At 49.4% G+C, this 57,671-nt stretch carries 47 protein-coding genes (2 of these 47 running past the window's edge); 26 read left to right on the top strand and 21 right to left on the bottom strand.

Features of this window, described 5'->3' with window-relative positions; all coding sequences use genetic code 11:
* The 6 genes from U5J94_RS00965 to U5J94_RS15180 all read left to right on the top strand — a co-directional run.
* On the top strand, nt 1-43 hold the 3' end of the coding sequence (locus tag U5J94_RS00965; RefSeq protein WP_322563780.1) for a hypothetical protein. It extends 626 nt beyond the left edge of the window; 43 of the gene's 669 nt are visible here — the last part of the coding sequence; the start codon falls outside the window, past its left edge; it ends in the stop codon at nt 41-43.
* Between the two features lie 120 nt (nt 44-163).
* Entirely contained in the window at nt 164-1,165 is a 1,002-nt protein-coding gene (locus U5J94_RS00960) for a hypothetical protein (RefSeq protein WP_322563779.1), read from the top strand.
* A gap of 96 nt (nt 1,166-1,261) precedes the next feature.
* Complete coding sequence (locus tag U5J94_RS00955) at nt 1,262-1,747, top strand: SHOCT domain-containing protein (RefSeq protein ID WP_322563778.1); 486 nt, start codon at nt 1,262-1,264, stop codon at nt 1,745-1,747.
* A 269-nt stretch (nt 1,748-2,016) separates the two neighbouring features.
* On the top strand, nt 2,017-2,934 hold the full coding sequence (locus tag U5J94_RS00950; protein WP_322563777.1) for a hypothetical protein: 918 nt from the start codon (nt 2,017-2,019) through the stop codon (nt 2,932-2,934).
* A 1,229-nt stretch (nt 2,935-4,163) separates the two neighbouring features.
* Nucleotides 4,164-4,397: a hypothetical protein gene (locus U5J94_RS00945; protein WP_322563776.1), complete on the top strand. Its 234-nt coding sequence runs from the start codon at nt 4,164-4,166 to the stop codon at nt 4,395-4,397.
* A 9-nt stretch (nt 4,398-4,406) separates the two neighbouring features.
* Nucleotides 4,407-4,814 carry a group II intron maturase-specific domain-containing protein gene (locus U5J94_RS15180; RefSeq protein WP_416224131.1) on the top strand — a complete coding sequence of 136 codons (408 nt, stop codon included), beginning with the start codon at nt 4,407-4,409 and terminating at the stop codon, nt 4,812-4,814.
* A gap of 646 nt (nt 4,815-5,460) precedes the next feature.
* Here U5J94_RS15180 and U5J94_RS00940 read toward each other — a convergent pair.
* Nucleotides 5,461-6,087: a tyrosine-type recombinase/integrase gene (locus U5J94_RS00940; protein ID WP_322563775.1), complete on the bottom strand. Its 627-nt coding sequence runs from the start codon at nt 6,085-6,087 to the stop codon at nt 5,461-5,463.
* 138 nt (nt 6,088-6,225) lie between these two features.
* On the opposite strand from U5J94_RS00940, the gene U5J94_RS00935 reads away from it, so the two are divergent.
* The 5 genes from U5J94_RS00935 (at nt 6,226) to U5J94_RS00915 (ending at nt 9,291) form a co-directional block, all read left to right on the top strand.
* A complete protein-coding gene (locus U5J94_RS00935; RefSeq protein ID WP_322563774.1) occupies nt 6,226-6,507 on the top strand; it encodes a DUF2188 domain-containing protein in 282 nt (93 codons plus the stop codon).
* A gap of 311 nt (nt 6,508-6,818) precedes the next feature.
* Nucleotides 6,819-7,373, top strand: a complete 555-nt coding sequence (locus U5J94_RS00930; protein WP_322563773.1) for a hypothetical protein — start codon at nt 6,819-6,821, stop codon at nt 7,371-7,373.
* Nucleotides 7,374-7,454: 81 nt separating this feature from the next.
* Complete coding sequence (locus tag U5J94_RS00925; RefSeq protein WP_322563772.1) at nt 7,455-7,937, top strand: hypothetical protein; 483 nt, start codon at nt 7,455-7,457, stop codon at nt 7,935-7,937.
* Nucleotides 7,938-8,305: 368 nt separating this feature from the next.
* Nucleotides 8,306-8,698 carry a hypothetical protein gene (locus U5J94_RS00920; protein ID WP_322563771.1) on the top strand — a complete coding sequence of 131 codons (393 nt, stop codon included), beginning with the start codon at nt 8,306-8,308 and terminating at the stop codon, nt 8,696-8,698.
* A 98-nt stretch (nt 8,699-8,796) separates the two neighbouring features.
* Nucleotides 8,797-9,291, top strand: coding sequence for a hypothetical protein (locus U5J94_RS00915; protein WP_322563770.1), 495 nt, complete (start codon nt 8,797-8,799; stop codon nt 9,289-9,291).
* A gap of 281 nt (nt 9,292-9,572) precedes the next feature.
* Here the strand turns inward: U5J94_RS00915 and U5J94_RS00910 are convergent, their stop codons facing one another.
* From U5J94_RS00910 to U5J94_RS00895, 4 genes are read right to left on the bottom strand one after another with little or no spacing between them, the layout of a single operon-like run.
* Nucleotides 9,573-11,522: a TniQ family protein gene (locus U5J94_RS00910; RefSeq protein ID WP_322563769.1), complete on the bottom strand. Its 1,950-nt coding sequence runs from the start codon at nt 11,520-11,522 to the stop codon at nt 9,573-9,575.
* Between the two features lie 9 nt (nt 11,523-11,531).
* On the bottom strand, nt 11,532-12,485 hold the full coding sequence (locus U5J94_RS00905) for a TniB family NTP-binding protein (RefSeq protein ID WP_322563768.1): 954 nt from the start codon (nt 12,483-12,485) through the stop codon (nt 11,532-11,534).
* Nucleotides 12,486-12,534: 49 nt separating this feature from the next.
* On the bottom strand, nt 12,535-14,541 hold the full coding sequence (locus tag U5J94_RS00900; RefSeq protein ID WP_322563767.1) for a Mu transposase C-terminal domain-containing protein: 2,007 nt from the start codon (nt 14,539-14,541) through the stop codon (nt 12,535-12,537).
* Entirely contained in the window at nt 14,534-15,247 is a 714-nt protein-coding gene (locus tag U5J94_RS00895; RefSeq protein WP_322563766.1) for a TnsA endonuclease N-terminal domain-containing protein, read from the bottom strand. The genes U5J94_RS00900 and U5J94_RS00895 overlap by 8 nt, the downstream gene beginning before the upstream one ends.
* A 368-nt stretch (nt 15,248-15,615) precedes the next feature.
* Here U5J94_RS00895 and U5J94_RS00890 point away from each other — a divergent pair, with 368 nt between their 5' ends.
* The 6 genes from U5J94_RS00890 to U5J94_RS00865 all read left to right on the top strand — a co-directional run bounded on the left by U5J94_RS00890 (nt 15,616) and on the right by U5J94_RS00865 (nt 19,860).
* Complete coding sequence (locus U5J94_RS00890) at nt 15,616-16,119, top strand: IS1595 family transposase (RefSeq protein ID WP_322563765.1); 504 nt, start codon at nt 15,616-15,618, stop codon at nt 16,117-16,119.
* Complete coding sequence (locus U5J94_RS00885) at nt 16,076-16,300, top strand: hypothetical protein (RefSeq protein ID WP_322564131.1); 225 nt, start codon at nt 16,076-16,078, stop codon at nt 16,298-16,300. Before U5J94_RS00890 ends, U5J94_RS00885 begins: the two co-directional genes overlap by 44 nt.
* Before the next feature lie 67 nt (nt 16,301-16,367).
* Nucleotides 16,368-16,961: a transcriptional repressor LexA gene (gene lexA / locus U5J94_RS00880; protein ID WP_322563764.1), complete on the top strand. Its 594-nt coding sequence runs from the start codon at nt 16,368-16,370 to the stop codon at nt 16,959-16,961.
* A 12-nt stretch (nt 16,962-16,973) separates the two neighbouring features.
* Nucleotides 16,974-17,738: a site-specific DNA-methyltransferase gene (locus U5J94_RS00875; protein ID WP_322563763.1), complete on the top strand. Its 765-nt coding sequence runs from the start codon at nt 16,974-16,976 to the stop codon at nt 17,736-17,738.
* 2 nt (nt 17,739-17,740) lie between these two features.
* Nucleotides 17,741-18,574, top strand: coding sequence for a Dam family site-specific DNA-(adenine-N6)-methyltransferase (locus tag U5J94_RS00870; RefSeq protein WP_322563762.1), 834 nt, complete (start codon nt 17,741-17,743; stop codon nt 18,572-18,574).
* Entirely contained in the window at nt 18,571-19,860 is a 1,290-nt protein-coding gene (locus U5J94_RS00865; RefSeq protein ID WP_322563761.1) for a type II restriction enzyme, read from the top strand. The genes U5J94_RS00870 and U5J94_RS00865 overlap by 4 nt, the downstream gene beginning before the upstream one ends.
* Before the next feature lie 281 nt (nt 19,861-20,141).
* Here the strand turns inward: U5J94_RS00865 and U5J94_RS00860 are convergent, their stop codons facing one another.
* The 5 genes from U5J94_RS00860 to U5J94_RS00840 form a co-directional block, all read right to left on the bottom strand.
* Nucleotides 20,142-21,350, bottom strand: coding sequence for an IS256 family transposase (locus U5J94_RS00860; RefSeq protein WP_322563760.1), 1,209 nt, complete (start codon nt 21,348-21,350; stop codon nt 20,142-20,144).
* Between the two features lie 273 nt (nt 21,351-21,623).
* Nucleotides 21,624-22,856, bottom strand: a complete 1,233-nt coding sequence (locus U5J94_RS00855; protein ID WP_322563759.1) for a DNA integrity scanning protein DisA nucleotide-binding domain protein — start codon at nt 22,854-22,856, stop codon at nt 21,624-21,626.
* 128 nt (nt 22,857-22,984) lie between these two features.
* Nucleotides 22,985-23,587 (bottom strand): hypothetical protein, encoded by a 603-nt coding sequence (locus U5J94_RS00850; protein ID WP_322563758.1) that lies wholly within the window; start codon nt 23,585-23,587, stop codon nt 22,985-22,987.
* A gap of 203 nt (nt 23,588-23,790) precedes the next feature.
* Complete coding sequence (locus tag U5J94_RS00845) at nt 23,791-24,015, bottom strand: hypothetical protein (protein ID WP_322563757.1); 225 nt, start codon at nt 24,013-24,015, stop codon at nt 23,791-23,793.
* 209 nt (nt 24,016-24,224) lie between these two features.
* Nucleotides 24,225-25,670: an ATP-dependent nuclease gene (locus tag U5J94_RS00840; protein WP_322563756.1), complete on the bottom strand. Its 1,446-nt coding sequence runs from the start codon at nt 25,668-25,670 to the stop codon at nt 24,225-24,227.
* Between the two features lie 538 nt (nt 25,671-26,208).
* On the opposite strand from U5J94_RS00840, the gene U5J94_RS00835 reads away from it, so the two are divergent.
* Nucleotides 26,209-30,717, top strand: a complete 4,509-nt coding sequence (locus tag U5J94_RS00835; RefSeq protein ID WP_322563755.1) for a hypothetical protein — start codon at nt 26,209-26,211, stop codon at nt 30,715-30,717.
* 229 nt (nt 30,718-30,946) lie between these two features.
* On the opposite strand, the gene U5J94_RS00830 is transcribed toward U5J94_RS00835, so the two are convergent.
* From U5J94_RS00830 to U5J94_RS00795, 8 genes are all read right to left on the bottom strand, one after another.
* A complete protein-coding gene (locus U5J94_RS00830; protein WP_322563754.1) occupies nt 30,947-31,465 on the bottom strand; it encodes a hypothetical protein in 519 nt (172 codons plus the stop codon).
* 96 nt (nt 31,466-31,561) lie between these two features.
* On the bottom strand, nt 31,562-32,104 hold the full coding sequence (locus U5J94_RS00825) for a hypothetical protein (RefSeq protein WP_322563753.1): 543 nt from the start codon (nt 32,102-32,104) through the stop codon (nt 31,562-31,564).
* A gap of 355 nt (nt 32,105-32,459) precedes the next feature.
* On the bottom strand, nt 32,460-33,086 hold the full coding sequence (locus U5J94_RS00820) for a hypothetical protein (RefSeq protein ID WP_322563752.1): 627 nt from the start codon (nt 33,084-33,086) through the stop codon (nt 32,460-32,462).
* A gap of 38 nt (nt 33,087-33,124) precedes the next feature.
* Complete coding sequence (locus tag U5J94_RS00815; protein WP_322563751.1) at nt 33,125-34,378, bottom strand: ISL3 family transposase; 1,254 nt, start codon at nt 34,376-34,378, stop codon at nt 33,125-33,127.
* A gap of 190 nt (nt 34,379-34,568) precedes the next feature.
* Nucleotides 34,569-35,789 carry a hypothetical protein gene (locus U5J94_RS00810; protein ID WP_322563750.1) on the bottom strand — a complete coding sequence of 407 codons (1,221 nt, stop codon included), beginning with the start codon at nt 35,787-35,789 and terminating at the stop codon, nt 34,569-34,571.
* Nucleotides 35,790-35,907: 118 nt separating this feature from the next.
* Nucleotides 35,908-36,738 (bottom strand): DUF3800 domain-containing protein, encoded by an 831-nt coding sequence (locus U5J94_RS00805; protein WP_322563749.1) that lies wholly within the window; start codon nt 36,736-36,738, stop codon nt 35,908-35,910.
* 394 nt (nt 36,739-37,132) lie between these two features.
* Nucleotides 37,133-37,846, bottom strand: a complete 714-nt coding sequence (locus U5J94_RS00800) for a hypothetical protein (protein ID WP_322563748.1) — start codon at nt 37,844-37,846, stop codon at nt 37,133-37,135.
* Between the two features lie 271 nt (nt 37,847-38,117).
* A complete protein-coding gene (locus U5J94_RS00795) occupies nt 38,118-41,393 on the bottom strand; it encodes an LAGLIDADG family homing endonuclease (protein WP_322563747.1) in 3,276 nt (1,091 codons plus the stop codon).
* Between the two features lie 552 nt (nt 41,394-41,945).
* Between U5J94_RS00795 and U5J94_RS00790 the strand changes: the two genes are divergently transcribed.
* The 8 genes from U5J94_RS00790 (at nt 41,946) to sat (ending at nt 53,126) form a co-directional block, all read left to right on the top strand.
* Nucleotides 41,946-42,386: an Hsp20/alpha crystallin family protein gene (locus U5J94_RS00790; protein WP_322563746.1), complete on the top strand. Its 441-nt coding sequence runs from the start codon at nt 41,946-41,948 to the stop codon at nt 42,384-42,386.
* Nucleotides 42,387-42,511: 125 nt separating this feature from the next.
* The gene (locus U5J94_RS00785) at nt 42,512-43,012 is read left to right on the top strand and encodes an Hsp20/alpha crystallin family protein (protein ID WP_322563745.1); all 501 of its coding nucleotides are present in this window, start codon (nt 42,512-42,514) and stop codon (nt 43,010-43,012) included.
* Between the two features lie 220 nt (nt 43,013-43,232).
* The gene (locus U5J94_RS00780; RefSeq protein ID WP_322563744.1) at nt 43,233-44,615 is read left to right on the top strand and encodes a DegQ family serine endoprotease; all 1,383 of its coding nucleotides are present in this window, start codon (nt 43,233-43,235) and stop codon (nt 44,613-44,615) included.
* 195 nt (nt 44,616-44,810) lie between these two features.
* Nucleotides 44,811-48,521, top strand: a complete 3,711-nt coding sequence (locus U5J94_RS00775; RefSeq protein WP_322563743.1) for a response regulator — start codon at nt 44,811-44,813, stop codon at nt 48,519-48,521.
* On the top strand, nt 48,518-48,904 hold the full coding sequence (locus U5J94_RS00770; RefSeq protein ID WP_322563742.1) for a response regulator: 387 nt from the start codon (nt 48,518-48,520) through the stop codon (nt 48,902-48,904). Before U5J94_RS00775 ends, U5J94_RS00770 begins: the two co-directional genes overlap by 4 nt.
* Nucleotides 48,905-49,087: 183 nt before the next feature.
* Entirely contained in the window at nt 49,088-49,537 is a 450-nt protein-coding gene (locus U5J94_RS00765; RefSeq protein WP_322563741.1) for a hypothetical protein, read from the top strand.
* Between the two features lie 389 nt (nt 49,538-49,926).
* The gene (locus tag U5J94_RS00760; protein ID WP_322563740.1) at nt 49,927-51,495 is read left to right on the top strand and encodes a tetratricopeptide repeat protein; all 1,569 of its coding nucleotides are present in this window, start codon (nt 49,927-49,929) and stop codon (nt 51,493-51,495) included.
* A gap of 440 nt (nt 51,496-51,935) precedes the next feature.
* On the top strand, nt 51,936-53,126 hold the full coding sequence (sat, locus tag U5J94_RS00755) for a sulfate adenylyltransferase (RefSeq protein WP_322563739.1): 1,191 nt from the start codon (nt 51,936-51,938) through the stop codon (nt 53,124-53,126).
* Between the two features lie 439 nt (nt 53,127-53,565).
* Here sat and U5J94_RS00750 read toward each other — a convergent pair whose 3' ends face one another.
* The 3 genes from U5J94_RS00750 to U5J94_RS00740 all read right to left on the bottom strand — a co-directional run.
* A complete protein-coding gene (locus U5J94_RS00750; protein WP_322563738.1) occupies nt 53,566-54,477 on the bottom strand; it encodes a phosphate ABC transporter substrate-binding protein in 912 nt (303 codons plus the stop codon).
* 241 nt (nt 54,478-54,718) lie between these two features.
* On the bottom strand, nt 54,719-56,737 hold the full coding sequence (gene asnB, locus U5J94_RS00745) for an asparagine synthase (glutamine-hydrolyzing) (protein ID WP_322563737.1): 2,019 nt from the start codon (nt 56,735-56,737) through the stop codon (nt 54,719-54,721).
* A gap of 333 nt (nt 56,738-57,070) precedes the next feature.
* Nucleotides 57,071-57,671: the 3' portion of a hypothetical protein gene (locus U5J94_RS00740; RefSeq protein ID WP_322563736.1), read on the bottom strand. 449 nt of this gene lie beyond the right edge of the window; 601 of the gene's 1,050 nt are visible here — the last part of the coding sequence; its start codon lies beyond the right edge, outside the window; the stop codon is at nt 57,071-57,073.

Genomic DNA, 57,671 nt, shown 5'->3' with positions numbered 1-57,671 from the left:
CATGGGCGACTCATTTCTTAGATTTATTTCGGAGTCTGAATAATGTGCTCTAACAACCAACTCAACCAGGACGTGAACCTCCCCCGATAAAGTAGACACCAAAAAGCGGCGCGGCTGGGCTTTAAGTTATGCACCATAGAATTGAGCAAGAACGTTTCTAAAAATGACACATACCACGTCAAATATTCGATTCGTCAGTAGTGAGCAACGCTGGGCGCGAGCTAAAGGCGTGGCAAACCGCGTGATGGTGTTCGAACCAAAAGGTTATTACCCACGTGGGACACTGCACGTTCCGAATGGAGTGTTCCATGCAGATACGGAAATTTCCTTCTCGATCGTCAAGGGTGAGTCTTGGAGCTCGCTCGACCCAGATGCTCCATTCTCCGAATTTGACTGGGCATCACCTCAAGAGCTTCGTTTAATATCATCGCTGCTACTTTGTGAGCGTAGAGACGATGCATACATACGCTTCTATCCGATTGTACGATATGGTCATTTACTTGAAGAAGAAAATATAGATCTTTCACGGCCCTCGATTGTCAATGACGTAAAAGCCCTGCTTCTCAAACTAGCGCGAAATTCGAAACCAGGTCTCATGCAAGACCGTATTGTTAACTGTCTAGAAAAGCCATACGATCTTGTGGAGCCTGATCATTATGGCTTTGATCGACTCCTTTCATTTTGGAAAGCCTTGTCGCCGGCCAACTACGTTGTTCTGCGTGGAATATATGCTCTTGTTAAGTCTGATATGTTGAGTTTCCATTACGAGTTTTCTGAGGAAGCAATTGTGTCACTTTATATTGCCCTTGATGCATCGTTCACCCTCGTTTTACGCAAGTTAAGAGAAGATGGCGTTATCAATCCTTCGTCACATGACGCAGCATTGTGGCTACACGAACATTTTGATAAACCGTTTGGCTTACCTGAACCAGATATTACAGAAAAATATTTCCACGAGTTCTATGAGCAGCGGGTAATGACTCTTCATCCAGCAAGTCGTTACGGTGATATGCCATATTCACCAATTATGCACGATGATATTCCTCACCTTCGCAGATCACTTAGGGAAATATTTGCCTATATCGTTCTGGGTACGCATGGACCCGACTACGAAGAGGAAGTTATTTGGCATAAAAAACACTCAGAGTACAGTACGAATGCATAACAACGCAATAAACACGGTCAGCCAAAAGCATCGCTTCTTCAGCGCGACACTTTAGGCTTCCGGTTATCACAAACGCTATATTCAAATAGGAAAATCATGAGAAAGTTAATTGTCACATTATCAATAGTACTGCTAACTGCATGCTCGACTGCCTCAACCATAAAAAAGGCTAGTGAGAGTGAGTCGGCCTTTGCTGACGCTGTTTATGAAGGCGAAAAATCTGTTGTTGAAGCAGGCATATCAGACGAAAATGCATATAGAATATTTCATCAAGCTGCCACAGGATTTGTGTCAATTCAATCAATAAGAGTTAGTGCTGAGAAAAGAGCAAGCGATTTTTGCAAAAAGCAAAATAAGGAAATGCGTACGCTAAGTGAAAGGACGTCCAGACCACCTCATATATTAGGTAATTTCCCTAGAATTGAAATAGTGTTTATCTGTGAAAGTAATGCTGAAATAAAAACTAATATTGGTAATCCTGGGAAATATGAACAAATCAAGAAATTGAAGGATTTATATGACGCAGGTGCCTTAACAAGAGAAGAATTTGAGAGCGAGAAGAGCAAGTTGCTATCGAAATAATATAACAAAAAGCTCAAGATGTTCGCTCCCGCTCACTGGGACGCTTCACCGCGATGCGGCTCCGCGCCCCTTAGCATAACGTTGAATATCGCCTTCTGGCCGTTTACCGTCCCTCGAACTGATCTTGATGTAGTATAGAATATATGAATAGGCAGATACCGGCCCGAAGTAGACATTAGGGCCGTCTGCCTGATTCATTGTAAGCGTGGGACTAAAAATATGAATACTGTCCCCGGAATTCCGCAATTACTAAAATTAGAAGCGTAATAATGAAACAGTTGAATAGAAATATATATATAAAGCTGATGTCCTTGTTATTTTCTGCACTTTCAAATGTGGCCGTTTCTGCTGATTTTTACGTTAAAGAGGATAATGTAGCAGGAGCAGGATATGCGATCCATATAAATGGTGAAATCCAAAAAGGTGATATGAAAGAGTATATCTCGATAGTCAATCGGCGTAGTACATTTCCTGAACTTATAAAGATCTCCTCTCCAGGAGGTGATGTTGTAGAGGCTGTAAAAATTGGCAGATTGGTTAGAAGGGGGCATACAAAGGTCTTGCCGGTTTCAACTTGCAATAGTTCTTGTGCATTAATTGTTTTTGGCGGGACCCGAAATCTCCAGAGAGGAGATATAGGGTTACATCGGCCATATTACGATAAAAGTTATTTTTCAAACTTGGGACGAAATGAAGCAGAAGCACAATACGATAAATTAACAGAATACATACGATCTTATATGGAAGAGATGGATGTTCCCAATGTTGTGGCTGACAAAATGTTCACAGTGTCATCTGGCGATATATATAAGATTAGTATGGAACAGTACAGAGGGTTAGCTGGGGAATACCCACCCGCATACCATGAATGGCTTAAAGCCAAATGTGGTATGTTGAAGAAGGGGGAACGCGAGGATCTTGAGAAAGTATTTGCGCTGAAGAATTATACCAGGTATCAAGGTTGGAAAGACTCTGAGTTGAAGCACGACCTTCTTACGGAATACGAGGCTTTGGCCATGAAAGGAATGAAGTTGCCGGAAGGATATAGAGCTTACTTGGTTAAAAAAAATAAGAAATTTAGCCAATGCAAGAGAGAGGCAATAGAGAAGGACCGGCAACTATTAATGTCAGGTATGTTTTTTGATGATCTTTCTAATACAGAACCAGAGTTTTTGTTAACAGAGTAAGCCACAAAATTGCTATCTACATGTACATAATCAATCAAATCGCATTGGCTTGAAAGTGTCAATGAGTGGCGAGGGGCCTCTGTGCCGGAAAAACTCAAGGGGCTTTAATGGAGGGTGTTCCAAACTCTGTGTCCAGCAATTCCGGGGACAGTGCGAGGGCTCAGGTGCCGCCGGCGGCAGGCAAAATGAACCCGATCCAGGAGTTTAGGACCCTTATAATCTGGTCCGACGCGTCCCCATAGTGGTACCTCCTTTTTGGACAAAAGGCCAAGGATAATACCGACTTGGGTGACAAACGCAATGGGAAGGGTTACATTTAACATATAACAAAAAGCGGAAATATTTCCGCCTTTGCTAATTTCATTAAATGGGGAAAATCGGGGTAAGTGCCTGTCTATACGGAATTTTGCCGGTGACCCAGAGCAAGATTAAAGGGACCTTATTTCCGTCTAATATCTGTTATGCAATTCAGCCGACTGCCGAGCGCCAACTGTAGAGGAACTACATTCTAAGGAGATTCAGTATGTCCGTACCTGCAACAGACATTACATGTGATCGCTGCGACTACTCGGGATCAACGGGCGTGTGTTTTGGGATATTTAAATACCAAACACCGTTCGGAAGTATCTCGCTCCCGCGAACACTCGGGTGGTGCAATTCATGTGAATCTGTTGCCCCAATCGAAGATACGGATCAGGCAGCCAGATTCAAGTCGCTCAAGGACGATGTTGCAGATTTAGAATCATCCTTAGCCGAAGAGATTGAGAAGGCAAAAAGATCGAAGCCATTCCTCCGCAGGCTGTTTTCGAATCACCAGCCCGACAACGAAGCGATTCGTACGATTCGAGTTAGTTTGGATAATCTGAGTCAGGAATTGGTCAGTCCATCAGCGTTAGCGAGTTATTTAATCTCCATGGGAGACGCGCATTGCTTGTCATGTGGTTCTTCGGATGTGTTCCGGTTCCCAGGACTGCCAGCGGGCCTTGATGACTTTTACAGCGAGCAAAGGGTTCCCAAGGCTATTGGAATACAGCATCCAGGCTGCGGGGGTGAAATGTATGCTGCAACAAGCGAGGTCCGGATAAACAGAAGGTTTAGCGAGAGGCTCTATACACTCTATGGAGAGAGAATTACCTAACTACCGGCTGCACAGCGACCGATTTTCCGCCGCTTTGCGGCTCCAAACCGGCGCGTGAGCCGGGCGTTAGGTGCAAAATAAGGAGAACAGCATGGGCAATCGATATGTTCCATTTATTTCTGGTCTGGCCGCATTGGCTATAGCAACTTGGCTGATCTTCGGTTTCGAAGGTTGGTGGAAATATCTCGTCGGCGGCCTTGTGCTGGCCTTTGGATGGGTGTCATTGAAAACGGCAATTTTCGCCACTGACACCGAAATCGAGGAGCTGACGACTCCTGGCCCTGTTTCAAAAAAAACCGAAGAACGATTAAAGAACAGGCTGTGAGGTGTAAGAATGAAACTCAAATGCCTAACATGCGGGAAAACTGTTTCTAAGTCCTACGATGTAGATCCAGTTAATGGAGACCTGCTCGGACGACCTTGGTACATTGACGAAAACGCGAAAAAGGGGACGGAGGGATTAAAAAGTGAGCAATCTGGAAAGGTGGTTAAAATTAAATCCCTCCGCCCTCTTTTTGAGCGTAAATTGGTTGGCATAGCGAACTACTTCGGACTGCCTGACAACAGCCGGAGCCTTTCCAGGCTATACCGGCATGTTGTCCATAGCCTCTATAAGTGGTTGAATCGTCGGAGTCAACGCCACAGCTACAACTGGACCGGACTTAAAGCCGTGCTGAATCACTATGGAATTCAGCCGCTGCGCGTCTGGAAACGAAACCATGTTGTGGTAGATTGGTACTAGGGCCGTGCCAGCACGGGTGAATAACATGACTGAGGAGCAGGATGCGGTAATTCCGCACGTCCGGATCTGTGTCGGGGCCGCCGGGTGACTGGCGGTTCTACGACGACTGTAGAAAGAGGGTGGTGTCGTGGCATCAATTGAGCAACCGAAAGTCGAATGCCCAGAATGCGGCTGGTACTCGGCTTGGGAGCTTGTAAAGTGCAAGAACCAGGGCGGTGTTTATCAATACTTCTTCATATGTGATTGTGGGTATCGTCAAAAACAGTACTTCTCGTACCACAAGATAAAGGAATCAGGCCTCGATCCAAGGGAAGTACCGTCGCCATACCTGAAACGAAAATGCGAAGTGTGCGGCTCCGAAGGCGCGCAAAGGCACCATTGGGCGCCTTATGCGTTATTTGGCGGCGAGTCAGAAAAATGGCCTCAGTCGTATCTCTGTCAGAGTTGCCATACCCGCTGGCACCAGATAGTCACGCCACATATCAATCGAATTGACGAAGATGATGCATAACAACGCCATCAACTCAGACATCCAAAAGCGCCGCTCCTTCGTCGCGTCCCTTATGGCCGCCGGTTATGGCGAGCGTTGAATGACCGCTTCTGGCCGGTAAGTGACCGTACCTGGCCACTCACCGACCAGTTCCGATTAGATCTCAGTTTGTTCCGCCATCTCCAGCGCATCATCCACTTCGATACCCAGGTAGCGGACGGTACTTTCCAGCTTGGTATGACCCAGTAGCAGCTGAACCGCACGAAGATTCCTCGTGCGTCGATAGATCAAAGTCGCCTTGGTACGTCGTAGCGAGTGCGTCCCATAGTCAGCTGGATCCAGCCCAATATCGGCAATCCACGATTGTACGATCCGCGCATATTGTCGGGTTGAAAGATGCGGCGATCTCTTCATCCGACTCGGGAAGAGATAATCGCCGCTGGACAATTGTGCCTGGTCGATCCAGATCGAAAGAGCCTGACGAGTCTGCTCGGTTATTTCGAATTGAACGGGCTGTTGGGTTTTCTGTTGCAGGATCATGGCGCGTTTGGATACCTGGGTGCCGTGAGCAATATCGCGTACCCGTAGCCTGACGAGGTCACAGCTGCGCAATTTGCTGTCCAGGGCCAGATTGAACAGGGCCAGTTCTCTCACCTTGTTTGCCAACTGAAGGCGAATACGGATTGCCCAGATTTCACGGATTTTCAGTGGCGGCTTCTGGCCAACTAATCTACCCTTGTTCCAGGGTCCAGCGTGATGTGGAAATTCGGTACGGTAGGTCATGGTAGTTCTCCTGGTGATGACAGGATCACCAAGTATGCGCCAAATTCTGATGGACGCTGACCTATCCGAAGCCGACATTGCAAGAAATGAGGCAGCGATAAATAGTAATGCAAATGCTTCTCGTTTGTCACCGATCCCATGTACGCTGTTAAATGCCACGGGGAGATGGTCATGAGTAAAGGTAGAGATAGAACGGTCTCTCGTCGTTCTGATGGGGGTTGGGAGAATAAGAGAAACGACGCAGATCGTGCTGGTAGCGTACATCGTACGCAGAAGGAGGCTGAAGGTTCTGCTCGTGACATGTTGAAAAAATCTGGCGGGGGTGAACTCACTACCAAGGGTCGAGATGGGAAGATCAGAAGCAAAGACACTATCCCTCCGGGAAATGACCCCAATCCTCCAAAAGACAAAGAACACTGAACGAGGTGGATAAAATGGACCACTACTATGTTAACGATCAAGCGCAATCAACAGGTGAGCATGAGGTACATAAGGAGGGCTGCACCTATTTTCCGAGTAATCGCACATATTTGGGTTACTTCTCATCGTGCAGCGACGCAATAGCAAAAGCCCGTACAATCTATCCGAATGTGGATGGGTGCTATACCTGCTCCAGGGAATGTCACACCCGGTGAAGCTTTTAACAATCCCATGCACAGGATGCCAAAAATTTGTCGCGCAGCTCTATTTTTGGCGCCGGTGATGGAGGGCGATAAGCACAGATAAGCCCTATGGTGGAAGAACGCCCAAAATGGCCGGAGTCATTGCCGCCCCCAATTGAGATTAGTGAGGGAACGCGGCGAGTGGATCTCGTCCCAGACCAGTTGGGGACAGATGAAGCGCTTCAAGATTTGGTGCACGACCTCTATTGGTTCTCCGACAGTGAATACTTTGTCTATTTTGTCTACGGTGAAGGAATTGGGCAGAATCTACACGTACGACTCAATGGGTGGGGGATAGAGACAAAGAAGACAGAGATGTACTTTTACAAACACCCTAAACCTGCCTATGAAAACGATTTCGTCCGAGCAGTTCCAGGCGAGAACGTGCCTGCTTGGGTCAAAGAAGCAGTGAACGTTAAAATGTACGGCCGAGTGAAATTGGAACTTAGCGTAACTATGAGGAAACAACTCGATCTGTCAGAAACGGCGTGGAATACGAGTGCCGCCATATCGAATTCAGATCCTGTAATCGAGGCCAAACCGAACTTCTTCGGTATGGGTATAAACTTAAATAGCCTTTGGCGAAAGGTAAAGAAATGGTTTCAAAGGAAAGAGAGTGCTTAACAACATTCTCCAGCCGAGCGCTAAATCGCGACGCTGTTTAGTGTCGGATGAGCATAGCCGTTAGCGTGCACAAGGATAATAATGTCGAGAAATATTCCATCAGATGAGGTGTTACAAGCATTTGCAAAAGAGCATTTATCTTATGAAGTCAATATGCTAATAAATACTGCACGAGTATTATCTCAGCCAAATAACGAACAGTTTGTTATAAATGCTTTTTTGAGTTCTTTCACAATACACTTGAGAGCATTAATAGATTTTATTTGGGATCCATCTAACATAAAAAAAGATGATGCTATAGCTAGTGACTTTTTTATGTCGAAAACCCAATGGGAACAAATTCGCCCAGAGTTTCCATTAGAGCTTAAGCCAACACGTTCTCGCACTGGTAAGGAGATCGCACATCTCACATACGCACGAATGGATGTTACTCCAGATATTAAAGATTGGAATATCGCCGAAATGACTAATGCAATATTGCACTCACTTATAATTTTTACAGAAAATGCCGAGAAGTCACGAGTTGGAAATGCTCTTGCGAATTTACAGAATAATACACGCTAACAAGGTGCTCGTTCGGTCGCAAACTACGCTACGCTTTGTTTGCGCCACACAGCTTTAACGTTGAATGTCGGCTTCTGGCCGCTCACCGTCTATTGAAATGATATTTGTGTAGTCTAGAATATATGAATAGACAGATAACGACCCAAAGCAGATATTTGATTCAGTAACTTGGCTAGCAAAAGCGGGGTAAGGGGCTACAGTTAATAAATAATAAAAGCGGAAAAATCTCCGCATATTCTAATTTCATGAAATGGGGTAAGTCGTTATAAATACCTGTCTATGCAGAATTTCGCCGGTGTCCAGGGCAAGATTAAAGGGACCTTATTTCCGCCTAATATCTGTTATTTTTCTACCCTAAAGGTTCAAATATGAGAGCTAAAACAACCGGCAGAGCATCTAAAAAACGAGTAGTAACTAAAAAAAGTGACGCTAGTAAGAAGCGCAAGAAAGCTGCTTCAAAAAAATCTGCAAAGAAAAAGATTGCAAAAAAACCTGCTGGTTATAAAAGATCATCTGGTGGTGTTTATGTTCCAGACAAAACGCAAACACCTGTTCCTGTCAGCAAACTAAGGCAGGGTTACTCTAAAGCAAAAGATGAAATTAATTCTATAGCAGAAGAAATAATATCCACGATGACTGATGATTATTTTGTTAGTGAAATAGAGTTTGCGGCGAGTTTTAGTGCTGATGGAAAATTTCTCGGTATTGGTGTAGGTGGTGCAGCAACTGTAACGATTAGAATAAAGCCAGATGAAAAATAAGCAACATAACAAATCGTCCAAGTATGCCTCCTCCGCAGGCGGTACCGCCAAACCGCTTCGCGGTTTGCCGACCCCTTAGCTCAATCGTTATACGTATAATGAATAAAGAAGAGATTGCATTAATAATAAGCATGCTGTCATTTGGTGTTGCAGCCTTAGCTTTAGGCTGGAACATTTATAGAGATGTTATTCTTAAGCCAAGGCTTCAAGTAACTGTTAAAAAATCATTAATAGCGCGAGAAGGCAGGCCAAACACTACCCACCTTATGATCTCAGGTGTGAATTTCGGGCCCGGCGCAATCAGACTAAATATAATTCGCTTTATGCACTCGTTTATATTTAGTAAATTGTTAAAAAAGTGGAGACATGGCGTGTTAATCCATGACTATCGAAATCCATTGTCAGGGCAGCTACCAACTTCTCTCGAAATCGGTGAGAAAATTGACTTGATTTTCCCATGGGATGAAGAGTGTTTGTGTAGCAGCAAGCCGACCCACATTGGGCTTGCGGACTCATTTGGCAGAACACACTGGGCTTCAAAAAAAGAAGTTAAGAAAGTTATTAAAGAATGGGAAGCAGATTTTGAAAACTAAGCGTATAACAATGCGCCCAGGATATTTGGGGTCAGAGTAAAAACATGAGCGTCCGCTTCTGGCCGAAAACGGCCAGGCTATTGTTTCCTACTCATTTTATGATATTCGTTCACGGTTCTATCCGACTATCGGAAAGAAATTGAGCCCTGGATTACCAGAAAGAGATGGACCCCGATAAATTGGAATCCAATTTATCGGGGTCCACTTCTCAATAGACTTTATTACCCTGAAAAAAGTGTTTTTTCTCAGAAAGCATTCAACTCATAGCTGTATTTTAGGGTTCACCCTAACAATTCCCGAACTATTTCCTGAGTATTTTTGTCTCTGATTGTATAATTTTGTGCTGGTAAGATTGATTTGAGATCAGATAGCGAGATGAACGGTTGTGACGAACTAGAACTAGTGCGCATAGCCCTGAACATCTCTATTCCATGCCTCTCACAAAATTGAATTATTTTTTTGCTACTGGTTCTTTTTTCTTTGCCAAGTTCATTACAAAATAGATACGTGCTTTTAAAGTGGTCTATTGAATCGCTCTCAATTCTCAAGTGTTGGAAAGCTGGGTTAGCCTTCAAATAATCATTCCTAACTAACCAGGGCACGACAGTCGGATCACATCCTATTTTGCGTGCAGCATCTACGACAAGTAGACTATCCGTGCCCTTTTCTTTAACGTCTTTAAGAATAGCATTAAGTTCACGGGTATCTATCTCTATATTTTCTATATTTTTATCTTTTGATCCTAATGTTCTAATTTTCCCGCTGAGGAATAACTCTACTATATCGGCTTTATATTTCTCAGAACCGTACTTTCTCTTCATTGCATCATCTAAAGTGATGGTATCTACCACCTCATCAGATATATACTCAGCATCACAGAGGGCCTCTAATTGCCGCTTAAAAGCTATAACATCATATTCATGAAAAGACTGTATTTTATCGCCAAAATATCTCATCTTGAACACTGATCTTTTACGCAGTTCCTGCAACACGCTTACTGGCAACTTTAATACTTTAGAGGCCTGCCTGGCAGAATAACTGACACCTTTATCGATTCTTTTAGGGAGATCCTGGCCAACGTCAAATAAAAGTCTTTTTCTGTTACCTTTTTTAACCTCTACTGCTTTTATCACACCTAATTCCACCAGCCGTCGGACTGTAGCCGTCTGTACCCCCATTATTTCTGATGCTTTATCAATGCCAACTAATGTTGATTCGTACCCCGGATTTTTCTCTCGCAAACGCTTATCGATTGTCGCTTTTTTCCAGCGCTTATCACCAAAGATAAAGAATTCTCTATATATGAATTCGATTTCCTTAGCCGGCAATTTCGTTTTGAACAACGCATTATGGACATGTTCGAATTGCTTTATAAAACCATAATGCTCATTGTTTGAACTTGCATCCTGGTAGTTGCCTATTTTTTCTAAAAAATCATAAAAATTGTGTGGCCAGTTAGAGAATACTTCTGATGTGATTTTTACATGCCGATATTCCTTCTGATCCTCTGCCATATCATTACTAGCGAGTTTTTCTCCCTGTTTGCCGATCCTGTCTACCAAACACAGCAATGTCCTGAGTGACATATTCTCGAATTCATCGAGCGGGAAATTTGCAGCCCGAACAGGATCGGTATTTAAGGTCAGATTAAACAGTTTTGAACGAATCACTTGCATGAAAGCCAGCAGACTCTGATTTGACTCAGATATAACCTGATTTGTTAATAAATCCGCCCCACAGCGACAGGTCAATAACCCTGGCCTGCGCCAGGATATAGGTTTTTTGCATTTGTCACATCGCGTTACGGGGTGTCTGCCATGGACAGGACAAGCTACCGTGTATCCCAAATCCCAATAGACCGTGACACGCCCTGTTTCACTGACACAATCAGGACAAAATTTCGGGTTACGTATTTGAAAATGGTTTTTGAGGAGCTCATGGCCAAGCAACCCCATCCCCTTATTATCACTGAACTCCTCAGGCCTGAAATACGATAAATTATGCAATGCCTCTGGTTCACAAGCATAAACTTTCGCCAGCTTGTGAAAAGGGGGCTGTACGGAACGTAATTCTTTCTCTGTGACTCCTGCATATTCTAATATCGGCCCGTAGGAACCATAACTATTTGATTCTGCCGTTCGTAACAAGAACCCATTAAAACTTTCTGCATAATATGGTCTCGGTGTGACAACGAGCGGCTTGATAGTCTGACGAGAACTTATTACTGGCATACTAACCTCCTATCTTTCCAGCCCAACAACACCGCGCTCATCACCAATTTCCATCACACGGTGGGTAACCTCTTTCGTCGGTTTAACGTCAAATTGCCGACTAAATGGGTTATCAATCCCTAACGGCATGTCAAAGCACGCCTCTTTTGCCGCCGCATTGAGATCATCCAGCGTAGCGTCTTTCGTTCCATGCTTATTTGCCATATCTTTGACAAGCTGGATGAATATATTTGCCACGCGACCAATCAAACCACCGCTAGCACAATAGAATCTAAATGCCATCTCATCTGACGTCAGATCCGGCATCGAAATTGATTCCAAGGATGACTGCATGGCTTTCAATATACCCTTGAAATTCGCTCTATCATCACTGACAGACCAGTCAAACTGAGGTAACGTTACTGGTGAGGAGAACCGTCGCGTGAATTGTTCATTCGACATTATCACCGACTGACAATAGGGCAGGCCTGACACAATCAGGCCGACCCCAGAATTCTCAACAATCACCTTAAGCTCATCGGCAACCGCATACTGGACTTTTCGGCCACCTTTATCGACAAAATGCTGAAACTCATCCAATATCACTACTTTTGCGTCAGCCCGCTTCAACAAATTGACCAACCTTGTCGACTTTTCTGTGAGCGTACCTTTATTGAACAATGGATCGCCAATTGCATGCAATAGCGCCTCTACCAAACCTTTCACTGTGGGACTCGAAGGTGTTTTTATATAAACAATTGGCATTTTCGTACCGTCATTACCCCTACTCGATGGATACTTGCTGTGGAAGTAATTTAACAAATGAGTTTTTCCGGTCCCCGAGCGACCTAATATCGCAACGCCACGTGAATCATCGCCATTCACAATTCCTTCATAGCATGACTCGAGTTTATTCAACGCATAATTAAACTGGTTATAATGAACATGAATCGATTTTATTGAATTGTCACTTTTTACAGTCATTGATATACTCCTAATATTGATTCTTTACTTAGCAATTTGAAGACGATTACTACGACACAGGAAAATCCGGTACGACATCGTCAAAATCACCAATCAACAGATCTTCATCTGACGAAGAAGCATCGGTGCCTATCCCTTCAATCTGCCTCCCTTCCGGTGATGATTCGCAGCTTTTATTACGCATTCTAGGATCATCGAATTCATTGAAACGGGCCTGCTTCTTGCGAGTCTTCAGCTTCTTGTTGAAAATATCGTCCTCAATGATCTTCCGAATATCTTGTTTAGCCTTGGCTAATGCCTCGATCGTGAGGCGGGATGTGGACTGCATGGCATGTCGACAAATAACTTTGTGCTGCCATAACGATAATCCTTCGGCATATTTCTTATTGACATCCCCGACAACTGGCACTCTAAGCAACCTTTTAGAGACAGGGTCTTCCACATAGACTTCGCATATATCTGTCGGGTTGTAACGTATTTTTGTCTCAAACCGATCACCGTATCGCTGTCGCATTTCTCGCAATTCCTTTGAGTTATATTGCAGCCTGCTAAACTCGACCCCCTGATGCGAGACCACTCTCTTAGCTGTCCCACCCATCAGGCCATCAAAGATGTCCGGGTCAGCGGGTATTGGCGGGATCACGTCATTTATCATGCTCTCCCATACCTCATTAGGCGATTTACCGCCCAGTCCTTTATGGCCACTCTTGTGATAGACATCTACTACCCACTTATGCACAACTTCCTTGAAACTAGATAATGTCATAACAGCGTTTTTGTTCGGATCATAATCCCCTTTCTCAAAAATATTAGAAAATGTTGTGCCTGGCGTTTTATGAGACACATCACGATTCAACGTACCGATGAACCGCTCTACATGTGGTTTAAACCACGGTGTTTTGCGCGGCATATACTCCATATTGATCCCGAAGCTGTAACATAAATCTTCCAGGTGATCTGAATGGAACTCCAATCCGTTATCCACTATCAGGTTCTCTGGAATACCAAACGCTATCCATTTCCCTTCAATACTTGGGTATCTCATATTCAAGTCGACTTTAGGCATAAATGCATGCCTGAGACATTGCGCAACGCTTACGAAGCTCGCGGGCTCGAATCCGATATAAATACCTAAAATCGATCGGCTTTTAACATCAATACAGACAGTAAGCGTAGGGCGCCCGATAGGCAGCAGTGAAACATCATCAATCAACATCGAGTCCATGGTTGTATGATCTATTTGCACATACTCCAGTATGTTCGTCGCCACTATTTTATCGGCTGCCGCACGAAACTTCTGCTCAGCTACCTCTACTCCTTCTCGAGCCACAACCACATCGAATTTATCAATCGCTTGAATCAATCTTTTTACAATGGACCATGTTGGCATTTGCAGCCTTGTATGATCAGTCCTGAATTTATTTTCGTCAGCCACCATCGCGATAGCCGAATCTACGGTGTCTTTTACGGTGCCTCTCTCACGAGTTAAATAGGTTTCATTGATCGCCCTATGAATAATTTCCTCTAAATCTTGAGGATATCGTCGCTCACGATTCCCTTTTTTGTCGTGCTGGTTTACCAGCGATCTTATATCTTGCCCTGATTTGATAAACTTCTTGCGCCACCGATTTACTGAACTCCAATTCGGCCTTTCAACATCATCTCCTGATTTCTTATATTTCTCATAGACTTCATCTATAACAGGATTCAGTGTTTCCTCTGTGTAATAGCGCAACTTGGCCTCACGCACAGCAATCACATACGTATATTTCTCAACGGCTCTTTCACGCTGCTTCTCTGGCAAGGCTTCCATCCATGCAATCTGAGCCTGTCTATACTCCTTATTCGGCATATGCGTAGCCATAAGCGCATCATTGGCCGGCTTTAATTTCCTTTCCATATACATCCTCATCAGCTCTTCATACGCAAAGGTTTCATACTTACCGGTTTCGAGAAATTCTACTTGCCAGACATTGGCTTCTATCATCCGAACCACTTTGCAATAACGCTGATCCAGAATTAATTCTTGCCCTTTTCCTATACTTAACTTAGCCATTATGGTTACCTCCCTTTCCTTTTTCTCCATAACTAACTCGGGCGTCACCTGTAATGCTTTTATTTATATCAATTCTCAAATTACCTTCGAGTATCAGTCTGCATGCTTTCGGTACGCTGTAATCACCAAAACAGTCTTTTTTTACCTCACTCCATTTCACATGTCCTTTTTCTGCGATTTTTCGCCGTATCGACTCTTCGTCGACTAACGAGACTGTATCTTTGCCTAAACGTGTTATCCATTTCGCATTTTCCAGTCTGGGTTCAGCTTTAATTTCTTCATCCGTAATCACGTCATATTCGAACCCATGTATCGGGAGTAGCTGTTTTAATACATCAGTCCGCTCTCTGATTTCCTGCAATGCGGCATCTTCTGTCGTCTTCACTTCTCTGAATATCTTTTTCCCATTTGTCTCAACATAAAAATCCGGCACATGTGAACGTAATTCACCATTCATCATGAAACGCAGGCGAACGGGTTGTTCACGTATAAAGGTGACGGCAGGATCGGCCTCATGGAGATAAAGCGCGTCTCTCTCAAGCTTCGATTCCCAGTGCAGCATCCGCCCCATCTTCCAGGAGGGGAGTTTCCCCGTAATTCTTTTGTTCGAACGTTTCACAACCCTGCGAATTCGTTTGCCACCAGGCGCCCACTGAATATCTACTACTCCTTCAATCACTCTGGGGGTACCGTTAACTCTCGTCATAATTTGACTCCTTCTGTGTTTGTCTGATTAAGGCGCCTCCCTTCCTGCTGAGCGACTCAGTCGCTCTCGAGCACGTCGGGCTCCCGAAAGGGCTACACAGGACTAGGAAGGGAGGTGCGCATTCCGAGGCGGGTTAGCGGATAGCCTTGGGACACCTTTAGGAAATAACGAGTTAATACAGAGACTTACATTGCCCACAGCTATACACTTGCTATACTAACTACTGCTGAAACGTGAGTCTGACATCCTCAATCAACTAACTATCAATGACTTACAGTAATCCGCTCTCGATCAACGGGCTCTCTCTGTATACAATAAAAACCTGAAAAAAAATTTCTCGAAATTTGCACAAAAACGGGAGAACCGCCGTGTTTGACTTATTCTCAGCCCCATTGCAGGACGAAGAAGCCGCACGGGAACTCATGGAGCGGCTGCGCTGGCCCGTAGGCGTTGTCTGCCCTCGTTGTAATCGGAGGGAAAGTGTTTATGAGCTAAATGGGCGGAGTGTCAGGCCAGGTCTGTACAAGTGTGGGGCGTGCGATAAGCAATTTTCTGTGACCATCGAAACTGCATTTCACGGTACAAAAGTCCCATTAAATAAATGGCTAATGGCCATTTATCTGCTCTCCGGCTGTCACAAAGGCATCACTAATCAGCAGCTGGCCGACATGCTGGGCATTTCATACAAATCAGCTTGGCATATGGCAGACCGGCTCTACGAGATCATGGGGAGCTTTGATTTCCAGGGTCAGTTCAACCATATCGTGAAATCCAAGGAGACAGAGGCCGAGGCGGATTCTCGGGACGACCCAGGGGTCGTCTGGCGAGATGGAAAATTGTTCATCAAGAAGACACCCTTCTGGGAATTATGAGGAGATAAACGATGGCATCAGAGAAAAAGAACAAACACCAGGAAGACTTCATGGCAATCGTGCGAAAAATGCTGAATACACCACCCAAGCAGAGGAAAAACAGCCAGAATTAGATGCCGCACTGCTCATAGAACGATTAACCATATATTATCAGGTAGTTAGGCTAGCACCGCCTGTTTAAACTCGGATTGCATGCTCTCAAATTGATCTCTATCATTACTGAATGAGATCAAACTGAGATCAGCTGAATGCTCACCGGAAGCCAGCACAAGACCCTGTCGTTTATCAGGGATTATATGGGAGCCCACGGGTACTCTCCGTCCCTCTCTGATATCGCAAAAGGGCTGGGGCTGAAGTCCCGCGGCGTAGTTCACCGCAACGTCCACGCTCTGGCTGAGGCAGGATTCATCGAGCTTGTCCCTGGCCGGCAACGGAATATTCAACTCAAGAACAAACATGACCAGAGTTCCGTCCCGTTACTTGGTCAAATAGCCGCTGGCCAACCGATTGAAGCGATCGAGGACAAAGAACAAGTCGATGTCTCACAAGAGCTCACCGGCGAAAACCGCTATGCACTAAAGGTGAAGGGTGAGTCCATGATTGATGCGGGTATTTTAGATGGCGATATTGTCATTATCCGCAGCCAACAAAATGCCCAAAATGGGGATATTGTCGTGGCACTAATTGATCAGAATGAGGCGACGCTCAAACGCTACATGCGTATCGACAATGAGCATATTCAACTGAGCCCCGAGAATATTGAAATGGAACCTATGACGTATCACCAGTCCAGGGTGGCCATTCAGGGTGTACTGGTCGGCCAATTTAGAACATATAATTAATTAGGACAGCTCATGAATAATCACACAAAGAAAAGTCCAACCCTTTCTCAAGTTGATGCTGTCGATTGGCTGAAGAGTCTGGATGATGGCTCAGTCGACTTGTTAATCACAGATCCACCCTATGAATCGTTAGAGAAGCACCGCGCAGTGGGTACTACCACTCGCCTTAAAGTCAGCAAGGCCTCAAGCAATGAATGGTTTCCGATTTTCCCCAACGCCCGTTTCGAGGAGCTATTTACTGAAATCTATCGCGTTCTAAGTAAAAACAGCCATTTCTATTTGTTTTGTGACCCTGAAACAATGTTTCATGCCAAACCCATTGCAGAACAAGTAGGGTTTAAATTCTGGAAACCCCTCATTTGGGACAAAGTGAAGATTGGGATGGGATACCACTATCGTGCGCGATATGAAAACATCCTTTTTTTCGAAAAAGGAAAACGCAAATTAAATAATCTGTCTATTCCGGATATTATTGAATGCCCTAGAGTGTACAAAGGCTATCCAACCGAGAAACCTGTTGATGTGTCAAAAGTACTGATCGAGCAATCTTCCTCAGAAGGGGAAATGGTTGCTGACCCGTTTTTTGGATCTTGCAGCGTCGGCGTAGCCGCTTGCGAACTCGGCCGGTATTTCATCGGCAATGATATCAATGACAGTGCGATAGAATTAGCCAGAACCCGCCTACAAGAACATATGATTTCTTCTAAGGAAGAGGAAACTGCGGACACAGATGAAGAAACCGAGTTGACGCCACAACTTAGCCTATCACTCGCTTAATCATGGGGGAGGAGGAACCACCCAAAGTACGTCCATTTCTAAAGTGGGCCGGGGGTAAGTATGAGATCGCCCAGAAAATACGAAAATATCTGCCTGAAGGCAAAACATTAATCGAGCCCTTTGTTGGGGCAGGCGCCATCTTTCTTAATACGGACTATCCAAAATATACCCTAAATGATGTCAATCAGGACCTCATTAATCTTTACAAAAGCATCCAGGAAAATGGCGACACCTTCATCAAAGATGCCAGAAAATTATTCTCAGAGAAAAACAATACGGCGACAGCGTATTACCGCCTAAGGGACAAGTTTAACAACACAGATGACCACTACCAACGGTCGCTCATATTCTTGTACCTCAATAAATTTGGGTATAACGGCCTGTGCCGCTACAACAAATCCGGTGGCTTCAATGTGCCCTTTGGCCGTCATAAAAACCCGGGGTTCCCAGAAAAACAATTAATTGTTTTCAGTGAAAACTCGAAAAAAGCAAAATTTGTCTGTGAAGACTTTGGTAAGACATTTAACCGAGCCCGGAAATCACACGTAATCTACTGCGATCCGCCGTATGCGCCCGCTTCAGAGACCGCGTATTTCTCCGACTATGCCACAGGCGGCTTTGATCTGGACGATCAGGAGCGTTTAGCCAATATCGCACGCAAAACCGCAGGAAAAGGGATTACAGTTGTAATCAGTAACCATGATACAAAGTTAACAAGAAAACTCTATAAAGGCGCAAAAATAATAAAACTGGATGTCAGAAGAAATATCAGCTGTAATTCGACCAACCGCCGCAATGCGAACGAACTTATTGCTATATTCAGGGGTGAGCAATGAGTAATGCCAATAAGGCCTGGGAAGCGATATTTGCGCACCTCGACATACCCGGACAGCTTGATGAACGAGGGCAGGCTAGTGTTACTGCACAACAAATCAAGGACATTACAAGCGCAGAGGATGGCCTCGGCCATCAGGAACCGCGCATTATCACAAAGTTTGACGCAAGAGAACATCGCCCCGCCATTTTAAGGCAACATAATTGCACTATATTGGCCACGAGCAATGGCACGTATTCTGTTTTACGCGGAGATGGATATCATGACACCGAACACATCCACGAGACGATAGATTATAACTCCGAAAAGCTACACAATTTAGAAACACTTCCAGATATTTGCACATCAGAGTCACAGGTCATTGACTCGACAGCCGCCTCCGGGCTTCTTTCTGACTTTCTAGAAGATAACGACCTGGCACTAACCATTCGAGGCCGTCTACGGTCAGGCGAATTTGATTTCCAGTTTGATGAGCACGAGGTGCAGGTCAATGGGGTCCAGATTGAGGTTGATGCAGGATATGAAGGTAAAAAGATCTACCTCATTGAGGCGAAAATGGGGACAAAAGATAACTTCATAATCCGGCAGTTATACTACCCATATAGAATGTGGAACATAAGAAATACAAACAAAGAAATTGTCCCAGTCTTCATTTCTTATTCTGACAAAACATTTTACATATACCAATATAGATTCAACGAGCATACCCAGTATAACTCGATTGAATTAGTAAAATCAGGCGCCTATATCTTAGGTGAAAAGGCTGCCAAACCAGAGATCCAGTGCCATTTCAGCGACAACAAATATTTGCTGCAATATCAGCCAGGGAATGAAAACCTAGAAGTCCCGTTCCCTCAAGCAGATGACCTCAGAAAAGTCATTGACTCGATTTTCGCAGTGGCATCTGGATTCAGTACAACTTTTGAAATATCAAGTCATTATGAGTTTGATGAAAGACAATCATATTATTACGGAAATGCAGCAAGATATCTTGGCTTGCTTGACCTCGATCATAATGAGTACGCTTTGACAGACGCTGGAAATAGGTATATCAACTCGTCAAAAGAAGAACGAAAAATGATAATAATAAATGCAATGATGGACTCACCAACAATTAATGATTTAGCAAAAGAAACAATAAAAAACCATACAACCCCTAGCTATGACAGAATTTCGAATATAATACAATATCATAGACATGATATAAACCACACAACAGCCAACAGAAGGGCACACACAATGGCAAAGTGGTTAGAGTGGCTCACCTATAACTTCAATAATCCATGAGATTTATTTGAATCACCAAAATATTTTACTAGTCAATCCATGATAAGAGCTCAGAATTACAAACCATATATTGCGTATGCTACGTTAATATATCAAAGGAGTTTTTATTTTAATCAATGAGAAATATAAACGATCAGGAGAAATACTTTTGAGAAGCAATAATAAACAGGGTAAATTACATGGTTCTGTTAAGAAATACAAAAGACCAAAAGAACCTGTGGGCGAGTCTGATTGGAATCTTCTCAATGGAGGGTGTTCAAAACTCTGTGTCAACGAAGCACTTATAGCTCAATATGTTTTTCCAGCCTGCCCTCAAAATGGATCGCCAGTTGCGAGAGGGTCAGGTTCCAGTTTTGCACCGGGTGCGTCCAGCGCTCGGACGCTTTGAGTATACCGGCATAGAGCAGTTTGAGTAAGCTGTTTTCATTGGCGAACCCGCCCTTGGTTTTGGTCAGCTTGCGGAACTGACGATGCACGGCTTCGACGGCATTGGTGGTGTAAATGGCGGTGCGCACGTAGTCCGGATATTTGAAATAGGCCGATAGCGTAGGCCATTTACTGCGCCAGGACTGGATCACCATGGGGTACTTGTCACCCCATTTGGCTTCCAGTTCATCCAGGGCTGTCTCGGCGGCATTGAGGGTGGCGGCTTTATAGACGGTTTTGAGATCGGCCATGAAGGCTTTGTGATTTTTCGAGCCGACGTACTTTAGCGAGTTTCGGATCTGGTGAATGATGCAGTGCTGGATCTCGGTATCGGGGTAGAGGCTTTCGATGGCCTCGGGAAAGCCCTTGAGGCCGTCCACGCAGGCGATCAGAATGTCCTTGACACCCCGGTTATGCAGATCGGTGAGCACGCTCAGCCAGTGGTGGGCGCCCTCGGTGTCCGACAGATACAGGCCCAGCAGCTCTTTTTTGCCGTCGATGTTCAGGCCCAGGATGGTGTAGATAGCCTTGCTGACATACCGGCCGTTCTCCTTGATTTTGTAATGGATGGCGTCGAGCCAGACAATCGGATAGATGGCCTCCAGGTCCCGTTCCCGCCAGGCGGCCAGCTCGGGCAGGAGCTTGTCGGTGACGGCATTGAGGGTGCCATTGGACAGCGCGATGCCGTACATGTCACCAATGTGGTCGCGGATGTCCTGATAGCTCATACCCAGAGCAAACAACGCAATGACCTTGCGTTCGAGCTCATCGGTCAGATGTGTCTGGTGCTTTTTGACCAGCTGCGGCTCAAAGGTCCCGGCCCGGTCGCGAGGGGTGTCCAACTCAAATGGCCCGGCGGCGCTTTTCATGGTTTTTGAGGTGCTGCCATTTTTGCGATTGGGCGTCTCTTGGGCGTCCAGATGCGTCTCCAGCTCGGCTTGCATGGCCGCTTCGGTGAGCTGCTTGATCAGCGGGGTGAGGACCCCGTCCTTGCCACTGAGGTCCTGGCCTTCACGCAACGCCTTGAGCGCCGCATCCATGTCGAAGTTGATTTGTTTTTTCATGTGTCATACCTTTTATAGACAGTTTAATGGAATGACACAGAATTCTGAACACTACCTCTCAATGCAAAAACAAACTCAGTAAAGACGAAAGATAATGTGTTAGTTACATTGAATAGAAAGCTACATAATTTCTGGGCTTCTATTTTGAATATATTAAAATAGTGACAGCTGTCGGCCACAAACGGTCGTTCAATGTCGATATAATCGGTGTCACGCGGGAGTGTCCAGCGCCGAAGGCGCGTAGTTATTGTATTGTCATGTACAGCCATTTACCTACTTGAACATAGACTCTCTACAGTCAGGCCAGTACAAAACCATTTGTTTATCTATATCTTTGCTTATAACTCTAATAGGTCCGTCAGATGAAGATACAAACGCAATGGCCCCTTCAACCGATCCAACAAAATTAAGCGCTGAATTATGCCTTGTGCCTAATCTCTCAAAATCAACTGGCCTACTGGAGTTAGAGAAATCGTTTGGCCCTTCTACTATCTTGCCTTCCCACTTTTTGGCCTTCAATTTTGAGCCAAACGCAATAACATTTAGGTCAGATGAAAGCAAAACAGCACCGTCCATTTTTGCTAAATCTGCGATGTTTCTTAGCCTATTTGTCAAAGACTTAGATACTTTCAAATTAAATAAAGCGCCAGATAAGTCCTTTTCATTCATCAACCTGGCCTTATTTTCCTGCAATAGCTCAATTTCAAGCGTTCCCGTCACACCCCAAGAGGTTTCGTAAAAATCTTTAATATTTTCACAATCAGGAACGACTATTATTGTTGCGCCTTGCTTTCTCTGAGACAAAATCTCGACCAGGTATTTAATACATGATAAGTATGTATATGCTACTGCTGCTTCTTGAGAATTTTTATAAATCTTAGATCCTTCTTCTATCTCTATATCTATCAACCTCAATAGATACTTTCCCGCCATGTCGTATGCAACAATATCAGGATGGGATTCCAAAAATTCGCCATTTTCCACTCTTCCAATACGACCATTACCTCTAGACACTTCAAGAGAACCGACACCTAACGTCGTGATTGTTGGGCAATCTGGGGCAAAATGTCTTGAACAATCTATCCCTGCCGGTATGGATCCCATTGTTTCTAATCCGCTCTCGAAATAGCAAATACCCCATATTTGTGAATTCGGTTTTTTACCATGCGCCAATATTACGCTGGTTTTTCCGTTTGAGATGCCACTCATTTTTGCAATATTTTTTGCAGTAAACTGAAGTGGATTTTCGAAATACAAACACAGCTCAGATTGACGATACTTTGGTATTTCGTTACGAATAAATTCTTCCTTTGAAATCCAAGCCACACTAGATGCAACACTATCACCTTCCTCCCTCAAAAGAGTTGCCTGAAACATCGTATCCAAATAGATTTCAAATTCTTCTTGCGAAGGAATGGTTCTTTTGTCTCTTCCTTTATATGGATGATTTTGGTCAGCAGTCCAAGCCTTAAGGAGAGATATGGAAAGTTCTTTATTTAATAGCACACGGCTTACCTTTCTAATTATTCCTGGTTAATGAGAATCACCTTATTTTTACATAACGCCAACAACACGCGCGGCTTTAGAATGAAGGCCGATCCGCAATGGAAAAGCAGTCGCTTTGCCTGTGAGTGTTAAGTGTGTCCGCCGTCAAACCGAGCCATCCGAGCGACATGCACCTTTCCATCATTCTCGTCTTGCATAACTACAGCAAAGAATGTGTCGTTTGTAATTTTTGTCCAATGATGGTTAAGAAGCACAACCAGCTTGTTAATATAATCAATCCCCTCATTCAGTATTTTAATTTTTTCCTCAGGGCTACCATACTGGTATTCCCTTTGCGAGTGTAAAAACTTCCCCGCCTTTCCGTATACTTTAAAGAGCTCTTCTTCAGTCAAAAACTCCTGATCACTAGGGTCTAGATCGTCAACCTTCCTAATTCCATTCTCATCTATTCCTCCCTCAGCCATCGGTGAGGGAAAAAAATCCGAGTTGAAACGCTTTAGCTCATTTTTGATTTTTTTGATCTCATACCCTTTTTTCAGTGTCTTGTTTAGAGTCAAACCTGCCGAATCATTTGCGACAACGCACGCGAACATAACCAATTCGATAATTTTTCTAAGTTGCAAGTAAACCGTGTCAATATCTGTTTCAATGTAGCCAGTCATTGACTGATTGGACAAATAAGATTTATGAAGTCGAGATACCACATTTTTGCGCTTTTTGATCTCTTCCATGTAGGATGCATACTTTTTAATGTATAGCTTAACATCTTTTTCTCTCATATCACCTCATCAGATACCTCTAAAACACTTAACGTAACAATAACCAGCGAAGCTTTGCTGCGTCTGGTTCCGTAGGAACGAAGTTAATTGACTTTTTAAATTCATGAATCTTGAGGGAAGGAGGTAATATTGCCGACCCCTTATCTCTCATGTGCTTAAGCCGGTGGCCTTTCTCCAGCATGTGGAGCTTCTTGCCAGTTTCCATCGCTGTCACGCTCAAAGACTCTTCGTTTAGTGCCGCTCTCAATTGGAATTGAAAGTGCATCCTTGTCTTTCCCAATAAAAATCCTTTCTGGAATCACGTCTCCTTTGTATTTCTTATTATCAATATCCTCGAGAATTTTATCTAATTCTTCATTGGTATATTTCTTATCATCCATATCTCATCCTTTATTACACATAACGTTTAAGCTGTGGGGCGCGCAGCGAAGAAAGCGTCCCACACGAGCGCCTTGTTAGGCGCATTATTTAGCAGACTCGCGGGGTTAGGTTTTAACTTTTTCCCTTCCGTATTCAGGTAAGTGACTGTTTCTTAGTCAGAAAAGCAAAACGCAAGACCTGATCCCGCTACACGGATTTTCCATAGCTTTCACTGGGCCAATTTGGCCAAGACAGCATCCACTATATTATTTCTGTCTTGCTCTGAAATACATTGCTTCGCCCATTCAGTTGCCATGATCTCCCAAACGCTCGACGCACTTTTCCTTATTTTATCGCCTACCAAAGACGGCCAGTCATGGTGATTTTCATGGCGCATTGCGTCTTCTAAGTACTCGAATAGAGTACCAGCCCCTACTCCAAATCTTGCATCAAGATCTGGCCATTGATTTTCGCGTAGGCCGCCAAAAACAACGCGCTCAGGAGCATCTTGACCAGGCAATTTGATACACCCTTGAGCGTCCTCCATATCACCATCTAGAATACTCAATGAACGATGTGCCAATTTATCAGCTGCGGATAGCTCCCCCATCATCCTCACAACATTTGCAGGCCCAACTGAGCTAATATGAATTCTTTGAAGAATATCTGACCCTTCTTCATGTGACGCAAATATTTCTCTCAATAAAACCTCAGCAGTTTTGTCCTCTACATATATATAAAGTTCTGGGTGAATTGCATCATCTATTCTACTAAGAGAAAACTCTGCGCTGGCCCCGTAAATAATATTTGGCCCATCGACAGAAGGAACTATCATCACCCTCGCTTCTTGTGGCAATTCTTCCAGAACGAAAGGGCTATGCGTTGATAGAATAACTTGAATTCTTTTCAATCTCGCAATATGCAACAAAACTCTTACGAGTCTTCTTTGAGCTCTAGGATGTAACGATGCCTCTACTTCATCGACTATGATCATTGAATGATCAGGTACATTTTGTATTGCATGAATCAAGTCAAGAGTCGTATCTTCTCCAGCACCTTGATGAAACTGAGATATTTCACCAAATTCCCTTTCAACAAGACCTACTGGGCGATCTTGATTTATGTCAGGCGCAGCAAATCTGGCATTTAAATAGTCCCGGCCAAGTATATTCGAAAGGTATCTTAAAAATTCATCTGAGAGTGGTTGTGTAGATGTTTCTCCCGCAGCTAACTTTGCAACTCTAGCGTAACCTGCTGCCGCATCAAGCGGTAAGGTTCTAGAAACATCAAACCAAAAAATATCTCTTGAATAACGATTTTCAGGAAAACTCCATCGTTTACTCGGTTTTCGGATTGAAAAAGTTTTCGTGTCATCCCCTCTCCGAATTCTAAAACCAAGATCAACCTCACTTACATCGTCCCAATGGGTGCTGGGAAAGAAATCTGAAGGATAATACCCTTTACCCTGCTTAGGATCATAAGCAGATGCTGCTACCTTTAATACAGTACTTTTACCTGCCCCATTTTCACCAACTATTGCTACAACCGGGAACCTGAAATTAATAGATTGACCAGACCAACCACGAACCCCTCCGATTTCAACACTTTCTAAAAACTGGGGCCATAGACCTCCAGAAAACTGATCTCTAATTCTCTGAATTTCTGGATTGTTCATATTTGATCACTCTCTCACTGTGAAGATAACGAATGAATTGAGGATCACGAATAGTAAATAGGACGGCAAAAAAGAGAATTATTTGCATTACCATTTGTCACCAATGCCTTTTCTCTCCGCTCTGATCTATGTACCCGTAAATCTCAGGTTACGCATCCTTCCTCGGATCGTTCATTATCCTGTATTGCTGAATGTCGGCTTTGGGTCGATACCTTCCGCCCTATTTTCTTCTAGTAATACATACTCTGCTTTATCAGTAACTGTCTACTTTATATATTCTAGATAATACCAATATTGATTCAATTATCAGTGAATACCCAAATTCTTATATTCGATTTCTCCGAGCTTGCATAGCACCAAACGCAGTTCAGCTCTATTTCTGACTCGTTAATCAGAGCGACACTGGTTGTTCAGCCTCATGGTCGACAAAGTTCGTGCAGATCAATAGGATAGCTACTGCAATGTCTTACAAATTGTGTGTAGCCATGGAATTCCGCGAATTCCCTAGGATTCTTCCGGCACGCAGCACTGGATACAAATGGCCATTCTGAGAACCGATATCGAAAAAGCACTCGATGAAATCGCCTCCCAAGAGGAGGGTATGCGTTTTCAGGGGCTCGCGGTTGTCCTTGGCAAGAAGCGCTGGCCTGAGCTCATTGCTCGCCAGCGCAAGAAGGATCTTGGCCTCGATGCCTACGCCCCCTCAACCCTGACTCCAGAAAGGATTGGCAAGGGACTCGCAGCCTCGATCACACCAACGCTGAATAAGATTTCTTACGATGCAGAGACCGCTAAGAAGAACTTTCCTGACCTGAAGGCTCTCCTCTTCGTGACCTCGGCCAAAGTTGGCAACGCCGACCGAAAGCGGTGGGAAGATGAAATACAGAAATCCCACGGCCTTGAACTTCACATCATCGAGCGCGAGGAGATCATCACACAGATGATGTTGCCGGAGAACGCCTCACTCAATGCGAGCTTTCTTCGCCTTAATTTCGAAGTCGAACCGCACATCACAGACCTCGTTGACAGAACAAGGCGCGCTGCTGCCGTTGTCATGCGGTCCTGGGCTGGCAAGACAAAAGGACACCCACTCATCGAGCTTACAGCAGTTCGACTTGACCCAGATGGCGCGGAATCTGCCGACGTACTGTCACTAGAGCAGATCGATCACGCACTGTCGCAGAGCCGCCGAATCGTCCTTGAAGGGCCCGCCGGTCGTGGAAAAACCACGACTCTGATCCAGCTTGGACAACGCGCGCGCGACGCCGGAACAGCGTTCATAGTCGAGCTTCCAGCATGGACATCCTCGCATCGAAGAATTCTCGAATTCATTGCGGACATGCCTGCGTTTCAAGCCGAAAATCTCACGCCCGCCGATTTCGCGCGGGTTCAGCAGACTGAACCTTTTCTCTTCTTGTTAAACGGTTGGAATGAAATTGCTGAGTCGAACTCCGCTCAGGCGAATGATGCTCTCCGGGACCTCGAACGAGATTTTCCTAGCGCGGGTATCATCGTCGCAACCCGTACGCACCACTTGACGCCGCCTCTTCCAGGCGCATTGCGACTTAGGTTGTTGCGCCTTCGGCGCACGCAGCGGGCAGCCTATCTAACGACCCGTCTTGGTGCGCAATCTGCCGAACTCTGCACCCGCATCGATGCTGATCCAGCGCTCGACGCGCTGACCCGTACTCCATTCATCCTCTCGGAAGTTGCATCGCTGTTTGAAAGTGGTTCCGAAATTCCCTCAACGAAGATCAGTATCCTAGCTCAAGTTCTTCATCTGCAAGAACAACGAGACGAACACACAAATGCACTGCAAACAACCCCGATCTTCGGCGAGCAAAGTCAGTACTTGACAGCCCTTGCAACTGAGATGACCCGCCGCGGTACGGTGGAATTGCCCGAGGCTGATGCCCGCACTGTGGTTGCTACCATCATACGAGAGCTCTCGGATTTTGGCCAGATCGAGCCTGTGGGAGCACCGGCGGTTCTTGCGACGCTCACAGCACATCACGTTCTTGAGCGAATTGACTATCCGCAAACAGCGTTTCAATTCGAGCATCAGCAGCTTCAGGAGTACTACACTGCACTCGACATCCGTACACGGCTCCTTGATTTACCGAGCGATTACCACGACGCTACCAGCCACTTTACAGCCGAATACGTGAATAATCCGGCATGGGCCGAACCGCTACGCATGATCGCCGAGACGTTTGCCGAGCAAACCGGCGACGGCGAAACCGACAAACGAAATACCAACGCCGGCAACAAGCTGGTGACGATGGCACTCACCGTCGACCTCGTATTCGCCGGAGAGCTCGCGCGGCTTTGCGGCCCAGCAGTATGGAATGAAGTTCGAGCTACCGTCGACGAGCGCTTCCGTGCCGTCCATGCAGTCCACGACGGTAGCTTTCGGCAGTATGCCATCGCCGCTATGCTCGCGACTGGCGCTGAGAATTTCAATGACATCATCGTTCCACTTTTGTCGGGACAAAACCAGCAAACGCGACTAAGCACTTACCGGCTCTGGCCGGATATCCAGCTCTCATCGTTTGGACCTAGCTGGCGTAAGCATGTATGCGGCTGGAACGAGGAGGCACGAGCGGATTTCGTCTCCGAACTGCTTCATCATCGTGTTGATAACGAGGTCGCGGCCTTTGCAATGGAGGACGACAGTATCGCGGTGAAGAAGGCGGCGGTCTCCGGCCTTATGTGGACCGGGTCTGACGACGCGCTGACCCGAGTCCTCGAGTCAATGGATGCACAGACATTTGAGGAGATCGCATGCAAGAACTCCGACCGACTGCCAGCGGTGCTCAGGCCTAAGGCAATCGCCGCGATGCACAATTTCATCGAAACCACCACCGACCATACCGCACGCCTGCGAACCGCGCTCAATCTGATCGAGCTCGGTGAGACAGGTCTGGACAGAGTCGTCAAGGATGCAATGGCGGCGCTTTCCGGCGGCGACATGCACAATCTCGGTTCGCACTATATTCAGCCGGCGCTCGAGTATCTGCACCGAATCGATTCTGCCTGGACAAGCGAGTGGGTGGCTGCCCAGGTTGCCGAAGGCATCCTCTACGAGCACGAGTATTGGTTGTCGTTTGCAGCCGCCATTCCAGACGTCCTGATCGAGAAATACTTGCACCGTATCGAAACGGAAGACCTCAAGAGCGGCCGCTTCGGCGGCATGATTTCAGTCATTGCCGCTCACGCAGACGCCAATCTTGCGGCACACGTATTTGCGAAGCTGCGCGAGCTGAGGAGCAGGGTGGATGCAGAGCCTGGCGTGCGACAAGAACTCGAGTGGCAGATAATGCGCCAACTGGAAGTCCTGTTCCGCGACTTTCCAGACGATATCGCCGCAGCTGGCATTCTCTCGTCCGTCACCAGCGGTGACCCGCTCGACATCAAAGTCGCGGCCGATCTTCTGAGTAGGGTCGCGAGATCCGACGTTGAACCGCTGCGCATCGCCGACAACGACCTAAAGGAATGCCTTCGTGCTTACCTAATAAGTAATGTCGATGTGGTCCTGCGCCAGGACGACTTCAACGGCGAGGAGAAAGCCAATCTGGCCTCGTCGATCGCCCAAGTCGGAAAACCCGAAGACATGGCGGATCTGGTGAGGCTCACCCACGCCGACATCGAGCGGGTACGTCGCGGCAGGGCCGCGCGTGCAGCCGGCGACCATGGACCTCTCGGCAATGGTGGATCCATGAGCTACGCCGACTGGCACATCACCGCTGTCATGCATCTTAACGCGGCCGATGCCGAGAAGGTGCTTATTGACCTGCTTCCCGAACCTGAATACCGCTCCGAGGTGGCCGCCGCAATGGCGCGCGACTTCGTGCCCAAATCGGAGCGTTCCTTCGACCGGACGTTCCGTTACGACCTTATGTGGGCCGCACGCGAGGGTAGCACTCCACCACACGGCGATGACCAGCGTCGCACACGGTTCGCCGCCGCAATTGATACCGAGATCAAGCGCCTGCGAGAACAGAATCAAGACGGGAAACCCGGTGCCGGACTAAAAGAGCTCGCAAAGGCACTTGCCGCAATTGACGGCCACGCTTCCGCGTCAACGGTGCTTGACGTGATTGCCATGCCCGGACAATGGGACCAATACACCTGTCTCGACGCCTTAGAGCGCCTGTTAATGGCGGGTGTCGTCTTGCCCTCGACCACTGTATTCGCCCTCGTCGATACCATCATTGAGCAATCGGGGAATTGGATACACGGCTCAGATAGGCACCTTCTGCGCCGGATTCTGACGCTCTGCCCGTACGTCGACAATCCCGCGGCCGGGATCGATAAGATGCGCGATGTTTTCGGCAGATACCAATTCCCGGGGTATGATTTGCGTGAGCTTGTCACCGCTCTTGGTGAGAGCCGTGCTGATGCCGCAATTGATCTCCTATACAAGCTCGCGTCTGATGCACCGACGTTCGAGCAATGTGAGGATAATTTCATAAATGCTTTCGCTTCACTCGACACCCCAGGCACACATGAGCTACTCGTAGGTTTCGTCGATCCGGATACCCGCGGCATCGCACTGATGCACCGTCTTCACCGTGAAGACCTGCTGGTCGCGCGGCTCGGGGAACTGGCCCTGCATAAGCCAGAAGTGTCCGAACGGTTGCGGAATTTGTGCGATCGCGACTTGCCTGAACTCAATCGGCACGTGCTCTCGAAAGTACTGGGCTGGCTCGGAACGCCAGAAGCCCTCACAGCAAATCTGAACCTTATCGATGATGCTAAGCCCTCGCCGGTCCCCCAAGGCATCTGGGACCAACTCGAAAGTACTTTTATAGAGCACCGACCCTATGGACAAAACTCCAACGCCTTCACACAACACGCACGGGCATCGAACGAAATACGCGTGAAGTTGTTCAGAATGGGGATGGAGGACGAGAAACGGTGGAAGTCAGCCTTCATGCTTCTCGGTCGAATCGAGGAATGGCGATTGGATCATGGCAGGCCGACGGACGAACCACGTCACCCCGATCTTGGATCTGGCCAATGTTGGCCGCCCAATGAACCCTGACCTTCTTAATTGACCAAAACTAAAAGTTCCGCCTAAGTCATCAGAAGACCTAATAGGTAGAGCGACGATTACGACTGTAAGAATTAGAAAACTGTCATGAAAGAGTACATAAAGAAATCGTGGCGAGAATGTGTGAGGGACAGATTTAGGTCAGAAGCGGGAATTTAACATTAAACACGTACGGATAAGCGAGCGATAGAAAACGAACAAAATATGCTACTTAGGTGATTCACCCATATGGATCGGTAAATACATACTGTTTTATTCCTTTATAGGATCTTACCATAACATTCGAACTCTTGTTTAAATCAAGCCCTATATTATTTCCCACAGCATATTGACGGAGAAGATTTAACTCATTTAGCAACCCAAAAGGATCATCAGTGATTGCAGAAAAGTCACCACCCTCCTTCAATTTGTCAATTACACTTTTAAACCAAACAACAAACTCATCACCCTCCTTATCGCTTAGTGGTTCTAAATATTCTAGCTCAGTAATTGTGTATGCTTTGTTATTATCAAAGGAGAATTCTCCTTCTGGTTTCGTATGGTTAAATATTAAGGGAAATCCAGGAACTTGAGTTACTTGGCTTTGTACGAATGTTACGAACTTGTCATAGGCTGCGTCCTCACCAGATTTCACAACTTTATTCTTTTTGGAGTTATATAGAACCACTCCTCCAATACATGAAGTATTTTCTATTTCAATATACCCATCAGCCTTATACTCATATATTTCTCGGTACATAGATAAAACCCTAATTATTCAACAGCTAACTTTTAAGCAGTAGAGAGAAAGCTGCAACGCTGCGAAGCGTCCTACACGAACGCTTTGTTAGACACATTAAATTAGTTGTATAGAACCAAATATGATAAATATACATATGCCAACGCCAAATGTTACTAAAGATGCAACAGTAAAAAATTGCGAACGTTGGTCAGCAGCCCCAACAGGTTCAAGTGCTTTATTAGATATATCTTCAACTACATCAAGGATGTCGTTAACTAAAGTTTCCGACTCCGGGTTTAACTCCTCAAATTTTTGATCAAGTTGTGGGCCCAAATTAACAAACCTGGGGTGAAAGCTTAAGAGAACAGAATCAAACCAAATAGAGGCGATCCCAAAAAGAAGTGAAAGTAATAAAAAACCCCAACTAATAATTATGAGTGAGGGACATTGTGTGGCCCCTGTTGAAGATGTAAGCAAAGAACCTGAAAATGTTATTGTTCCAACCAAAATAGCTGAGCTCAGAGATATTATTAGTTTTGAAATTTCATTTCGGCTCTTCCAGTAAGGGCCATGCACCTCATCAATTTTAAAACGTATATCCTTGGCTGTATTTTCTGCCTCCTGCCTGAGATAATCTTTGTTTAGATGATGTGCCATATTATTTTTCGCCTAATAGTTGTTAACCGGATCTGGATAACATTAACAGCATTTTTTATAAGGACCCCTTAATAATTAGAAGTCAAGAGTTTATGTCGAATTACGTTAATAGAAATATTAGCCCCTTAATGTTATAGTTCAAATCTATTCAACGAAATGTATTTATTTTCAAGCCTCAGCTTTGGGTCGATATCAGCCCATACACATATTCTAGCCTACATCTATATCATTACAATCTGCGGTGAAAGACCAAAAGCGGACATTTAACGGTTTGCATAACAGGCATAAAACGCGAAGCATCGCATAATGTTTGATGTACTGATTAATTGTGTTGTTAGATTTTCGAATATTACTGTTATACTTTTAGTATGTGCTGGACAAATAAATTACAAATATCATTTGGGTGAGTACCGCCAGCACCATACCCTGTACCTACATAGGCCAATCCTGCATTAAGAAAATTCTGTCCCACAACAAGATCATAAATATGACCTCGAGAAATCTTTGAGAAATCTTCCAGTTTTCCAATATCGACCATCAAAAGCCTTTCAATTGCATAATTTATTCTTTGCAGTTGCTCAGCGTCAATAGCATCAGAAGAATATGCTTTAAATGCCTTTGCGACTAACTCAGGTTTTCCAATATCATCTATCCGGTCTAGTAAAACCATTAGACTTTCGCCTACTTTATTCCTATATGCCTCATCATCTTCTAAACGCTCCACCATTGCCTTGCGTTGCTCACTCGACAACTCAGAAAGAGAAGCGAGGAACTTAAACAAATTCTTAGCAAAGAAGTAGTCCCTAATATTTACGCCAGTCTTGACTAGCTTTACTAATGTAGAAACAACAGGGATATCTTGAAGCAACCCATCTTCAATGATTTCATCTAACCCTAACTCACTAGTATCCGTTGTAATTTCAGACAGATCAGAATTCTTCAGCGTTTCAACAAGAGAGCCTTCTATTTCCCTATTATTCATTTTATCAATCCTTGAAAGAAATTATAATAATTGGGTCTTCACCCGTTGTAGTGGGTCGCCATTTCGTATTTTTCTGGCATTAACGACAGCCCACCGCAGTAAAACAATATGGCGGTTTTGAATCGCTCCCGATTTCGAAAGCCGCGCGCCTTATCTTTGAGCATCTTGATTTGACTGTTGATACTCTCCGCCCGGGCATTGGTGACATCCAATACTATGGCATTGATGATGCCCCACAGGTGTTGCTTAATCATCCGAGCGACCTTTTTGACAGGCTCAAGGCGGCTGCGGATGGCCCACTGATACCATTGCTGCCAGGCGCGCTCGGCCCAGCCGCGTTTGATATAGCACCACAAGCCCTTGGCGTGTTCCTTAATGACCCACGCTCGCCCTGTTTTGTTCGCCGCACGCGCCAGTTGCTCTATCTCGCGGCGCAAGTTGCGTTTTAGATCGTCATAGTTACGCAACCAACCATACTTCGTGCCCTTTAATGTCTCATCGCCTTGCCTCATCAGTTGGCGATGCTCTTGTTTGCGAACCATATCGACCGCCTGGTTCAGATGCTGGTTGACGTGGAATTTGTCGAAGGCGATTTTGTGTTCGGCCTCGGGAATGTGCTCGCAGGTGGCACGAATGTAAGCCGGCCACATATCCATCGAAATACTCTGTATTTGGGCCTTTTGCGCGGCGGTCAAGCCCTCATAGAATCCGCCCAGACTGGCGCCGCTGCGATCCTCGGCCACGTGCAGAACATGCCCGCGGGCATCGTGGACGACGGTCACGTACTCGTGGCGCTTTTGAAAGGCCACTTCGTCCACGCCCAGCTGCGCCAGCGCGGGCTTACCCCGGCGCGAGAGGCCACGTTGCACGGCTCGCTGCATGATGCCATCCACAGCATTCCAGCTCAGCCCCATCATCCGGCTGACTGATGAGGCGGTGCTCTCTTTTAGCAACCGGATCACCATGGCCTCAAACAAGACCGTGTAACGCGAATTATCTTGTGCCCAAGGGACCTCGATCGTCTGAACGCCGTGTTCAGGGCATTGAATGCGGGGGACGTCGGCCACCACTTGGGTCTTGAATTGGCAGGTATCCAGATGTCGCCAGCGACGGGCGCGCTTGTCATACCGCGGTGCCGATTGACCGCAGGTGGGGCAAGACAACGATGCTCCGTCTTCTAGCTCAACGTGAACCTCAACCGTTTTGTCCGACGCGATGAATTGAATGCCGCTGACAAACCACGGTGAGCCGATGCCCAGTATCTTTTCATATAAGGTCGTCTCGTCCATCATCGATTTAACCTAGCAAACCCACTACAATTGGGGAAGAGCCTAATAATTTAAAGATGGGAGAAAATCCGGGACAGCATAACCAGTTATCAATTTGCCGCGAGTTAGATAATAAAATATGCGTACTGCCCCTATGTTTTCGATCTATTTCTCATCATCATATTTTTTATCGTTCATCTGTTTTGCTATTTCATTATGACCTATATTTTATAGCCGCACTTATCATCTTGCGCTGTTCCCTTAGCATACTAACATCTGGCTCCATGTCCAAAAATGATGCTGCGCTGGCAATATCAGAAAAGCGAATCCCACTAAATAAATGAAAAACAATGAGCTGCTCAACGTATCTTTTTAGCTGATACAAAAAGGACTCTGTTTGCCCTGTTGGCTCTGAACCACTATGAACTGATGCATTTCTGTAACTACGCAAGTTATTGAGCACCTGCCGATGAAAGTAAGTTTCACCAAAGGTAAATGATGCTCTCTGTATAGTTACTTTATAACTACTTTTTAAGGTGTTTGTAAGAAGCTCTAGCACAGACCATAGCTTCAAAAACGATGCATCCAAATCAGGATAATCCAATGCTCTTGCATATCTCCGGATCGACTCTTCTACGATCAACCTATAAGGATGACCATTTAGTCGCTTTCTTACATTCTTAGTGAAATACAGCGTTTTTTCTTTTTTATTTCCTAATCTAAGCGCAGAAACTTCATCGTGATAGTTCTGTTGGTACCAATATGTTTCAGTAGCTAACTTTTTAGACGGAAGATGAATAGTATGAAGTGGCCCAAGTAATACTGTGTTTACAGGTTTAATCCTCCCGGAAGACATCCTCATAGAGCTAGTATGACGCAAATTCCATATTCCACGGATTAGATCGATCTGATCCAACGCTCGGTTAGCCGCCTCTTCCACTGACCTAGATTTCACTGTTGCTACCACATTAATATAATTAACCGGAGGTTTCCTATAAAGCCACTGAGAAGCACGACGCTCGATATCTTGTCTTTCAATGACATATTTTTTGTGGAGTGCAGGCAAGAAAGTTATTGAGCACCCATTAATCCGGATAGCGGGAAGCGTTTCAAAACGTGAAATTGACAAAGAAGATACTAGTGAAAATGTATTTAATGGCTTTTTTAAATATGAATTCTCTTGCCTTTTAATTTCCTTGGCTATTGATTTAGGTGTAATCACACCTTTCCTAGCTGAAGTGAAAATTGCCGTATTGACTATACCCGGCTTATGTTCAGTTGGTATGCCATCAGATAGTACAACCATTCCCCCTAGCACTGTCATATATTCTTGAGACAAAAATGCCTCAAACGAGACCTTGCCATCTTTTATAACTTTTAAGTTCTCGAGCTTACTTGCAGGCAATGAGGGATCTGAATTATCTTCCCAGCGCATTCGTTCTTGTTCTCCTGAACACAGTCACACTTATCTCTTTAGTGATAACCACGAATTTTTCGTATCACTATTAGCCGTCATCCATATTAATTGAGCGGGAATTCTGGGCACAGGTGCACTATGTGTACGCGCCCTGCATTAACTCTACAATAGCCGCTCTAACTCGTTTATTTCCTGGCACTTCCCGTACACCATAGCCACTCACTTGTCCATCGGCTTTTTTTCGTATAATTTCATGTATTGTCCGACGGTATACCTCTCTACCTAAATCGCGCTCATTCAAAAGTGAGCCAAACGCTCCCGCCAGGAAATCCGCTACCTGAATACCAACACTATGATGTGAATACTCTATATTTAAGCTATCTTTAATATGACTATATCGCTTATATAGATCTCCGTTACGATATAGTTCAGAATAAGCTTCACGTAGCGTTTTATCCTTTTGTCTCGACACAGGATCAATGAATGGAACACATAAATTCTCTTCATCTTGCTCCATATCCATCTCAAGACGCTGCATTGACTCTTGAAGATGCATTCGTAGAAGACGTGACTCTTGTATTCTTGGACATATCTTGTTATCTGTTACCGTGAATATGACTTTGCAATATGAAATATTCGTTAATAATGCAACTGCTTCTACAAGAAATCTTTCTAATTTGTCTGGATCGTAATTTTTGAGAAAATAATATTTATCTTTTTCGGTAATTGGTTTGCCAGTCTTTCTATGGCTTTTTAATGACCACGCAAATGACCATTTTATTTCATTATTGGCAGGCAAATCGTATTGACTTTTGAGATTATTGAAACTTGTTTCTAGAGGTTTCCATTCAAGTGCTTTAAAAAACACTGTTGAACGAACATACCATGGATGTGCACGAAGGAATTTACTGCTCCGCCACCATTCATATGCTCCATTTTCGTCGCTGAATGAAAAAAATATTCCCACAATAAATTAAGCATCTAATAGTTGTTGATTGGATCCCTTTGATCCGTAAAATATTATTTCAGCAATCACTTATATATTATCAAATGGTTTCGTAGCATATATCCGCCTTTTGTCGACAAAAGTCATAATTCAGGTATGCAGAATAAGCTAAATATCGTACAACATAATAAGCTAAATATCGTACAGCAGAATAAACTAATTTAATTCCCTCTATAAGTAATAACTGGAGTAGATGCAGCTATCTACAATATTAAAAAACTAATGCCCTATGTTCGCATTGGGCATTAGTTGTTTTTTTGCATCTTATGGCCACCGCATTTGCAACTTTTGATGTCCAATTTGCAGCTTATGCTTTAACCGACACAACGCCGCATACGGCTTCCTCGCGCCGCTCTTAACCGCATTTGCTATCGCCACAGTTCAAACACGTCAAACACCCATCCATCTTGATCACGGCCTTGGTACTGCACTTGCCACACAACTGCGCCCCGGCCGGGAAGTCGCCCTTGGCTTCCTCGGAGTCTTCGACCATTTGCCTGGCGCCTTCGAACTGGGCGCGCTTTTCCTCGATGAGTTTTTTCTGGTGTTCGTCCAGGCCGTCATCTTTTAACAGGCCGATCATGCGCATGTGGCATTCGATGGCGTCGCCGATCTCGGCCACCAGCGAGGGCATGTATCTGCCACCCTTCTTGAAGTAGCCGCCGCGCGGATCGAACACCGAGCGCAGTTCCTCGACCAGGAAGGTGACGTCGCCACCCTTGCGGAACACGGCGGAGACGATGCGGGTCAGGGCGACGATCCACTGGAAGTGGTCCATGTTCTTGGAGTTGATGAAGATCTCGAACGGACGGCGCAGTTCGTGATCGGTGCCCTGGTTGAGGATCAGGTCGTTGATGGTGATATACAGCGCGTGTTCGGTCAGCGGGGTTTTTATTTTATAAGTAGACCCGAGCAGCATCTCGGGGCGCTCGAGCTTCTCGTGCATGTGGATGACATTGTCTTCCGCCTCCGCCTTCTCTTTCAGCGCCGCTTCGGCGGCCTGGTCGTCGGCGTCGTCTTCTTTGACGACCTCGTAGGCGGCGATCTTGCTATCGATTCTGATGGCCATGATTGTTTTCCTCTCGCTTGTTCTTTTGTGTGTCGGGACAGCCCGACCTGTTCACATCTGGTTGTTTGTTTGCCGGACCTTTGTACCCGTAAGGGTGAATAGTCCGGCCTACATCTAATTTTTACGGCCTCTACTGACTCGTGTCCTGAGTGAGGCCTGATGAGCCTGAGGCAAGGCGCAGTGCTTGTCGAAAAGCGCAGCGTATAAGTCAATACGTGAGCATTTTCGGGAAGTGCTGCAACGCCGCATCAGGTCATCCGCCTCGCTCAGACTAGTATTTCCCATAGTACCCTTCTTTGAGGGCATCATATAAATTCGCCGCATTATGGGTTTCCCCGTCGTATTCGATCTCTTCGTTGCCCCTGGCTTCGATCACGGTGCCGTCGTCCAGGGTGAAGCGATACGTTGTATTCTCCAGGTCCTTTTCCTTGACCAGTACGCCCTGGAACGCCTCGGGGTTGAAGCGGAAGGTGGTGCAGCCCTTCAGCCCCTGGTGATAGGCGTAGGTGTAGATGTCCTTGAAGTCCTCGAAGGCGTAGTCGGTCGGGACGTTGGCGGTCTTGGAGATGGACGAGTCCACCCACTTCTGCGAGGCGGCCTGGATGTCGACGTGTTCCTTGGGCGTGATGTCCTCGGCGGTGATGAAGTAGTCGGGCAGTTTCGCTTCCTCTTCCTCGCTGTAGGGCATCGCCTTCTGGTTGACCAGCTCGCGGTAGGCCAGCAGCTCGAAGGAGAAGACGTCGACCTTCTCTTTTGATTTGCGCCCTTCGCGGATCACGTTGCGCGCGTAGTGGTGCGCGAACGAGGGCTCGATGCCGTTACTGGCGTTGTTGGCCAGCGACAGGGAGATGGTGCCGGTGGGGGCGATGGAGCTGTGATGGGTGAAGCGCACGCCCTTCTCGGCGATCTGCTCGACCAGTTCCGGATCCACCTCGGCCATCTTCTGCATATAGCGGCTGTACCGGGCCTGCAGCACCTTGCCCTTGAGTTTCTGGCCGACCTTGATGCCGTCCTTTTTCATCTCCGGGCGCCAGCGCAGCATGTCGGCGGTGACCTTGAACTCCTGCTCCATGATCGGCGCCGGGCCTTTTTCCTCGGCCAGGGCCAGGCCGGTGCGCCAGCCTTCCAGCGCCAGCTCGCGGCTGACTTTCTCGGTGAACTCGACCGACTCGCAGCTGCCGTATTTCATGCGCAGCATGGTCAGCGTGGAACCCAGGCCCAGGAAGCCCATGCCGTGACGACGCTTGCTCAGGATCTCGTTGCGCTGGCCTTCCAGTGGCAGGCCGTTGATCTCGACCACGTTATCCAGCATGCGGGTGAAGATGCTGACCACCTTTTGATATTCCTCCCAGTCGAAGCTCGCCTCACTGGTGAACGGCTTGCGCACGAACTTGGTCAGGTTGATGGAACCCAGCAGGCAGGAGCCGTAGGGCGGTAATGGCTGCTCCCCGCATTGCCCTGTGACCAGCCCGTTGAAGATCACGGTGTTGTGATCCTGCTGGGTGGTATCGAAGACGGCTTCCCGGCCCACATACTCAATCGACTCGATGGTGGCGGCGAATTTCTGGGTCTTGTACAGCGCACGCTCGGCGGCCCATTCACGATAACGATCGTTTTTGTAATCGAGCAGGAATCCGATCTCGTCCATGAACTGTTCGCGGGACTCGCCGTCGATAATCAGTTCATAGTCGGCCTGGCAGTTGTATGCCTTGCTGCCGCCATGACCGTCGGGCAACATCCGCTCGCCGGCATCGCGGCGTTTGTGGATGCGGCACAGAACGCCGAAGTTGGACAGCAGCATCTGCACTTCCTGCAACAGCTTCCTGTGACTGGAGGCGAGGCGAATGGAGCAGCTCTGGCTCTTGCCGGAGATATTCACCGTGCCGTCGGCCTGGAACAGGGCGCGCAGGTAACCCTTGATGCACTCTTGCGAGCCGCGCCAGACGACTTCCGGCACCTGCAGTTTGGTCTGTTTGGTGAAACCGTAATGTTCGAGCACCCGCGCCAGAATCACCGAGCGGACGAACACGTGATTGCGATCCGGTACGGCGACCGGGGAAACATGGTAAGCGCGCGGCGTCATGGCCACATCGCCGATCAGCGAGTTGACATAGTTAACAATGGCCGGGGCAAGCACCCGATCCTCGCCCCAGAAATTGACAATCGCCGCCTCCTTGCCGCCACCGCGATGGGTGAAGTGGCCGTCGCCGGCAATCAGCCCCAGCAACATGCCCAGTTCTTTTGAACCTTCATTGCCAAACTGGCCCTTGCCGGATTGCACCAGCAGACTGTCGCCTTCCTTGAGCTCACTCAGCGGAATTTTGCCCCGACCGGTATAGAAGTCATGCCACTCGGTGGCCTTGATTTCATAACCTTCTTTGGTGGTAACCCGATAGACATCCGCCTCGCCGGCGGTCATGAAGGCCGGTACCGCCGAACGCACATCGGTGCCCCGGCCGTCCTGACCCAGCGCCCGGGTATCCACAGTGGTTTGCAGCTCGGCGCCGGATTTGTACAGTTCACCGATTTCGACCATGCCGTACTGGGTATGCAGACGGGTATCGGCCGTGACACACGGATTGGTCGCCCGGATGTTCTCGCAGTACCAGTTGTTGTTCTGTTCGTTGACCCGATCGATCAGGATGAACCCCGGCTCGGCGAAGTCGTAGGTGGAGTTCATGATCATGTTCCACAGGTGCTTGGCCTTGAGGGTCTTGTACACCTTGCAGGCCACCAGCCCTTCCTTGTTGGTGAAGTACTTGTTCTTGACCGGCCAGTCACGCCAGATGATCTGCTCGCTGTCCTTGAGATCGATGCCGTCTTCGGTGATCTCCTTCTCGGTCAGCGGGAAGGCCAGTTGCCACCAGCCGTCGCTTTCCACCGCCTGCATAAACTCGTCGGTGATCAGCAAGGAGAGGTTGAACTGACGCAGGCGGGCGTTTTCGCGCTTGGCGCGAATGAAGTCCATCACGTCCGGGTGGCCGACCTCGAAGGTGGCCATCTGCGCGCCGCGGCGCCCGCCGGCGGAGGAGACGGTGAAGCACATCTTGTCGTAGATATCCATGAACGACAGCGGCCCGGAGGTATAGGCCCCGGCGCCGGAGACATAGGCGCCCCTGGGACGCAGTGTGGAGAAGTCATAACCTATACCTGAACCCGACTTCAGAGTAAGCCCTGCTTCATGCACCTTGTTTAATATGTCGTCCATCGAGTCCTCGATGGTGCCGGAGACGGTGCAGTTGATGGTGGAGGTGGCCGGCTTGTGGGCCAGCGCGCCGGCGTTGGAGGTGATGCGCCCGGCGGGGATGGCGCCCTGGCGCAGGGCCCAGAGGAACTGCTCGTACCAGTACTCCTGCTGCTCCGGGGTTTCCTCCACGTCGGCCAGCGCCCGGGCCACCCGTTTGTAGGTGTCGTCCATACTCTGGTCGATGATCTGACCGTCCTTGCTCTTGAGGCGATATTTTTTGTCCCAGATATCGAGGGATGCGTCCTGGAACGGGATTTCTTTGACACTGCCGGCGGGCAGTTTGTGTAGCTGGGCGCTCATGTAGGGTGATCCTCCCGGTGCGATAAAAATCAATAAAATCAATCACCCGGACCGCCTTGTTATCTACGGCAAGCGGCGTTCTCGGGTACGGCGGGTACAACTGGTTTACAGCTCAATCCGGCAAACACTAGATATTGTGTTTGATGTAGGAGCTTAGGACCACCAGCGGGGTCTGTCAATGCTTTATCGCCTGTTTTACAAGTTAGGGTTTACCCTTAACAAACAATAACTTGCACTATTATCAGGGCGTCTGCGCCGAAGCGGTGCGAAACGGATTTTTTACCCCGCCAGAACTATATATTGTGCTTCTAATATTGGCCCGGGACGCTGCTCCGGGGGTTAGGGGCTACTCACGTTATGGCCGTTTTGGCCAAAACGCCCCAGACCGACCGACCACCACCCGGCTGAATCGACAACGCATTTGCCGGTCCCACTTGATAAAAACCCGGCTCACACCCATATCCCCTTCAAGCAGATGGACACTGTGCGCACAGCAACACCTGCGAATAAATTCAACCAACGTTGTTTATTTGCAATAAAGGAGAACGAATCATGACCCTGGTACGTTATGAACCCTGGAGCATGCTGACCCAGATCCGCCGTGAAATGGATCAGATGCTCGAAAGCACCGGCGAAAGCGGTGAAAGCAGCGCCATCGCCACCAGCGACTGGATTCCGGCAGTGGACATCAAGGAAACCAAAGACGCCTTCATCCTGCATGCCGATGTCCCCGGCGTGGATCCCAAGGATGTGGACGTGCACATGGAAAACGGCATTTTGACCATCAAGGGCGAACGCGAGTCCGAGAAGAAGGACGAGCGCGAAGGCTACAAGCGGGTGGAACGCCAGTACGGCGCCTTCTATCGCCGATTCAGCCTGCCGGATACCGCCGATGCGGAGAAGATCTCGGCCAGGAGCATGAACGGCGTGGTGGAGATCACAATCCCCAAGAAGGAAGCCGTGCAGCCGCGCAAGATCAGCGTCGAAAGCTGATCGACTGGCTGAATCGCAGGGTGGCTCAGACAACGCGGAGCCACCGGCTAACGCTCGAGATGCCGGATCCGCCTGCGGCTTGATCCGGCCTACTTCATGTAACCATTCATATTAAAGGAGTGACCATGAACGCCATGGCTGAACTGCAACGTGGACTCAACCGTGCCTGGCACACCGTCAGCGAGGGCTGGACCCAGCTGCGGGACCGGGCCGCCAACGCCATTACCCGCTTCAATCCGGTCAACCGCGAGGGCGAGGTGGAATCCGCCGAGGATGTCGGCGTGCTGCGCGGCGCCCGCTGGAGCGTGCTGGCCGCGGATGTGCAGGACAAGGGCGAGGAGCTGGTTGTGCGCCTGGAAGTCCCGGGCATGGAATCCGATGACTTCGATATCGCGGTGGTCGACGACACCCTGCTGGTGCGCGGGGAAAAACGCCTGCAACGGGAACAGACCGAGGGCGATTACCATATCCGCGAATGCGCCTACGGCGCCTTCCAGCGCGCCGTCCCCCTGCCGATCGCGGTCGACCAGGACAAGGCCAAAGCCCGATATAAACGCGGCATACTGAGCATCAGCCTGCCCAAGGCCAGCCACGCCCGGCGCCGCAAGATCGAAGTGAACAGTTAGCAGTATGCAGTTGGCAGAAATTGCAGGTCAGGTTGCGCGCAGCGCTACCTGACAGCATCTGACTGCCGACTGATGACTGCCAACTGCCAACTTATCTCTATTCTTTACATATTCTTGCATTTACTCGAGAAACATTTACCTGCCAGTCAGGCACTATAACGATGCCAACACCGCCCACGGCGGGCTTTAAATTGATACCGTAGTAAAAGGGAGGCCGATCTTGAGACGTCTGACTACCGCCAAACCCGTTCGACATTTTCTGCTGCTGGCACTCGGCCTGCTGCTGGTTGCCGGCAACGCCGCCGCCCTGCCCACCCACGACAGCCAGGGCCAGGCGCTGCCCAGCCTGGCGCCGATGCTGGACAAAGTCACTCCGGCGGTGGTCAATATCGCCACCACCGGCACGGTACGGGTACGCGGCAATCCGCTGCTGGACGATCCTTTCTTCCGCCGCTTTTTCGATATGCCGGAACAACCACGTGAGCGGCGCACCCAGAGCCTGGGCTCGGGGGTCATCGTCGATGCCGACAAAGGCTACATCCTGACCAACAACCATGTAATCGAGCAGGCGGATCAAATCAAGGTCACCCTGCGCAACGGCAGCAGTTACGACGCCGAGCTGATCGGCACCGATCCCGACTCCGACGTGGCGGTGATCCGGATCGAGGCCGATAACCTCACCGCCGTGCCGCTGGCCGATTCTGACAGTCTGCGGGTCGGGGATTTCGTGGTCGCGATCGGCAATCCCTTCGGCCTCGGCCAGACGGTGACCTCCGGCATTATCAGTGCGCTGGATCGCAGCGGCCTGGGGATTCAGGGCTACGAGGATTTCATCCAGACCGACGCCTCGATCAATCCCGGCAACTCCGGCGGCGCCCTGGTCAATCTCAACGGCGAACTGGTCGGGATCAACAATGCCATCTTTTCACGCAGCGGCGGCAATATCGGTATCGGCTTCGCCATCCCGATCAACATGGCACGCGAAATCATGGGACAGCTGGTCGAACACGGCGAGGTGCGCCGCGGGCAGCTCGGCGCCCAGGCCCAGGATCTGACCCCGGAACTGGCCCAGGCCTTCGATCTCGAACAGGGCCGGGGCGCGGTGATCACCCAGGTGTCGCCCGGCTCACCGGCCGACAAGTCGGGCCTGCAGGCCGGTGACATCGTGATCGAGGTCGACGGCAAACCGGTGCGCGACGCCAATACCCTGCGCAACGCCATCGGCCTGCTGCGCATCGGCAGCAAGGTCCGCATGAAAGTGTTGCGCGAGGGCAAGACCCTGTCACTGACCGCCACGGTCGAAGAGTCGGTCAGTCGGCAGCAGGGCGGTGAAAAGCTGCACGCCCATCTCACCGGCGCCCGCTTCTCGGACATTACCGAAGGCCATCGTCTGCACGGGCGCATCGAAGGCGTCCTGGTCAGCGAGGTCGAGCAGGGCAGCCCGGCCTGGAGTGCCGGACTGCGCCCCAATGATGTGATCGTCTCGGTCAATCGCCAGCCGGTCAAAAACCTGGCCGAAATGCGCAAGCAGATCGGCAACAGTCAGCAACTGTTACTCAATATTCGTCGCGGTAACGGGGCCCTGTTCCTCTATCTGCGTTAAACCTGTTCCCGTCGGCCGCTCGACGGCCGGCGGGGCCTCATCAGGCTACAGTTTACTCCCACTCCCCACTCCCCATTCCCCATTCCCCATTCCCCATTTCCCATTTCCCACTTTCCACATGCCAGTCGGTTCGAACAGTGATACCTTAGTTCCAGTGAGCCAACGACTCTCAGCAGCCGCTAACGGGACAACAACTTGCAGAAAACCGGTCTTCGCGCCTATCTGAACCGTCTGTGCCTGGGCATCATGATTCTGGGCACCGCCGTAGCGATCGCCCTGTTCCTCTATATCCGGGATAACCAGCAAAAGAGCCTCGATTACAGTCTGCAGCTGGCCTTTGATGAGCATTACCACGCGCTGCACGCCGAAGGTGATGTGCTGGACAAGATATTACAGGGCCTGCGCGGCCTCTACGCGGCCTCCGACGAAGTGGAACGGCACGAATTCGCCACCTATGTGCGCGAGGTAGCCTTGCGCCATCACTACATCAAGGGCGTGTTCTGGGCGCCGCAGGTGCCTGACGACCCGCCCGCCTATCCGGTGAGGTTCGCCGAACCCGAGAGTTTTCGTTCGACCCTGGGCGGCTTGAATCTGGCCGACAATGCCGCCTTGCGCCGGCAGCTGCAGGCCGCCGGAGATGCGCGGCAACTGCTGGTACTGCCCGATCAACGCCAGGCGCCCGAACAGCAACTCCAATCGATCCGGCTGTTTTTACCGGTGTATCACGCCGACAACCGCCGCTTGCGCGGCGTGATCGCCCTGTTACTCGACTTTAACGAGTTTATTGACGCCGCCCTGAGCCACCGCACCACGGCCAGGCGCGCCATGAATCTGATCATCCTGGATCACAACAATCAGCTGCTTTTTCACCATTCCGCCGACAGCCAGACCCGCCAGGTCTCACTGTCGACGCTGACGGCGAAAAAGGACGATTACCGGCGCTCCCTGCACATTCTGGATCAGAACTGGACCCTGCTCATCCGTCCGGTGCCGGGTCGTTTTCCCGATCAACCGTCGCTGATGCCGTGGTTTGCCCTGTTCGCCACGCTGGCCATCTCATTTTTGATTGCCGGGGTCATCAACAGCACCCTGACCCGCCGCAAGTATGCCGAGGGCCAGGTTGAGGAACATACCCGGGCCCTGCGCAAGAGCGAAGAACGGCTCGCCCGGCTGTATGACATCATCGCCTCGGATCTCGACTTTGCCGACAAGACCCGCAAGCTGCTCGCCTATGGCTGCGATCAGCTGGATCTGCAAATCGGTGTGCTGTCGCGCGTCAGCCAGGGAGAGATCACCATTTTGTATGCCAGCACGCCGGCCAACCAGCTGGAGGAAGGCCGGACCTATCCGCTGAATGAGAGCTACTGCAGCCAGACCCTGAAGCACCAGGTCATTACTTCGGTAACCCATGCCGGGGAATCAGACTGGCGCTATCTGCATTGTTATGCGCAACACCCGTTGGAGTGCTATATCGGCACACCGATCTATACCGGCGGCCGGCTGTACGGCACCCTGAGCTTCTCCGATCCCGAGCCCCGTGACACCCCTTTCAGTCAGGCCGAACAGGAGCTGGTGCAACTGATGGCCCAGTGGCTGAGCATGGAGCTGGCGCATATCCAGTTTGAAGAGCAGTTGATGGAACAGCGCAATACCATCAGCCATATCCTGGAGAGTACTGCCGAAGCCTTTGTGGCCGTGGATCGCGAGCAAACCATTCTTTATGCCAACTCACTGACCCGCAGCCTGCTCAATCTGCAGGCGGAACAACTGGTCGGCCATCCGCTGCAGACGGTAGCGCCCGAATTGCTGGCCTTGTTGGGCGAGGCCCTCAACGACACTCTGCGCAATGAACGCTCTTGCCAGTTTGACTGTTTTTATCCGGCCAGCGGCAAATGGCTCGAAGTGGCTATCCACCCGACCCTGCAGGGGGCCTCGCTGTCGCTGCGCGATATCACCGAGTCAAAAGCCAACGCGGAGATGCTCTCGCACACCCTGGGCATCAAGAACGCCATTCTCAACAGCGCCAACTTCACTATTATCGCCACCGATGTCGCCGGCACCATCATGAGCTTTAACAATGCGGCCGAACGGACGCTGGGCTATGCTGCCAGGGAGGTAATCGGCCGCCATAACCCCATGCTGTTCCATGATCCCCAGGAGATCGCAATCCGCGCCCACGAGTTGAGCGAAGAGCTGGAGACCACCATTGAGCCGGGCTTTGAAGCCTTTGTCGCCCTGGCCAGACGAGGCACGCCGGATGAGCAGGAGTGGACCTATATCTGTCGTGATGGCAGCCGGGTGCCGGTGCTGTTGTCAATTACCGAAATGACGGACGAGGCGGGCAACTGCATCGGTTTTCTGGGGATCGGCGTCGACATTACCGAACGCAAGCGCATCGAACGCATACGCGACGAGTTTGTCTCCACGGTCAGTCATGAACTGCGCACGCCGCTGACCTCGATTCGCGGCTCGCTTGGTCTGTTGAGTGGCAATCTGGGCGAACAACTGCCGCAACAGGCCCTGTCGTTGATCGACATCGCCTCCCGCAATGCCGAACGCCTGCTACATCTGATCAACGATATTCTCGATATTAACAAGATCGAATCGGGCGAGATGACCTTCGACTACCAGCCGTTGCGGCTGCCCGATTTTCTGAATCAGGCGGCGGAAAACAACCTGGCCTACGCCCGGCCGTTCGATGTGGATCTGGTGCTGGCCGACGCACTCCCCGACGTCGAACTGTTTGCCGATGAACACCGCCTGATGCAGGTGATGAACAACCTGCTCTCCAACGCGGTAAAATTTTCCCCTGCACACAGCCGGGTCGAGATCGACGCACGGCTTCAGCCACACTTTGTGCGCATCAGTGTCACCGACCACGGCAAAGGCATCGCCGACGAGTTTCACCAGAAGGTCTTCGAGCGTTTCGGCCAGGCCGACGCCTCGGACAGCCGCATTACCGGCGGCACCGGGCTGGGCCTGAGTATCGCCCGCGCCATCATCGAGCAACATGGCGGCCAGATCAGTTTCGTCAGCCAGCCGGGGGTCGGCACCACATTCTATTTCGATATGCCGATTTATCAGCAGCAGTCGATCACCCGTATCAAGGATCAGATCATCAGCCTGACGCCGCCCCGGCCCCACCGCCTGCTGATCTGCGAGGACGATGCCGATATTGCCGGCCTGTTGCAGCTGATGCTGGCCCGCCACGGCTATCAAAGCGATATTACCCATAACGCCGAACAGACACGCACCGCCCTCGGCCAGCACCATTATGATGCACTGCTGCTGGATATCCTGCTGCCCGACCAGCACGGCCTGGATCTGATTCGGCAACTGCGCGAGTCCACCGCCACCCGGCAACTGCCGATTATCGTCGTCTCAGCTGTTGCCAATGACGCCTGCAATCAGCTTGAGGGGGGCGCAGCGGATATCGTCGACTGGCTGGACAAACCGCTGGATCAGGCGCGCCTGCTGCAATCGGTGCGCTGTGCCCTGCAGCATCTGCCGGACAAACCCCGGGTGCTCTATGTGGATGATGATACGGATCTGCAACAGCTGATCACCCTGATGCTGCAGGATCAGGTCGCGCTTTTCAGCGCCCGGACCCTGCAGGAGGCCCGCCAATTGCTCGACAAACAGCGCTTCGATCTGCTCCTGCTGGATGTCTCGCTGCCCGACGGCTCGGGCCTGACCCTGCTGGAGACCCTCAAGGAACACCCGACGCTGCCGGCGACGGTCATTTTCTCCAACCACGAACCGGACGCCGATATCATACGCCAGGTCAGTGCAGCGCTGCGCAAAAGCACCACCTCGAAACAGACCCTGCTGGAAACACTGGCCACCTGTTTGCAACAGCGCGCCCGCCACTTCGCCCAGGCTGACGATAACCAGGAAGACCGATGAACACCCCAACGCTGCACAAGATCCTCTACGTGGAGGACGAACCGGACATCCAGACCATTGCCCGCCTTGCTCTGCAGGAGGTGGGTGGCTTTGATCTGTGCCTCTGCAGCAACGGCGCAGAGGCTCTGGCGCTGGCTGACGATTATCGGCCGGATCTGTTGATCCTGGATGTGATGCTGCCCGGTATGGACGGCCCCGCCACCCTGGCCGAACTGCGCAAAAAACCGGCCCTGGCCACCACCCCGGCGCTGTTCATGACCGCCAAGGTCCAGCCCCAGGAGCTGGAGCAGCTGCGCGCCCAGGGGGTGGTCGGGGTCATTACCAAGCCCTTTGACCCCATGACCCTGGCGGGGACCGTCCGCGATATCTGGCACAAAATCTGATACTTTTTTCTTATTTTTCAATTGCCTGGCGGGGATTGAAATCCCGCGCCAGGCCCTTATGTGGGTAATAACTGAGATAATTACCAGGGCTATAAAAGATTTATTGGTTCACCTTGACATATTTTATGGAGCGACTATATTAGTAAGTGTTAAATAACTAACTCTGTAACGGAGGTGAGCAACATGGCTGGCGAACTGATCAAGAATTTCCCCCATGATGGTGTGGTGACTGTCAACCGCGTCATTCTGAAACCCGAATACACGATTGACGATCTGCAGGAGCGCGTCGCGTTTCTGTGCGAAAACGTCAAGACCTATCACTCCGACACCGGCTTTGTCGGCGGCTTTGTCTGCCTGAACAGCGGTGCGGTCTCCAACGAGGGTTCCACCATCGGCCAGGCGGTCGAAGATCCCCTGAAGGGCAAGGAAGCACTGATTATTACTTTCTGGAACACCTTCGAGGAACACGAGGACTCGCACAAATCCGAGACCTTCCAGCCGCTGTTCCAGCAGGTCCTGGAGCTGTGTGAAAACGGCAACGAGGAAATTGCCTACGAAATGCTCTGGTCCGGTGCCGCCTATTCACCGGAAGAAGCCAAAGCGGCCCGCAAGGCCAAGGAAGACGCGGCATAACAAAAGGCGCCCTTGGGGCGCCTTTTGTCAGGGACGAGGTCCGAGTGACGAGGGACGAGTCCTGATTATTAAAGCGCCCTTCGGGCGCTTTTTTTGTGTCGGCAGAAAAGCAACGGGCACGGGAATATGCGATCCGCTGTCGCGCAGTGATGCTACATTACTCCTTGCATCTCTGTTTGCTAAAGTCAGACGCGAGCCCTCAAAATAACAACCACAAAATTGTTGCATGATTATCAGAAACGACTATCCTTCAGAGAAAATATTTATTAGTGAGGTAAGCCGTCAGAGTTGTCCTGTCGGACTACATTTCCAGCACCAGACACCTGTACTTTATACTCGCTCAAAAAACTCACCGCGTCAGGGCAATCAAATTAACAAGGAGATAACTAATGAAAAGGATTTTTTTTATATTCACCGGCCTGGCCCTGCTTATTATTACAGTCCTTTTTATTCCCTATGAAAATTTAATTCAGCCTGCATCTAAGTCCTCGCTGGTCAGTCAAACCCCCACCCACGAAACATTGCCGACGCCCTCGCCTGTCCTGTCACAGGCAGAAGAACCGGATTTAGAGAGTTTAAACCTTGAATTGCGTAACTATCTGCAAAATCAGGAATATTCAAAGCTGAATAAAAAGCTGGACGAGCTCCTGACAGCCAGCCTAAAAGATGTTTCTTATGAAGATGAAATGTTCAAAGCATACAGCGCCTTTGACATAGAAAGCGCTGATTATGAACCACTGTTTAACACGTGGGTCGAAAAACACAGCAACCAATATCAGCCTTATCTGGCCAGAGCTAATTATTTTTACACAATGGCCTGGCAAGCCCGTGGCGGAAAATTTGCAAGCGAAACTGAACAGCAACAGTTCGACCGTATGAGAGCCTTTTTCGAGAAGGCCGCGACTGATATCAAAACAGCGCTGGAGAGCAACAGCCAGGCATATATTGCGCATGAAATACTCATTGGTATCCTCGGGAGCCAAAGCGGTCCAAACCAACTAATGAGAGAAGTACTCAGAGCAGCTGTGGAAATTCAGCCTGCCACTTACAGGGTACGGCTCAAATATCTCCACTTTATTACACCGCGTTGGGGTGGGTCCTTTGAACAGATGGAATCCTTCGTCAATGAGTCACTGAAACATGTCAACCAAAATTCAAAACTGAATTTGCTGGAAGCTCGTATTTACACCGAAGCCGCATATACGAACTATCTTGACAGAAAATACAGTGCGGCCGAGGAACTCTATAATAAGGCTCTCAGTTATGGTCACAGAGCCGAAACCTACTTGGATCGAGGTAAGACTCGCTACAAGCGCGAAAATTATCGTGCTGCACTGGAAGATCTGAATAAGGCTATTAGCCTGAATACGGATAATGCTGAATACTATTATTGGCGCTCTCAGATTCATTCAAAACTGGAAGATTACGATTCGGCAGTTTCCGATATTGCCCTGGCCAAATTACTGGCACCATGGGACAAAAATATCCTCTCCGAAAGAGACTGGTTGGCAGACAAAATGATACGTCTTGGCTATGAATTGAACAGGTCCGGAGAACAGCGGGCAGCTATCGAAAAATTCACTGCGGCATTGAGTCTCGATCCGAACAGGGCTGATGCCTATTACCGTAAGGCAAAAGCCCATATAAAACTGAACAAACTGGAACCGGCACTTGATAATGTCAAATTAGCCATAGAATACGATCCCCACAGCTTCGGCTATTACCAGTTGCTGGACTGGATACTGGCCCAACGCAAAGACTGGGATCAGATCATCTCATACTGGGACAGATATATAGCCCTGCGGCCTGACGATGATGCTGCCTATGTCGAGCGTGGCGGCGCCTACTATCACAAGGGCGATATGCATTCGGCAGTTGCCGATGCAAAAACCGCCGCTGACATGGGCAATCCCCGGGGGCAACAAGCCTACGACCGTTTCAAACACCTGGCGGACTGATCGAACCGTACCTGGTTACGCACTAAACACATATAATAAATATGTGATTAGTGCTGCCGGGCCAGCCCGGATTACAACCGGCGCCCTGCGGGACACCTTTTGTCAGGGACGAGTCGTTTATATTAAAGCGCCTTTTGGGCGCTTTTTTATTGCCCGTTATTAACGGTGGCGCAGCCCGACACTCTCTTTTTTATACTAAGTCCAGAATTTGACGGCCCGCTGGACCTCGTCACTCGTCCCTCGTCCCTCGGCACTTGACCCTGTATTCTAATGCCCTCATAAATATCCCTGTTGTTCTGCCCCGAAGGCAGTGGTGTATAGTCGGGCGTCTAATAATTTCGCCGGGCTGCACGCAGCCGGATTCCCGCTCTGCGGGCCCTCCCCGACGACGGCAGCCCGAACCAAAAATGCCCACGCGGCCCAACCTTGAGGAAGGACGGATGATTAAACCTATCGGTAGCGACGAGCTGCAACCGCGCTTTGTCTACGATTCAACCAAACACGATGCATTGAGCAAAGAGGCGCAATCCCTGCCTTCAGTGGTCATCAGTTCCCAGGCCGCCGGTAACGCCGTGATGATGGGCGGCGGCTACTTCAACCCGCTCAAAGGCTTCATGAACGTGGCCGACGCCATGGGCGCCGCCGAGAAAATGACCCTGACCGACGGCAGCTTTTTCCCGGTGCCGATTCTCTGCCTGCTGGAGAACGTGGACGAGATCAAAGACGCCAAGCGCATCGCCCTGCGCGATCCCAATGTCGAGGGGAATCCGGTACTGGCAGTCATGGATGTCGAAGCGATCGAGGAAATCTCCGACGACCAGATGACCACCATGACCCAGAAGGTCTACGGCACAACCGATACCGAACACCCCGGTGTGGCCGCCTTTAACAGCCAGGGTCGTTTCGCCGTCTCCGGCCCCATCGAGGTGCTGAACTTCAGCTATTTTCTGACCGACTTCCCGGATACCTTCCGCACCGCCGTGGAAATCCGCAACGAGATCCAGGAACACGGCTGGAACAAGGTCGTCGCCTTCCAGACCCGCAACCCGATGCACCTCGCCCATGAAGAGCTGTGCCACATGGCCATGGATCGCCTGGGCGCCGACGGCCTGGTGATTCACATGCTGCTGGGCAAGCTCAAGCCCGGGGATATCCCCGCCCCGGTGCGCGATGCCGCGATCCGCAAGATGGTGGAACTCTACTTTCCGCCCAACAGCGTGATGGTCACCGGCTACGGCTTCGACATGCTGTATGCCGGCCCGCGCGAGGCCGTGTTGCACGCCTATTTCCGCCAGAACATGGGCGCCACCCACTTTATCATCGGCCGCGACCATGCCGGCGTGGGCGATTACTACGGCCCGTTCGATGCGCAGAAGATCTTCCATGACGAAGTGCCCAGGGGCGCGATGGATATCGAGATCTTCGAGGCCGATCACACCGCCTGGTCGAAGAAACTGAACAAGGTCGTGATGATGTGCGAAGCCCCGGATCACACCAAGGAAGACTTCGTGCTGCTCTCCGGCACCAAGGTCCGCGAAATGCTGAGCAACGGCGAAGCCCCGCCGGCAGAATTCTCACGCCCGGAAGTGGCCAAGATCCTGATCGACTACTACACCAGTAAAGACGGCTGATCAGGCCCTGCCACCTTAAGCAAAAAGAGGCGCTCCGGCGCCTCTTTTTTTGTCTCTCGCAAGCGCGTCGGCGGGATATCAGGATCCATTGACTATTCACGGTTACTGAGAATAAACGCGGAGGACGCGGAGGCGCAGAGGCGCGGAGAAACATAATCTAATAAAAAATACCGAAGGCACCAGCTCGGTGTTATCAGCCGTAGGGTGCGTTCTACGCACCGTTACTCTGAACATAATGGGTTCGCTTTCAGTGATTCCGGTGTATTCGGTGCTTCGGTGGTTTGGTCAGGAATACAGGTAAGAGGAAAGTGATCTGCCAAATAAATTATTTCCTCTGCGTCTTTGCGCCTCCGCGACCTCCGCGTTAACTTTCCAGAGCACAAAAAAAGAGGCACACCACAAGGGTGTGCCTCTTTTCATTTCCGGTAAGGACAGGGAGTTATATCTGGCTGTCCGCGCTGGTGCGGTAGGCACCGGAACGACTGGCCCGTTCGTACTGGTCGAGTTGTTTCATGACCAGGGCCATGGCCTCGGTATAGGGCACGGTACCCTGTTGGCGAATGATCTCCTGACCTTCCTGGCTGACCGCGTAACGAATGAAGTCGCGGATCTTTTGATCGGTAGAACCGCGTTTGGTCACCAGGTATAACGGACGATACAGCACATAATCCCCGTTTCGGATCTTCTCGTAACTGGGTTCATGGTCGTTGAGCTTGAGGATCTTGATATCACGTTTCTTGGCGCTGCTGATGCCGGTAACCCCCAGGCCATTAATGTTTCCCATGACCCCTTTTTCCACAGGGCCGGAGGATTTAACCACATAGGTGGCCTTGAACTCCTGATCGAAATTGTTGAATACCAGTTCACGCAGGGTACGACCGACACCGGACATCTTGCCACGGCGAACATACAGCTCGATCGGCGCATCGTTGCCGCCCAGTTCCTTCCAGTTCGTTATATTACCCAGATAAACCTGCTTCAGTTGGTCGAAGGTGATGTTGTCCACCAGGTTGTTTTTGTTGGTAACCACCACCAGCGCATCCCAGGCGACCGGAATCTGGTGCGCATTGCGCTCTATATCGAGACTGTCGAGGGAGGTCCGACAGGCACCGCCGATATCGATATTCCCCGCGGCCGCGTTCCGAATCCCCTTGGTCGCCCCGCCACCGCTGAGACTGATATGAATCCCGGTCTTGGCTTCATAGGATTTGGCCAGCTCGGCCATGAAGGCTTTTTTGGTGATCCCGCAACCGGCCCAGTTTATGTCCGTGTTTTGCGGCTCACTGGCACCGGCTACAGCTGATAAACCGAATAATACGGTCAGCACACATAAAAATTGAAAATGTTTCATTGCGACAGCTCCCGCCTGGATATTTGTCTTATTCCATCATCGGCAACTTTACGGGTTAACCCCAGGTTCCGTGATTGATAGTGTGTAGGACGTCACAAAAATCATTTTATTCCAGACAGTTGTTTTTTTACTATATTTAAATATTCCTGCTTACTTACACAGTTCTCCGACAACGTAGCAATCCCGATCAAAAAAGGGGCCGCAGCCCCTTTCCTGGATGGTTGTCCTTCGGGACTCCCGCTCACATATGCCAGCCGTACTCGTCCGCCTTTTGCCGGGCCAGCGCGGGCACGTCTGTGGCAACGAAATGCTTGTGCAGGATCTGTACGCCGACCATATGGTTGATCACCGCATCGAGCTTCACCTGCGTCGAGGCGGTAGTGTCCTCGGACTCGTGCAGATCGAACAACGCCTTGACCCCGGCTTTATCCAGAATCCCGGCCTGCTCGATCGCCTCATCGGAAAGGTAGTTGTCGGAGAGGACCTTGAGAGCGGCCCATTTTTCCGGATCGGTATGCGCGGGGGGCGCCATGAAGGCGAACTTCTCCCGTTCGTACAACGTCGTGGGCAAAATGCCCTTCATCGCCTCACGCAACACGTATTTCTCGGTGCGCCCCTTGATGCGCATGGAGGGCGGCAACTGGGCGCAATACTCGGCCAGGTGATGATCCAGAAACGGCGGCCGGGACTCCATAGAGTTGGCCATGTCGACCCGGTCGCCGCCCCAGGTGAGGATCTGGCCTTCCAGCATGGTCTTGATCCAGACGTACTGGGCCTTGTCGAGCGGGTGGCGTCCTTCCAGCATGTCACCGTCCAGCGCCTCGGCGATGGCCTGACCGGGCGCATAACCTTCGACCTCCTCGCGCAGCTCTGAAGACAGCAAGCCGGGCACATGCACCGCCGAGGCCAGCCAGGGTTGCAGGCAGCTGGGCGTAAAGCCGACCAGATCATTCAGTGCCGGGTCGCTGACCTCATCCTCGGCCAGCATCGCGCCTTTGAACAGCTTGTTGGCCTCGGCCAGGATGCTCTCCCATTCGGCCCGCTCCGCCGGCGACAGGGTATCCATGCCGTGCAGGAACATGTCGCGGCGAAAGGCCGGATAACCGCCGAACAGTTCGTCGGAACCTTCGCCGGTGACGACCACTTTATAACCGGCTTTGTTGACGTGTCGGCTCATCAGCAGCTTGGCCACGCCCAGGGTGTTATAAATCGTGCGCTCGGTATGCCAGAGCGTTTCCTCGAAGTTCTCGTACAGATGACCGGCGTTAAGCAGCATCACATCCTGATCGGCCCCGACCGACTCGGCCATCTCGGTGGCAATCGGGGTTTCGTCATAATCGGCATCATCAAAACCGATGGTGAAGGCCTTGACCGGTGATTGCTGACTGGCCGCCGCCATCCCCAGTGTGGAACAGGAGTCGATCCCGCCCGACAGGTAGCAGGCGACCGGCACGTCGGCTTCCAGGCGCAGTTGAAGTGCATGCAACAGATGCTTGCGCACGCCTTCGATGTAATACTCTTCATCATCGCGATCGTTTTTCTCGCGTTCGCTCTGCAACGGAAAATCCATGTCCCAGTATTTCTGGTCGGTCACCTGGAACTTGCCGTGCTTGCGTTCGATGATGACCACATGGCCGGGTTTGACCTGGTTGATATTATCGAACGCGGTATGCCCCGGCACGGTGGTCTGCATCAACTGATGAAATACCCCCTTGGCATTGAAACGGCGCGGGACATCGGGATGGGCAAACAGCACCTTGAGCTCGGAGCCAAACACGATCTTGTCACCGGTATCGCTCCAGTAGAGCGGCTTGACCCCGAAACGATCGCGTACCAGCATCAGCCGATCGTGCTGTTTGTCATACAGGGCAAAGGCAAACTCGCCGCGCAGGTGCGGCAGCATGTCTTCCAGCCCCAGACGCGGATAGAGATGCAACACCATCTCCGAGTCGCTCTTGGCCTTGAAGCGCGCACCTTTGAGGGTCAGTTCGGCGCGAATCCGTTTGTAGTCGTAAAACTCGCCGTTATGCGCCAGCAACAGGTTATTGTCCTGTGACAAAAAAGGCTGGCGGGCACGCTCTTCGTTGAGGTCGATAATTGACAGGCGCGCATGGGAGAATCCCACCCCCTGCGTGTCCAGTGTCTTGTAACCGAATCCGTCCGGGCCGCGATGGTGCTGAATTGCCGCCATATTGACCAGCAACTGCGGATCGATTTTCTGTTCGGGATTGGCGTGAAATATTCCGGCTATGCCACACATAATCTATTTAGTTAACCTCTGTTAAATCGTGAGTCTTAAGTCCTGAATCGTCAGTCGTCAGAGTGTGCTTGTGATCTTACTCCTCACAACCTCTCACTCTTACAATTTCTCGCACTCGCTGCCTTACACCCTCGCACCTAGAATCTAGAACCTTACTAGTCATGTAGGTCACGCTGGCGTTAGCCTGCGTGACAACCCCGCCGATACGGAAAACGTCAGGTAGCGCTGCGCGGAACCTGACCTACGCCTCTGGCACCTGGCACCTGGCACCTGGCACCTGGCACCTGGCACCTGGCACCTGGCACCTGGCACCTGGCACCTGGCACCTGGCACCTAGAATCTCACCAGGCTGTTCATAATGGCCATACGCACATAGACGGCGCCACGTGCCTGGGCGAAGTACCAGTTGTGTTCTGTGTTATCCAGATCGGTTGCCAGCTCTTCGCCGCGCGCCAGCGGGTGCAGGATGATCGATCCTTCTTTTAACGGTGAGTGACTGTCCAGCCGGTATTCGGTACCCAGCTCTTCATAGCTGTCACCGACCCAGGCGATAGCATTGATATACACCACATCCGTATCCGGTAGCTGGGCGTCAAGATCGGCGGTCACGCGCAACTTGAGCCCGGCTTCCTCCAGTTCCTCCTTCTGCCCGCTGGAGAAGGGCTGATCGGCATTGCAGATGATAACCACTTCCTTGATCGCCGGGCTGAACAGCGCCAGAAAAGACAACAGACTGCGCACGGTGCGCATGCGACCCGGTACGCCGATTACACAGACGCGAATCTTCTTGTCCGCCGGCGGATTATCCATCAGGAATTCCGGCCGCCACTTGGCAATCGCGTAGATATCCGCCAGCGCCTGGGTCGGATGCTCATCGGTGCCGTTACCGGCATTGATGATCGGGATGCGCAATACGTCCAGCATCTCGTAGATG

This window comes from Thiohalophilus sp., from assembly GCF_034522235.1.
GTDB lineage: Bacteria > Pseudomonadota > Gammaproteobacteria > UBA6429 > Thiohalophilaceae > Thiohalophilus.
Note: the sequence above shows the minus strand (reverse complement) of the source record. Positions and strands in the feature narration are given on the sequence as shown.

What these genes read in the sequence shown, in the direction of transcription:
- U5J94_RS00935 (WP_322563774.1), top strand. Translation starts at nt 6,226, where the DNA reads ATGTACGCTGTTAAATGCCACGGGGAGATGGTCATGAGTAAAGGTAGA.
- U5J94_RS00940 (WP_322563775.1), bottom strand. Translation starts at nt 6,087, where the DNA reads ATGACCTACCGTACCGAATTTCCACATCACGCTGGACCCTGGAACAAG.
- U5J94_RS00955 (WP_322563778.1), top strand. Translation starts at nt 1,262, where the DNA reads ATGAGAAAGTTAATTGTCACATTATCAATAGTACTGCTAACTGCATGC.
- U5J94_RS00840 (WP_322563756.1), bottom strand. Translation starts at nt 25,670, where the DNA reads ATGAACAATCCAGAAATTCAGAGAATTAGAGATCAGTTTTCTGGAGGT.
- U5J94_RS15180 (WP_416224131.1), top strand. Translation starts at nt 4,407, where the DNA reads ATGAAACTCAAATGCCTAACATGCGGGAAAACTGTTTCTAAGTCCTAC.
- U5J94_RS00870 (WP_322563762.1), top strand. Translation starts at nt 17,741, where the DNA reads ATGGGGGAGGAGGAACCACCCAAAGTACGTCCATTTCTAAAGTGGGCC.
- U5J94_RS00865 (WP_322563761.1), top strand. Translation starts at nt 18,571, where the DNA reads ATGAGTAATGCCAATAAGGCCTGGGAAGCGATATTTGCGCACCTCGAC.
- U5J94_RS00785 (WP_322563745.1), top strand. Translation starts at nt 42,512, where the DNA reads ATGAACGCCATGGCTGAACTGCAACGTGGACTCAACCGTGCCTGGCAC.
- U5J94_RS00925 (WP_322563772.1), top strand. Translation starts at nt 7,455, where the DNA reads ATGTCGAGAAATATTCCATCAGATGAGGTGTTACAAGCATTTGCAAAA.
- U5J94_RS00760 (WP_322563740.1), top strand. Translation starts at nt 49,927, where the DNA reads ATGAAAAGGATTTTTTTTATATTCACCGGCCTGGCCCTGCTTATTATT.
- U5J94_RS00770 (WP_322563742.1), top strand. Translation starts at nt 48,518, where the DNA reads ATGAACACCCCAACGCTGCACAAGATCCTCTACGTGGAGGACGAACCG.
- U5J94_RS00830 (WP_322563754.1), bottom strand. Translation starts at nt 31,465, where the DNA reads ATGTACCGAGAAATATATGAGTATAAGGCTGATGGGTATATTGAAATA.
- U5J94_RS00750 (WP_322563738.1), bottom strand. Translation starts at nt 54,477, where the DNA reads ATGAAACATTTTCAATTTTTATGTGTGCTGACCGTATTATTCGGTTTA.
- lexA (WP_322563764.1), top strand. Translation starts at nt 16,368, where the DNA reads ATGCTCACCGGAAGCCAGCACAAGACCCTGTCGTTTATCAGGGATTAT.
- U5J94_RS00910 (WP_322563769.1), bottom strand. Translation starts at nt 11,522, where the DNA reads ATGCCAGTAATAAGTTCTCGTCAGACTATCAAGCCGCTCGTTGTCACA.
- U5J94_RS00790 (WP_322563746.1), top strand. Translation starts at nt 41,946, where the DNA reads ATGACCCTGGTACGTTATGAACCCTGGAGCATGCTGACCCAGATCCGC.
- U5J94_RS00885 (WP_322564131.1), top strand. Translation starts at nt 16,076, where the DNA reads ATGGAAAATTGTTCATCAAGAAGACACCCTTCTGGGAATTATGAGGAG.
- U5J94_RS00945 (WP_322563776.1), top strand. Translation starts at nt 4,164, where the DNA reads ATGGGCAATCGATATGTTCCATTTATTTCTGGTCTGGCCGCATTGGCT.
- U5J94_RS00915 (WP_322563770.1), top strand. Translation starts at nt 8,797, where the DNA reads ATGAATAAAGAAGAGATTGCATTAATAATAAGCATGCTGTCATTTGGT.
- U5J94_RS00850 (WP_322563758.1), bottom strand. Translation starts at nt 23,587, where the DNA reads ATGGAAGAGATCAAAAAGCGCAAAAATGTGGTATCTCGACTTCATAAA.
- sat (WP_322563739.1), top strand. Translation starts at nt 51,936, where the DNA reads ATGATTAAACCTATCGGTAGCGACGAGCTGCAACCGCGCTTTGTCTAC.
- U5J94_RS00835 (WP_322563755.1), top strand. Translation starts at nt 26,209, where the DNA reads ATGGCCATTCTGAGAACCGATATCGAAAAAGCACTCGATGAAATCGCC.
- U5J94_RS00900 (WP_322563767.1), bottom strand. Translation starts at nt 14,541, where the DNA reads ATGGCTAAGTTAAGTATAGGAAAAGGGCAAGAATTAATTCTGGATCAG.
- U5J94_RS00845 (WP_322563757.1), bottom strand. Translation starts at nt 24,015, where the DNA reads ATGGATGATAAGAAATATACCAATGAAGAATTAGATAAAATTCTCGAG.
- U5J94_RS00920 (WP_322563771.1), top strand. Translation starts at nt 8,306, where the DNA reads ATGAGAGCTAAAACAACCGGCAGAGCATCTAAAAAACGAGTAGTAACT.
- U5J94_RS00820 (WP_322563752.1), bottom strand. Translation starts at nt 33,086, where the DNA reads ATGAATAATAGGGAAATAGAAGGCTCTCTTGTTGAAACGCTGAAGAAT.
- U5J94_RS00860 (WP_322563760.1), bottom strand. Translation starts at nt 21,350, where the DNA reads ATGAAAAAACAAATCAACTTCGACATGGATGCGGCGCTCAAGGCGTTG.
- U5J94_RS00815 (WP_322563751.1), bottom strand. Translation starts at nt 34,378, where the DNA reads ATGATGGACGAGACGACCTTATATGAAAAGATACTGGGCATCGGCTCA.
- U5J94_RS00950 (WP_322563777.1), top strand. Translation starts at nt 2,017, where the DNA reads ATGAAACAGTTGAATAGAAATATATATATAAAGCTGATGTCCTTGTTA.
- U5J94_RS00765 (WP_322563741.1), top strand. Translation starts at nt 49,088, where the DNA reads ATGGCTGGCGAACTGATCAAGAATTTCCCCCATGATGGTGTGGTGACT.
- U5J94_RS00895 (WP_322563766.1), bottom strand. Translation starts at nt 15,247, where the DNA reads ATGACGAGAGTTAACGGTACCCCCAGAGTGATTGAAGGAGTAGTAGAT.
- U5J94_RS00875 (WP_322563763.1), top strand. Translation starts at nt 16,974, where the DNA reads ATGAATAATCACACAAAGAAAAGTCCAACCCTTTCTCAAGTTGATGCT.
- U5J94_RS00905 (WP_322563768.1), bottom strand. Translation starts at nt 12,485, where the DNA reads ATGACTGTAAAAAGTGACAATTCAATAAAATCGATTCATGTTCATTAT.
- U5J94_RS00810 (WP_322563750.1), bottom strand. Translation starts at nt 35,789, where the DNA reads ATGCGCTGGGAAGATAATTCAGATCCCTCATTGCCTGCAAGTAAGCTC.
- U5J94_RS00795 (WP_322563747.1), bottom strand. Translation starts at nt 41,393, where the DNA reads ATGAGCGCCCAGCTACACAAACTGCCCGCCGGCAGTGTCAAAGAAATC.
- U5J94_RS00825 (WP_322563753.1), bottom strand. Translation starts at nt 32,104, where the DNA reads ATGGCACATCATCTAAACAAAGATTATCTCAGGCAGGAGGCAGAAAAT.
- U5J94_RS00800 (WP_322563748.1), bottom strand. Translation starts at nt 37,846, where the DNA reads ATGGCCATCAGAATCGATAGCAAGATCGCCGCCTACGAGGTCGTCAAA.
- asnB (WP_322563737.1), bottom strand. Translation starts at nt 56,737, where the DNA reads ATGTGTGGCATAGCCGGAATATTTCACGCCAATCCCGAACAGAAAATC.
- U5J94_RS00960 (WP_322563779.1), top strand. Translation starts at nt 164, where the DNA reads ATGACACATACCACGTCAAATATTCGATTCGTCAGTAGTGAGCAACGC.
- U5J94_RS00930 (WP_322563773.1), top strand. Translation starts at nt 6,819, where the DNA reads ATGGTGGAAGAACGCCCAAAATGGCCGGAGTCATTGCCGCCCCCAATT.